Origin of the sequence: Streptomyces sp. NPDC050674, assembly GCF_040654575.1 — a bacterium.
In the GTDB taxonomy this organism is placed as follows: Bacteria; Actinomycetota; Actinomycetes; order Streptomycetales; family Streptomycetaceae; genus Streptomyces.
On the sequence record NZ_JBFAIG010000001.1, the window covers coordinates 399,279 to 455,866 of the forward strand.

General features: G+C 72.3%; 47 protein-coding genes and 2 tRNA genes (2 of these 49 cut by a window edge). 24 read left to right on the forward strand and 25 right to left on the reverse strand.

All coding sequences use genetic code 11. From position 1 onward, the window contains the following. The 4 genes from AB0I06_RS01595 to AB0I06_RS01610 all read right to left on the reverse strand — a co-directional run. A protein-coding gene (locus AB0I06_RS01595) for an extracellular solute-binding protein (RefSeq protein ID WP_363116696.1) crosses the window boundary here: on the reverse strand, positions 1–435 show its 5' portion. It extends 1,887 nt beyond the left edge of the window; only the first 435 of its 2,322 coding nucleotides appear in the window; its start codon is at positions 433–435; the stop codon falls past the left edge of the window. Continuing rightward, entirely contained in the window at positions 432–1,910 is a 1,479-nt protein-coding gene (locus AB0I06_RS01600) for a hypothetical protein (protein ID WP_363116697.1), read from the reverse strand. The genes AB0I06_RS01595 and AB0I06_RS01600 overlap by 4 nt, the downstream gene beginning before the upstream one ends. Before the next feature lie 52 nt (positions 1,911–1,962). Next, entirely contained in the window at positions 1,963–4,356 is a 2,394-nt protein-coding gene (locus AB0I06_RS01605; protein ID WP_363116698.1) for a tetratricopeptide repeat protein, read from the reverse strand. Positions 4,357–4,495: 139 nt separating this feature from the next. Beyond that, positions 4,496–5,821 carry a serine protease gene (locus AB0I06_RS01610; RefSeq protein ID WP_363116699.1) on the reverse strand — a complete coding sequence of 442 codons (1,326 nt, stop codon included), beginning with the start codon at positions 5,819–5,821 and terminating at the stop codon, positions 4,496–4,498. Between the two features lie 84 nt (positions 5,822–5,905). Between AB0I06_RS01610 and AB0I06_RS01615 the strand changes: the two genes are divergently transcribed. Beyond that, a complete protein-coding gene (locus tag AB0I06_RS01615; protein ID WP_363116700.1) occupies positions 5,906–6,205 on the forward strand; it encodes a trypco2 family protein in 300 nt (99 codons plus the stop codon). Positions 6,206–6,299: 94 nt separating this feature from the next. Here the strand turns inward: AB0I06_RS01615 and AB0I06_RS01620 are convergent. Next, a tRNA-Pro gene (locus AB0I06_RS01620) sits at positions 6,300–6,373 on the reverse strand. A gap of 559 nt (positions 6,374–6,932) precedes the next feature. Here AB0I06_RS01620 and AB0I06_RS01625 point away from each other — a divergent pair. After that, positions 6,933–7,277, forward strand: coding sequence for a cupin domain-containing protein (locus AB0I06_RS01625; RefSeq protein WP_363116701.1), 345 nt, complete (start codon positions 6,933–6,935; stop codon positions 7,275–7,277). A 62-nt stretch (positions 7,278–7,339) separates the two neighbouring features. On the opposite strand, the gene AB0I06_RS01630 is transcribed toward AB0I06_RS01625, so the two are convergent. Continuing rightward, the gene (locus AB0I06_RS01630) at positions 7,340–8,338 is read right to left on the reverse strand and encodes a LacI family DNA-binding transcriptional regulator (protein ID WP_363116702.1); all 999 of its coding nucleotides are present in this window, start codon (positions 8,336–8,338) and stop codon (positions 7,340–7,342) included. A 111-nt stretch (positions 8,339–8,449) separates the two neighbouring features. Here AB0I06_RS01630 and AB0I06_RS01635 point away from each other — a divergent pair, with 111 nt between their 5' ends. Next, on the forward strand, positions 8,450–9,601 hold the full coding sequence (locus tag AB0I06_RS01635; RefSeq protein WP_363116703.1) for a Gfo/Idh/MocA family oxidoreductase: 1,152 nt from the start codon (positions 8,450–8,452) through the stop codon (positions 9,599–9,601). A 107-nt stretch (positions 9,602–9,708) separates the two neighbouring features. Here the strand turns inward: AB0I06_RS01635 and AB0I06_RS01640 are convergent, their stop codons facing one another. After that, on the reverse strand, positions 9,709–10,740 hold the full coding sequence (locus AB0I06_RS01640) for a LacI family DNA-binding transcriptional regulator (RefSeq protein WP_363116704.1): 1,032 nt from the start codon (positions 10,738–10,740) through the stop codon (positions 9,709–9,711). Between the two features lie 110 nt (positions 10,741–10,850). On the opposite strand from AB0I06_RS01640, the gene AB0I06_RS01645 reads away from it, so the two are divergent. Genes AB0I06_RS01645 through AB0I06_RS01655 form a run of 3 tightly spaced genes read left to right on the forward strand, consistent with a single transcriptional unit; the run spans position 10,851 to position 13,845 of the window. Beyond that, the gene (locus tag AB0I06_RS01645; protein WP_363116705.1) at positions 10,851–12,008 is read left to right on the forward strand and encodes a phytanoyl-CoA dioxygenase family protein; all 1,158 of its coding nucleotides are present in this window, start codon (positions 10,851–10,853) and stop codon (positions 12,006–12,008) included. A gap of 8 nt (positions 12,009–12,016) precedes the next feature. Continuing rightward, on the forward strand, positions 12,017–12,793 hold the full coding sequence (locus AB0I06_RS01650; RefSeq protein WP_363116706.1) for an SDR family oxidoreductase: 777 nt from the start codon (positions 12,017–12,019) through the stop codon (positions 12,791–12,793). A gap of 47 nt (positions 12,794–12,840) precedes the next feature. Continuing rightward, positions 12,841–13,845, forward strand: a complete 1,005-nt coding sequence (locus AB0I06_RS01655) for a Gfo/Idh/MocA family oxidoreductase (RefSeq protein ID WP_363116707.1) — start codon at positions 12,841–12,843, stop codon at positions 13,843–13,845. A gap of 147 nt (positions 13,846–13,992) precedes the next feature. Here the strand turns inward: AB0I06_RS01655 and AB0I06_RS01660 are convergent, their stop codons facing one another. From AB0I06_RS01660 to AB0I06_RS01685, 6 genes are all read right to left on the reverse strand, one after another. Then, entirely contained in the window at positions 13,993–14,598 is a 606-nt protein-coding gene (locus tag AB0I06_RS01660) for a GPP34 family phosphoprotein (protein ID WP_363116708.1), read from the reverse strand. A 72-nt stretch (positions 14,599–14,670) separates the two neighbouring features. Continuing rightward, on the reverse strand, positions 14,671–15,690 hold the full coding sequence (locus AB0I06_RS01665) for a Gfo/Idh/MocA family oxidoreductase (protein ID WP_363116709.1): 1,020 nt from the start codon (positions 15,688–15,690) through the stop codon (positions 14,671–14,673). A gap of 19 nt (positions 15,691–15,709) precedes the next feature. After that, on the reverse strand, positions 15,710–16,612 hold the full coding sequence (locus AB0I06_RS01670; RefSeq protein ID WP_363116710.1) for a sugar phosphate isomerase/epimerase: 903 nt from the start codon (positions 16,610–16,612) through the stop codon (positions 15,710–15,712). A 1-nt stretch (position 16,613) separates the two neighbouring features. Next, complete coding sequence (locus tag AB0I06_RS01675) at positions 16,614–17,525, reverse strand: ATP-binding cassette domain-containing protein (protein WP_363116711.1); 912 nt, start codon at positions 17,523–17,525, stop codon at positions 16,614–16,616. Between the two features lie 5 nt (positions 17,526–17,530). Then, positions 17,531–18,607 carry an ABC transporter permease gene (locus AB0I06_RS01680; RefSeq protein WP_363116712.1) on the reverse strand — a complete coding sequence of 359 codons (1,077 nt, stop codon included), beginning with the start codon at positions 18,605–18,607 and terminating at the stop codon, positions 17,531–17,533. Continuing rightward, the gene (locus AB0I06_RS01685; RefSeq protein WP_363116713.1) at positions 18,607–19,626 is read right to left on the reverse strand and encodes a sugar ABC transporter substrate-binding protein; all 1,020 of its coding nucleotides are present in this window, start codon (positions 19,624–19,626) and stop codon (positions 18,607–18,609) included. The genes AB0I06_RS01680 and AB0I06_RS01685 overlap by 1 nt, the downstream gene beginning before the upstream one ends. A 322-nt stretch (positions 19,627–19,948) precedes the next feature. On the opposite strand from AB0I06_RS01685, the gene iolC reads away from it, so the two are divergent. From iolC to AB0I06_RS01725, 8 genes are all read left to right on the forward strand, one after another. Then, positions 19,949–20,926, forward strand: coding sequence for a 5-dehydro-2-deoxygluconokinase (gene iolC, locus AB0I06_RS01690; RefSeq protein WP_363116714.1), 978 nt, complete (start codon positions 19,949–19,951; stop codon positions 20,924–20,926). Positions 20,927–20,965: 39 nt separating this feature from the next. Beyond that, on the forward strand, positions 20,966–21,844 hold the full coding sequence (locus AB0I06_RS01695; RefSeq protein ID WP_363116715.1) for a deoxyribose-phosphate aldolase: 879 nt from the start codon (positions 20,966–20,968) through the stop codon (positions 21,842–21,844). Positions 21,845–21,857: 13 nt separating this feature from the next. Then, positions 21,858–22,751, forward strand: coding sequence for a 5-deoxy-glucuronate isomerase (iolB, locus tag AB0I06_RS01700; RefSeq protein ID WP_363116716.1), 894 nt, complete (start codon positions 21,858–21,860; stop codon positions 22,749–22,751). Then, the gene (gene iolD / locus AB0I06_RS01705; protein ID WP_363116717.1) at positions 22,748–24,622 is read left to right on the forward strand and encodes a 3D-(3,5/4)-trihydroxycyclohexane-1,2-dione acylhydrolase (decyclizing); all 1,875 of its coding nucleotides are present in this window, start codon (positions 22,748–22,750) and stop codon (positions 24,620–24,622) included. The genes iolB and iolD overlap by 4 nt, the downstream gene beginning before the upstream one ends. Before the next feature lie 44 nt (positions 24,623–24,666). After that, complete coding sequence (locus AB0I06_RS01710; protein ID WP_363117015.1) at positions 24,667–26,160, forward strand: CoA-acylating methylmalonate-semialdehyde dehydrogenase; 1,494 nt, start codon at positions 24,667–24,669, stop codon at positions 26,158–26,160. Between the two features lie 21 nt (positions 26,161–26,181). Beyond that, positions 26,182–26,970 carry a GntR family transcriptional regulator gene (locus AB0I06_RS01715; protein ID WP_363116718.1) on the forward strand — a complete coding sequence of 263 codons (789 nt, stop codon included), beginning with the start codon at positions 26,182–26,184 and terminating at the stop codon, positions 26,968–26,970. An 83-nt stretch (positions 26,971–27,053) separates the two neighbouring features. Further along, positions 27,054–28,154, forward strand: a complete 1,101-nt coding sequence (galE, locus tag AB0I06_RS01720; protein WP_363116719.1) for a UDP-glucose 4-epimerase GalE — start codon at positions 27,054–27,056, stop codon at positions 28,152–28,154. 6 nt (positions 28,155–28,160) lie between these two features. Continuing rightward, positions 28,161–31,295, forward strand: coding sequence for a bifunctional diguanylate cyclase/phosphodiesterase (locus AB0I06_RS01725; RefSeq protein WP_363116720.1), 3,135 nt, complete (start codon positions 28,161–28,163; stop codon positions 31,293–31,295). A gap of 15 nt (positions 31,296–31,310) precedes the next feature. Here the strand turns inward: AB0I06_RS01725 and AB0I06_RS01730 are convergent, their stop codons facing one another. Continuing rightward, the gene (locus tag AB0I06_RS01730; protein WP_363116721.1) at positions 31,311–33,125 is read right to left on the reverse strand and encodes a glycoside hydrolase family 15 protein; all 1,815 of its coding nucleotides are present in this window, start codon (positions 33,123–33,125) and stop codon (positions 31,311–31,313) included. Between the two features lie 186 nt (positions 33,126–33,311). Between AB0I06_RS01730 and AB0I06_RS01735 the strand changes: the two genes are divergently transcribed. From AB0I06_RS01735 to AB0I06_RS01755, 5 genes are read left to right on the forward strand one after another with little or no spacing between them, the layout of a single operon-like run. Then, positions 33,312–34,139 carry a glycosyltransferase family 2 protein gene (locus AB0I06_RS01735; protein ID WP_363116722.1) on the forward strand — a complete coding sequence of 276 codons (828 nt, stop codon included), beginning with the start codon at positions 33,312–33,314 and terminating at the stop codon, positions 34,137–34,139. Then, entirely contained in the window at positions 34,136–35,437 is a 1,302-nt protein-coding gene (locus AB0I06_RS01740) for a glycosyltransferase (RefSeq protein WP_363116723.1), read from the forward strand. The genes AB0I06_RS01735 and AB0I06_RS01740 overlap by 4 nt, the downstream gene beginning before the upstream one ends. Before the next feature lie 15 nt (positions 35,438–35,452). Beyond that, a complete protein-coding gene (locus AB0I06_RS01745) occupies positions 35,453–36,817 on the forward strand; it encodes a polysaccharide biosynthesis C-terminal domain-containing protein (protein WP_363116724.1) in 1,365 nt (454 codons plus the stop codon). After that, positions 36,814–37,785, forward strand: a complete 972-nt coding sequence (locus AB0I06_RS01750; protein ID WP_363116725.1) for a glycosyltransferase family 2 protein — start codon at positions 36,814–36,816, stop codon at positions 37,783–37,785. Before AB0I06_RS01745 ends, AB0I06_RS01750 begins: the two co-directional genes overlap by 4 nt. Then, positions 37,782–38,606 (forward strand): polysaccharide deacetylase family protein, encoded by an 825-nt coding sequence (locus AB0I06_RS01755; protein WP_363116726.1) that lies wholly within the window; start codon positions 37,782–37,784, stop codon positions 38,604–38,606. Before AB0I06_RS01750 ends, AB0I06_RS01755 begins: the two co-directional genes overlap by 4 nt. Positions 38,607–38,613: 7 nt before the next feature. Here the strand turns inward: AB0I06_RS01755 and AB0I06_RS01760 are convergent, their stop codons facing one another. The 3 genes from AB0I06_RS01760 to AB0I06_RS01770 are packed head-to-tail and all read right to left on the reverse strand — an operon-like array spanning position 38,614 to position 42,203. Then, complete coding sequence (locus tag AB0I06_RS01760; protein WP_363116727.1) at positions 38,614–39,429, reverse strand: glycoside hydrolase family 16 protein; 816 nt, start codon at positions 39,427–39,429, stop codon at positions 38,614–38,616. A gap of 6 nt (positions 39,430–39,435) precedes the next feature. Further along, entirely contained in the window at positions 39,436–40,500 is a 1,065-nt protein-coding gene (locus tag AB0I06_RS01765; protein WP_363116728.1) for a hypothetical protein, read from the reverse strand. Then, a complete protein-coding gene (locus AB0I06_RS01770) occupies positions 40,497–42,203 on the reverse strand; it encodes a glycosyltransferase (RefSeq protein WP_363116729.1) in 1,707 nt (568 codons plus the stop codon). Before AB0I06_RS01770 ends, AB0I06_RS01765 begins: the two co-directional genes overlap by 4 nt. Positions 42,204–42,519: 316 nt before the next feature. Here AB0I06_RS01770 and AB0I06_RS01775 point away from each other — a divergent pair, with 316 nt between their 5' ends. Beyond that, positions 42,520–43,392, forward strand: a complete 873-nt coding sequence (locus tag AB0I06_RS01775) for an alkaline phosphatase family protein (RefSeq protein ID WP_363116730.1) — start codon at positions 42,520–42,522, stop codon at positions 43,390–43,392. A gap of 10 nt (positions 43,393–43,402) precedes the next feature. On the opposite strand, the gene AB0I06_RS01780 is transcribed toward AB0I06_RS01775, so the two are convergent. Further along, positions 43,403–44,488 (reverse strand): GNAT family N-acetyltransferase, encoded by a 1,086-nt coding sequence (locus tag AB0I06_RS01780; protein WP_363116731.1) that lies wholly within the window; start codon positions 44,486–44,488, stop codon positions 43,403–43,405. Next, entirely contained in the window at positions 44,472–45,593 is a 1,122-nt protein-coding gene (locus AB0I06_RS01785) for an aminoglycoside phosphotransferase family protein (protein ID WP_363116732.1), read from the reverse strand. Before AB0I06_RS01785 ends, AB0I06_RS01780 begins: the two co-directional genes overlap by 17 nt. 161 nt (positions 45,594–45,754) lie before the next feature. On the opposite strand from AB0I06_RS01785, the gene AB0I06_RS01790 reads away from it, so the two are divergent. Continuing rightward, positions 45,755–46,483 carry a TetR/AcrR family transcriptional regulator C-terminal domain-containing protein gene (locus tag AB0I06_RS01790; RefSeq protein WP_363116733.1) on the forward strand — a complete coding sequence of 243 codons (729 nt, stop codon included), beginning with the start codon at positions 45,755–45,757 and terminating at the stop codon, positions 46,481–46,483. Here AB0I06_RS01790 and AB0I06_RS01795 read toward each other — a convergent pair. The 6 genes from AB0I06_RS01795 to AB0I06_RS01820 all read right to left on the reverse strand — a co-directional run bounded on the left by AB0I06_RS01795 (position 46,449) and on the right by AB0I06_RS01820 (position 52,978). Further along, on the reverse strand, positions 46,449–47,273 hold the full coding sequence (locus AB0I06_RS01795) for a DUF427 domain-containing protein (protein ID WP_363116734.1): 825 nt from the start codon (positions 47,271–47,273) through the stop codon (positions 46,449–46,451). The genes AB0I06_RS01790 and AB0I06_RS01795 overlap by 35 nt on opposite strands. A gap of 53 nt (positions 47,274–47,326) precedes the next feature. Continuing rightward, positions 47,327–48,310: an aldo/keto reductase gene (locus AB0I06_RS01800; RefSeq protein WP_363116735.1), complete on the reverse strand. Its 984-nt coding sequence runs from the start codon at positions 48,308–48,310 to the stop codon at positions 47,327–47,329. 110 nt (positions 48,311–48,420) lie between these two features. Then, on the reverse strand, positions 48,421–49,263 hold the full coding sequence (locus tag AB0I06_RS01805) for an RNA polymerase sigma factor SigF (RefSeq protein WP_363116736.1): 843 nt from the start codon (positions 49,261–49,263) through the stop codon (positions 48,421–48,423). Positions 49,264–49,377: 114 nt separating this feature from the next. Beyond that, on the reverse strand, positions 49,378–51,141 hold the full coding sequence (locus AB0I06_RS01810) for a thiamine pyrophosphate-dependent enzyme (RefSeq protein WP_363116737.1): 1,764 nt from the start codon (positions 51,139–51,141) through the stop codon (positions 49,378–49,380). Between the two features lie 14 nt (positions 51,142–51,155). Further along, complete coding sequence (locus AB0I06_RS01815) at positions 51,156–52,739, reverse strand: FMN-binding glutamate synthase family protein (RefSeq protein ID WP_363116738.1); 1,584 nt, start codon at positions 52,737–52,739, stop codon at positions 51,156–51,158. Positions 52,740–52,904: 165 nt separating this feature from the next. Continuing rightward, positions 52,905–52,978, reverse strand: a tRNA-Pro gene (locus tag AB0I06_RS01820). Positions 52,979–53,076: 98 nt separating this feature from the next. On the opposite strand from AB0I06_RS01820, the gene AB0I06_RS01825 reads away from it, so the two are divergent. From AB0I06_RS01825 to AB0I06_RS01835, 3 genes are all read left to right on the forward strand, one after another. Beyond that, positions 53,077–53,616, forward strand: coding sequence for a DUF309 domain-containing protein (locus AB0I06_RS01825; protein ID WP_363116739.1), 540 nt, complete (start codon positions 53,077–53,079; stop codon positions 53,614–53,616). A 112-nt stretch (positions 53,617–53,728) separates the two neighbouring features. Beyond that, entirely contained in the window at positions 53,729–54,499 is a 771-nt protein-coding gene (cobF, locus tag AB0I06_RS01830) for a precorrin-6A synthase (deacetylating) (protein WP_363116740.1), read from the forward strand. A gap of 81 nt (positions 54,500–54,580) precedes the next feature. Then, on the forward strand, positions 54,581–56,588 hold the 5' portion of the coding sequence (locus tag AB0I06_RS01835) for an MDR family MFS transporter (protein WP_363116741.1). Its footprint extends 68 nt past the window's final position; 2,008 of the gene's 2,076 nt are visible here — the first part of the coding sequence; the start codon lies at positions 54,581–54,583; its stop codon lies off the right edge, out of view.

Genomic DNA, 56,588 nt, shown 5'->3' on the forward strand with positions numbered 1-56,588 from the left:
GTATTTCACCGTGGCCAGCGTGATGGCGTTGCTGTAGGCCTCGAGCACGCCGTTGGCCGCGGAGATGTCCTGGTCCATGCCGCTGCCGACGTGGTCCGCGAGCTGGGTGAGGCCCTGGTCCGCCGCGGCGAGCTGGCTCTGGGCGGTCTCCCCCGCCCCGACCGTGCCGGCGACCCCCCCTGCGATCGAGTACCTGGCCGCCTCGTCGGCACGCAGCACGGCGAGCCTGACGGCCGCCGAGCCACGTACGGACGGTGCGACATTTTCCCGTAATTCCCGCACGCGGGCATCCAGTTGGGGTACGGCCACGGCGGTGAGCAGACTGACGCCGAGGGCGGCGCAGCCCAGGAAGGCCCACAGGTGACGCAACAGCAGCCGTCGTGTGCTCACACCGCGCCTGGCCGCGCCGGGCCGCTGCTCGCGTCCTTGCCTCATGACAGTTCCTCTCCGCAGCGCACGCAGTAGAAGGCCCCGGGGACGGCCGGCTCCCGGCAGTCCGGGCGGGGGCAGGCTGTGCGCTGCCGGCCTTGCGCGCGACCGGTGTTGCGGTCCGCCGACCGGGCGCCGAGGCGCAGCAGCGTGACGCTGACCCGGTGGGCGTCGGCGGGCAGGCTCACGCTCACGGCCCCGGCGGCCGCGTCGTGGATGTCGCCCCACGCCGCGATCTCGTCGAGGACCCAGTCCACCCGCAGCCGGTGGGCCACCGCGGCGGCCTGACCGAGGTGGCGTTCCGCGTCCGCTCTCCGGCCGGCTCCCAAGGAGGTGAGGCCTTTCTTGAGGTGGGCGATCATCCGGTTCCGCGAGTCGAGGAAGCGGCTGTTGTCACCGGTCGTCTCGTCGTGCGCGCTCGAGGCGGTTCGCGCGGGTGGGAGGCCGGGATCACGCCAGCGGGCGGTGACGGCCTCGTGCCGGGATCCCAGCGAGACCATGGCGAACTGGAGTACTTCACCGAGCGGATCACCGGCGCCGTCGACCCGCAGGTCGAGCAGGAACTCGCTGCCGCTGCCCGCCGGGTCCCACGGCAGGGCGTGGAAGACGTGACGGTGCGGTGTCGACGGCGGCTCGGCGACCAGTTCCAGGTGCTGGGGCTTGTACTGGACGAAGGACTCGACGCGCACGCCGGGGCGCACGGTGACCTCCAGTGGCAGCGCGGGCACGGCCCGGCGGCAGGCCCGGCGGACCGCCTCGGCGAGTTCGGCGGCGAAGTCCGGCCCCGCGGCGTCGGCCGTCCCCCGCAGACGGCTGACGATCCGCTCCAGCGGCTGGTAGTCCCACTCCGCGCCTACGGCCACGACCTCGCAGGTGAACCCGGTGCCGCACACCGCCAGTTCCTCGGTGAGCGAGGCCTCCTGGTATCCGGTGCTCCCGTCGGTGACGAGCAGCAGTCGGCACAGCGGCCGGTCGCACCCGGCGAACGTCCGCCGGGCCTCGGCCAGCCATCCTTCGTAGCCGCAGGAGATCGGTGCGCCGCCGGCGGCCAGCGGGGCCGCGCCCATCGCGAAGGCCGCGTTGACCCGGTGTTTCCGGTCGGCCGGCGCCCATGTGCCGGGTCCGGCCGGGTAGTAGCGCCCGGGCCCGTCTCCGCGTTCGCCGGCCGCGGTGAGCACGGCGAACGACACGCCCGAGGGCATGGCGGCGAACGCTGCCCGCATGGCCGTCACCATGCGCTCCCTGCGGTGTTCGGCGAGGTCGAGCGCGATGAGCAGGGCGAGCTGCCCGGGGTCGGCGTGGTCGCCCTGTGCACGGTCGAGGACGGTCACCTTCACCTGGGCGAGCAGCTTGACCGACTCGCCCGGCAGGCGCGGCACGAGTTCGGGCTCGTCGACGTCGACGACGAGGGTGGTGGTGTAGGGCCCAGCGGTTTCGCCGCCGGGTGACGGCATCGGGTCCGGCTCGGCCGAAGAGCTCATCAGATCCTCCTGTCGGGTGATGCGGTGCGGCGGCACGGACAGCGGCTGCGTCTCAGGTCAGCGTGGTCGGGCGGACGGCATGGGCGCGCTCCACCAGGGCCTCGCTCAGCTCCGGGTCGGTGGCGGCGAGCTCCAGGTAGTCGCGCTCCAGCGCGACGCGGACCTCCATCGCCCGGTATACGTCGGGGGTCGGTTCGTGCGCGGGGCGCCACCAGCTGCGCAGGCGGTGCAGGCGGCGGCGCAAGGTCGCCTCGTCCGCGTCGGTGATGCCGTGCTTCAGGTGCAGCGCGGCGAGCTGCCACTCGTTGACCTCGATGCGCAGCCGGAGTTCGTCGAGGGGCGCGAGGACCAGCTCCCGTTCCTGTGAGGGGCGGTTCCGGTCCGCGGCGTGTGCGGCGAGCACCGTCTCGGCGGCTTCCGGCGAGGGCAGGTCCTCGGGGCCATGCCCCAAACAGGCGGCCCGGATCCGGGTGGCGGCCCGCTGGGCGAGGGTGCGGCCACGGGTGCCGCGCGGCACGCGTTCGAGGGCGGCCAGCGCCTGGTCACGGTCGTGCTCGTCGAGTGCGAGGCGGGCCAGGCCCAGGGCGGCGCCGCAGTGTGCCGGGTTGCGCAGATGCACCGCGTGGAACAGGTCCCGGGCCCGGGCCCGTGCCGCGGCGGCGTCCGGTGCCCCTGCTTCCGCGTGGGCGGCGCACTCGTAGGCGTAGGCGAGGGCCAGTTTCGGCGCGTACTCCCCCGGCAGGTCGGCGCGGACCAGTTCGAAGCTCCGGCACGCCTCGGCCAGGTCCGCCGCCTGGCCGGCGGGCCGCCGCGACGCGCCCGTGCCGAAGCGGGCGAGCGCGATCAGCCCGCGATGCCACTCCAGGCGCCAGCGCCGCACTTCCTCGGGCCCCGGGATGCCCTCGGCCACGGCCAGCTCCGCCTCCGCCGCGTCGACGTCGGGCGGTGCGGGGTCGGCGGCGAGGGCGACGCGGATGTTGTGCAGGCAGATCTCGGCGGAGGGCTCGTCGTCGGGGGTCTGCCCGAGCCGCACGGTGCGCGCGTAGCCCCCGCTCACACCGAACTCCGGGGTCCGCGGGTCGTTGGAGAAGGGTCTGGGGACCGGGAGCCGTCGGGCGATCTCCACGGGGGTGGGCCGCCCGGGGTCCAGGACGCGCAGGACGGGCGGAGCCCCGCGACGCGGGGGGTCCTCGTCGGGACGCGCGAGGTCGGACGTCGCGGGTACGTCGCCGAGCCGCTCACCGAGCCACTCCGGCGACGGGTGGAAGTAGCCGGACGGCTCGGGTGAGCCGCCCTTGCCGCGCAGCGCCCTGATCTCCCGCAGGGCGCCCCTGAGTTGGTCGGCCATCTCTTCCGCGTCCTTGAAGCGCGGTCCTTCCCGCACGGTCCGCGTGGCCCGGTCGATGACGGCGTCGAGCGACGTCGTGCCGAGGCCGGGCACGTCGTCGCGGACGGCGGGGGCGGCGAGGCAGCGCAGGGTCACGCCGACGGCGTGCAGGTCGTTGGCGAGGGTGAGTTCACCGGCAAGCTCCGGTGCGTGGAAGCCGGGCGTCACATGGGGCGGCGGCTCGGTCTGGTGGAGTTTGCGCACGCTGCCCATGTCGATGACCTTGACGTGGTCGTCGACGTGGACGACGTTCGACGGCTTCATGTCTCCGTACAGGAGTCCCTGCTGGTGCAGGTGGGAGAGCGCGGTCAGGATCTGGATGCCGTATGTGGCGACGTGCTCGATGTCGAGCGTCTCGTGCCCGCGGCGGACCTCGTCGATGACGGACTGGAGGGTGTGGTCACCGACGTCCTCCATGACGATGTGACCGCCCCGCACGCGGAGTTCGGGGTTGGGGGCACCCTCGCCCGACGTGGGGGCTCCGTAGGGGAGGAAGTCGCGGATCCGCACGATGTACGGGTGCCGGCTGGCCACGAGGGTGCGTCGTTCGAGGTCGGCGAGGGCGGCGCCGTGCGCGCCGTAACGGTCCCGCAGCGTCTTCACGGCGACGAGGTCGTCCAGGTGGGTGTCCTCGGCGAGGTACACCCAGCCCTGTCCGCCGCGGGCGACGGGGCCCTTGATGTGGTACTGGTCGCTGAGGGTGGCGCCGCGTAAGAAGTCGGGCCGCATGGCGTGCGGCTTTCCGCAGCGCGGGCAGTACTGCCGGTCGGGGCTGCCGGGGAGGACGGGGATCGTGGCGCCGCAGTCCGGTGTGCGGCAGCGCTGCGCCTGGTCCGCTATGTGGGCGCCGCCGTCGAGCCGCTCCTGGGGCGAGCGTGGTGTGCGGATCGGCAGCGCCAGCAGCTGCCGGGGGCCCCGTGGCCGGTCGTCGAGCTTCGGCAGCGGTCGCGCGTCCCGTCGTCGGCCGCACTGGTCGCAGTATCCGGTCGGCAGGATCTCCCCGTCGCAGGGGTTTCCGCTGAGCCGTCTGTGACGGCACGGCTCCGTTCTCACGCGCATGTCCTCCCCCGTCTTCGCCCCGTGGCCGTCGGCACCCCGGTGTCACGACGGCGGGTCGCGCCGCTCATCGGTGCCCCGGCCCGGCACACACCGCCGGCGGTTCGCCCTTCCGGTGGCGGCCGCCGGCCCCGCACACCGCTCACCCGCCCCCCTGATACGCCGTCCGCAGCTCGTCCGCGAACTCCCGCAAGGCGCGCAGCCGTCGCGCCGGTTCGGCCATGGCCGCGATCGCCTCCCGGCGGCTCATCAGGTCCGCGACGGCGGCAGTGGCGTGGCGCAGCGACTCCGGGTCGACCATCCCGTCCTCGCGGGCGCGGCGGGCCTCCCAGTCCTTCCCACGGGCCAGCAGCCGATCGACGTGGGCGAAGAGGGCGGGCTCGAGCACCAGGTCGCGCACCTCCCGCCATCCCGGTCCGCCGCTGTCACGGAACACCAGCAGCAGCCGCACGCCGCTCGCGACGAGCCGGGCGAGCAGCCCGGCCAGGCGGGCGGGGCTGCGTGCCTCGTCCACACCGTCGACGAGGACGGTGAGGCCTGGCCCGGCGGCATGGGGGGAGTCGCAGGCCGGGCGTTCGCCCCGGCCGAGCAGCCACTCCCGGCACGCGGGGTAGTCGCCGGGCGCGAAGGCGAGCACCGAGCCCAGAAGCCGGTCGACCAGTTCGGCGCGGGAGGCGTCGGCAGGCCGGTGCACGCGGTCGGCGAGGTGTTCCAGGTGGCGCAGGGTCCGCTCCCGGCCACTCCCGCGCTCGACCACGCTGACCTTGACCGGGGTGCCGGACGGATCGGCCAGCCAGTGGCGCGTCCGTCGGTCGAAACCCCGGTCCCACGCGTCGGGACGTGCCACCTCGCGCACCGCCGGGCAGAGGTCCGCCATGCGCGCGACGGGGATGAGGTACGAGTACGCCAGCACGTTGTCCTGCGGCAGCGGTTCGTCCAGGTCGCCCCGCCAGCTGACCACGATGCCCACCACGACCGGCTCTCCGTCCGCGGACACGGCCCAGGCCCCGGCTCCGCTGAACCCGCGGCGCACCACTTCCCTGCGGTGCCGCGCGTCGAACTGCACCCGGTGCCCTCGCAGGCCACGCACGGTCCCGGTGAGCACCATGCCGTCGTCGAAGCGTTCCGCGTACCCCGTCACGGTGACCGCGAGTCCCGGGGAGAGCCCCGTCGACAGGACGGCCGGGCGGGCCTGGGGGCGGGGGCTGTCCAGGCGGAGCAGCGCGACGTCCTCGCCGTCGCCGTCCGGCAGGTCCGGCAGCCAGCCGCCGTCGGCGACGCGCGCCGGGACCGGCTCGACGCCCGGGTTCTCCACGAACTCGACCCACATCACCGCGTCCCGGCGCGGGAGCACATGCGCGCACGTGAGGACGGTCCGCGCATCGATGAGAACGCCGGCGCCCCGTACCTCGCCCGCCGCTCCCCCCGACCGCAGCCGCACCCGCCAGTCCGCAGCCAGTTCCCCCATCCTCATCACGCTACGCACCAGGACCCGCCGGGACTAGACTCGTGCCCTTGTCGAATCCATCAAGCGCCGCGCGGGGGAGCAGACATGACGGTCAATCAGTCCGAACCGATCGGTCTTGCACAGGCGATCGACTCGATCCGCACAGAATTGGCCCAGGCGGAGCGGGACGGTGCGGGCAGTGACTGGCGGTTCACCGTCGAACAGGTGAGTGTGGAGTTCTCGGTGCAGTTCCATCGGGCCGGTGAGGGCGGTGCGGGGTTGCGCCTGGGCGTCGTGGAGGCGCGCGTCGGCGGCGCGGTGAGCCACGACTCGGTGCACCGGGTGCAGGTGGACCTCAAACCGGCCCCGACACAAAGCGGCGTCGAGCGCATGGTGGGCCGGTAACCGGCCCGGCCGCCCGCCCGTCGTCCGGCCCCTCGAAGAGACCGAGGGCCGTTTCGGACTCACCCGAAACGGCCCTCGACCCGTACTGCATCCGTCGGGACGACAGGATTTGAACCTGCGACCCCTTGACCCCCAGTCAAGTGCGCTACCAAGCTGCGCCACGTCCCGCTGCGTCCCGCGCGGGTGAAACCGCGTGATCACGCAGGTCAACCCTACCGCATGGAACTCGTTCCCCGACCCGCTCCCCGCCCCGTACCGCGGAGCGCGCCGACGGCCGGTCCGGCCGCCGGGTCCATCCCGCGAGACCCACCGTCGAGACGGCGACGGCGGACACGGCCCACCAGGGGAGTCCGGCCTGGGTGGCGTGGCCGGCGAAGGCCGCGACCGCCAGGAGGGCGGTGGCCACGCCTCCGATGACCTCGGCCCGTCCGGCAGACCGTCCCCGCGTCTCGTCCACGTCCTTCTCCCCCTTCGCCCGCACGCTCGCACGCCCGGCCATCACGAAACGGCTGGGCATATGCCGCAAACAATACGCGAGTTGGCGGGAACTCCCGACCAGGGCATAGGGGTTGAGACGGACAGCCGGGACCTCCCCGGCGCGTTCCCGTCGGCACCGGGCGAGGGACCCTTTTGCAGCGAACCGGACGACGAAGTGTCCGCCGGGCCCGGCCACCGCCCCACACTCTGTCCAGACCGCTCCCCCGCCCACCGGGGCTAGGGTCACCGCATGACGCACAGCTTCGTCCTCCACATCCCCGGCGCCGAGCTCGAACCCGAGCCCCTCGCGCCCGAGCAGATCGTCTCCGGAACCCCCGAGGTGAGCGGGAAGGTGGTCTGGGAGTCGGAGGACGGCCGCCAGGTGCGCGGCGTCTGGCAGATCACGCCCGGGGTGGTCACCGACACCGAGGCCGACGAACTGTTCGTCGTGATCAGCGGCTCGGCGACGATCGAGGTCGAGGGCGGGCCGACGCTCACCGTCGGACCCGGAGACCTGGCCGTCCTGCGCGAGGGCGACCGCACCACGTGGACGGTCCACGAGACCCTGCGCAAGGCGTACGCGATCAACCTCTGAGGAAGGCGTACGCGATCAACCCTTGAGCCAGGCCCGCGATCCACCCTGAGCCAGACGCGCGATCAGGGCGCCGGGGCCGTCGACCCCCGGATCTCCAGGGTGGGCGTGGTGAGGTGGACCCGGCCCGCCCCGCCCGTGCCCTCGAAGCGCTCCAGGAGGAAGCGGGCCGCGCGGCGGCCGACCTCGTGGCCGGCGTTGTCGACCGTCGTGAGCCACACGTGCCGCAGCCGGGCGATGCTCGTGTTGTCGTAGCCGACGACGGACAGGTCGTGCGGGACGCGCAGCCCCAGTTCCTCGGCCGCCGAGAGCGCGCCGATGGCGGCGATGTCGTTGACGGCGAAGACGGCCGTGGGCCGGTCGGGGCGGCTGAGCAGGCGGACGGTCGTGCGGTAGCCGCCCTCCTCGGTCATGTCGCTCGGCTCGACCACCACCCCGTCCACGAGGCCGTGCCGGCGCATCGTCGCCTCGAAGCTGCGGCGCCGCAGTTCGCCCACCGCGCCGTAACCCGCGATGTGCGCGATACGGCGGTGCCCGAGGCCGATCAGGTGCTCGGCGACCAGCCGGGCGCCCCGCTCGTCATCGCCCGCCACGACGTCGACGCCGGGCGGTGCCGGTTCGCGCGAGCCGGCCAGCACGACCGGGATGCGCTCGGCCACCCCGCCGGCAGCCGCCGGGTCGGGCAGGGTGCCGACCACGACCAGGCCGTCGACGCGCAGGTCCAGCAGCGGGTCGACCGGGTCCTGGCCGGTGCGGCGGTTGAGGCGGGCGTCGGCGAGCAGCATGTGCAGGCCGTTGGCGTGCAACAGGGAGTTCAGACCGTCGAGGAGGTCGACGAACCAGGGGTTGCGCAGGTCGTTGAGGAGGACGCCGACCGTGCGGGTGCGCTGTTCGCTGAGGCTGCGGGCGGCGGCGTTGGGCCGGTACCCGAGCTCCCGGGCGGCCCGCAGGACGGCGTCGCGCTTCTCGGGGCGTACCTGGTCGGAGCCGCGCAGCGCGAGGGAGACCAGCGACTTGGAGACCCCGGCCCGGTCGGCCACGTCTCGGATCGTCGGCGGTCTCATGGGATGGACCGTTCCATGCGGCGCCACGGCTTGTCAAAGGGTTGACAGCGTCGGTGAAGCCCGCCCAGGGTGACCTGGACAGGTTCTGGAACGGTCCAAAGAGGGGCTCTCATGGTGGACACGCTCGGCGTCGCCGTCATCGGATTCGGCTGGATGGGGCGGGTGCACACCCAGGCGTACGCGCGTGTGCGGCACCACTATCCGCGGCTGCCCCTCGTTCCGGAGCTGGTGACGGTCGCGGAGGAGGTGCCGGGCCGGGCGGAGGAGGCCGCCGCCCAGTTCGGGTTCGCCTCGGCCACCCGCGACTGGCGCGAGGTGGCCGCCGACCCCCGGGTGCGGGCGGTCAGCATCACCGCGCCCAACTTCCTGCACCGCGAGATCGGCGTCGCCATGGCCGAGGCGGGCAAGCACATCTGGATCGAGAAGCCGGTGGGTCTGAGCGCCGAGGACGCCGGGGCGGTCGCGGACGCGGTGGCCCGGGCGGGTGTGCAGGGCACCGTCGGCTTCAACTACCGCAACGCGCCGGCCGTCGAGGCGGCCCGCGAGCTGATCGCCTCCGGGGAGATCGGCACGGTCACTCACGTGCGCATCCGGTTGTTCAGCGACTACGCGGCCCATCCCGAGGGCGCGCTGACGTGGCGCTACGAGCGGGAGCGGGGCGGCAGCGGCGTGCTGGGCGACCTGGCCTCGCACGGCGTGGACCTGGCCCGTCATCTGCTCGGCGACATCACGTCCCTGACGGCCGACACGGCGATCTTCCTCCCGGAGCGAGCCCGCCCCTCCGGCGCCACGGCCGGCCACAGCCGTGCCTCCGGAGGCGAACCGGGCCCCGTCGAGAACGAGGACTACGTCGGCTGCCTGCTGCGCTTCGCCTCCGGGGCGCGCGGCGTGCTGGAGGCCTGCCGGGTCTCGGTCGGCGAGCAGAACAACTACGGCCTGGAGGTGCACGGCACGAAGGGCGCGGTGTTCTGGGACTTCCGCCGCATGAACGAGCTGGGCGTCAGCCGCGGCACGACGTACCAGGACCAGTCCGTCAGCACCGTGTACGTCGGTCCGGGACACGGGGAGTTCGCCGCGTTCCAGCCGGGCGCGGCGAACGCCATGGGGTACGACGACCTGAAGGTCATCGAGGCGTACCGCTTCCTCCGCTCGATCGCCGAGGGCACCGCCTACGGGGCGACGCTCACGGACGCCGTGCACAGCGCGGCCGCGCTGGACGCGATGACACGGTCGGCGCGGAGCGGGAGCTGGGCGGAGGTCTGAGGGCGGGGCGTGACGCCTCAGCCCGGGCGGTGCGGGCGCCGTCCCGGGGAGACCACCACCGAGTGGCGCTGTCGAGGAGGTAGAGGGCGGTCGCGGCCGCGCAGGGATCACACGGGCGCCTGCGGGGGCATGTTGTACGGCGTCACCACCTGGATCGCCGACGGCAGGGTCGGCCCCGCCGGCGGCAGCGCGTCGTGGGCGCGCATGACGGTGTGGCAGGCCTCGCGCACGTCCTGGCGCAGGTCGTGGTGGAGCACGGCGGACAGGCGGTGCTCGCGCAGCAGACGGGTGTTGTCGTGGTCGAGGTCGTGCGCGATGAACACCGCGCACGCGCGGCCGAGGTCGTCGAAGGCCCGCAGCGTGGCGATGTTGCCGCCGCCGATGGAGTACACCGCGCGGATGTCCGGGTCGCGTTCCAGGGCGGCCCGGACGAGGTCGTACTGGGTGGCGTCGAGCCCTTGGCCCTCGGCGATCTCGACCAGCGTGCGCTCGGGGTGCCGGGCGCGCATGACGCTGCGGAAGCCCATCTCGCGCTCTTCCTCGTTGCGGAAGAAGCCGCTGCTGAGGCTGGTCAGGATGTTGCCCGGGCGCTCCCCGAGCCACTGGCCCATCAGGTACGCGGCCGTGGCGCCCGCCGCCCGGTCGTCTATGCCGACGTAGGCGAGCCGGGCGCTGGCGGGCAGGTCGGTCACCAGCGTCACGACGGGGACGCCGGCGGCTTCGAGGCGGCCGACCGCGGCGGTGACCTCGGGGACGTCCGGCGCCTTGAGGATCACGCCCTGCGAGCCGCGCCGGGCGATCCGGTCCAGGGTCCGTACCAGTTCCCCGGCCGGGCCGGTCTCGCGGAAGTGGAAGCGGGAGCGGAGCACCGCCGGGCGCAGGGACGGCAGCTCGGCCTCCAGCGCGGCCCTGATCGCGGTGGTGAACCGCTCGGGTGCCTGCATCACGATGTCGACCATGAACGTCCGGCCGACGAGCCGGACCTGGGTGCGCTGCCGGTCGAGATCGGCGATGGCCTGGCGGACCTCCCGCGCGGTGCTCTCGCGCACCCCTCCCCTGCCGTTCAGCACCCGGTCCACGGTCGCCTCGCTCAGACCCGCCTGACGTGCGATCTCCCGGATCGGGAACGGGTGGCCCATACGCCGTCTCCTTGAGGGGTTTTTGATGGCTCACTGCTGGTTGTTCGAGGGGTTTGTACTGACAAGAATGACAGGGCTGCGTCGCTCCAGTGACCCCCGAAGGGACGACGATGTCCATCACTTCCGTCCATCACCGTGCCTGGCTGTCCGAACAGGACTGCGACCTCGACGCGTTCCGCGCGCTGGTCGAGCGGGCGACCGACCCCGCCGACCATCCGCACGCCTCCTCCGTGGAGCGGAACGTGCCGATCTACGACTGCGGGCTGCTGGAAGGCGACCGGGTGGTCCAGGCCGAGCTGGTGCGGGCGCTCGCGGACGGCCCCGGCATCGTGGTCTTCCGCGGTGCCTTCCCCGACCCGCTGGTCGTGGACCGGGCCACCGAGGTGTTCGAGGCGCTGATCGCCGAGCAGCGCGCCTCGGGTGCGGCGGCCGGTGACCACTTCGCCGCGCCGGGCGCCAACGACCGGGTGTGGAACGCGCTGGAGAAGATGGCCCTGTACGACGCGGAGGCGTTCGCCGACTACTACGCCAACGAGATCCTCGCCCTGGTGTCCTCGGCCTGGCTGGGCCCCGGCTACCAGGTCACCTCCCAGCTCAACGTGGTCAACCCGGGCGGCGCCGCCCAGACGGTGCACCGCGACTACCACCTGGGCTTCCTGTCGAACGAGGTCGCCGCCGCCTATCCGGCGCAGGCGCACCGCCTCTCCCCCGCGCTGACCCTCCAGGGCGCGGTCGCGCACTGCGACATGCCGGTGGAGTCCGGGCCGACGATGTACCTGCCGCACTCGCAGAAGTACGAGCCGGGCTATCTCGCCTGGCGGCTTCCCGAGTTCCGGGCGTACTTCGAGGCGCACCACGTGCAGCTCCCGCTCGCCAAGGGCGACGCGGTCTTCTTCAACCCGGCCCTCTTCCACGCCGCCGGCACCAACCGCACCGCGGGCGTCCGGCGCATGGCCAACCTGCTCCAGGTGTCGTCCGCGTTCGGCCGCGCGATGGAGACGGTGGACCGGGTGGCCCTGGCGGGCGCGGTCTACCCGGCTCTCCTCAAGCGCAAGGCCGAGGGCGCCGACCAGGCGTGGCTGGACAACGTGGTCGCGGCGAGCGCCGAGGGCTACCCCTTCCCGACGAACCTCGACAGCGACCCGCCGGTCGACGGTCTCGCCCCGCCCTCGCAGGCGGATCTGATGCGGCGGGCGCTGCGCGAGGAATGGACCCCGGAGGCGTTCCGGGCGGAGCTGCGGACCAGTGCCGGACGGCGAGAGAGCTGAGGAACGAGATGGGACTTCTCGACGACAAGGTCGTCCTGGTCAACGGGGGAAGCCAAGGCGTCGGCGCCGCCATCGCGCGGGCCGCCGTCCGCGAGGGGGCGGTCGTGGCCGTCACCGGGCGGCGCCCCGAGCCCGGCGAGGCGCTGGTGGCCGAGCTGGCCGCCGCCGGGGGCAAGGCGATGTTCGTACGGGCCGACCTGGCGGACGCCGAGCAGGCGAAGGCCGCCGTGGCGGAGGTCGTCGCCGCGTACGGGCGGGTCGACTGCCTGGTCAACTCCGCGGGCCTGACCTCACGGGGCACACTGCTGGACACCACGCCCGAGCTGTTCGACCAGCACATCGCGATCAATCTGAAGGCGCCGTTCTTCGCGATGCAGGCGGCCGTCGCGGACATGGTGGCCCGCCGGGCACCCGGCACGGTCGTCAACATCATCACGTCCTCGGCGCACGGCGGGCAGCCCTTCCTCGCGCCGTACGTCGCCGCCAAGGCGGGACTGATCGGCCTGACCCGCAACGCCGCGCACGCGCACCGCTGGGACCGGGTGCGGATCAACGGGCTCAACATCGGCTGGACGGCGACCGAGGGCGAGGACGCCACGCAGAAGACCTTCCACGGCGCCGGGGACGACTGGCGCGAGGAGGCCGCCGCGAAGCTGCCCATGGGCAAGCTCGGCCAGCCGGACGAGATCGCCGACTTCGTGGTCTTCCTGCTGTCGGAGCGGTCCGGGGTGGTCACCGGATCGGTGATCGACTGGGACCAGAACGTCCTCGGCGGACTCGACTGACCACTCCCCGCTAAGAAATCCCGCACCCTCTCCAGGAGCACACCCCCATGCGTATCGGAATCCTCGGCCTCGGCCGCATCGGCGCCTTCCACGCCGAGACCCTCTTCGGACTCGACGCCGTCGACTCCCTCGTCCTGACCGACCCGTTCGCGGATGCCGCCAAGGCCGCGGCCGAACGGTTCGGGGCCGAAGTCGTGGACTCGCCGGAGGCGCTGCTGGCCGCCGGCGTGGACGGCATCGTCGTCGCGGCCGCCACGGACGCCCACCCGGCGCTGATCCTCGCCGGTGTCGAGGCCGGTGTCCCCGTCTTCTGCGAGAAGCCCGTCGCCAGGACCATGGCCGAGGGTGTCGAGGTGCTCAAGGCCGTCCGGGGCCGGGACGTGCCGATCCAGATCGGCTACAACCGCCGCTTCGACACCGGTTTCGTCAACGCCCGCGCCGCCGTGCACAGCGGTGAGCTCGGCACGCTGCACACGGTCCGCTCGACCACGCTGGACCCGGCTCCCCCGCCGGCCGCGTACATCGCCGCCTCCGGCGGCATCTTCCGCGACTGCTCGGTGCACGACTTCGACATCATCCGCTGGGTGACGGGCCGCGAGGTGACCGAGGTGTACGCCGTGGGCGGCAACCGGGGCGCCGAGTACATCGAGGAGGCGGGTGACGCCGACACCACCGGCGCGATCCTCACCCTCGACGACGGCACCATCGCGGTGGTCTCCAACTCCCGCCACAACGCCCGGGGTTACGACGTCCGCATGGAGATCCACGGCTTCAAGGACTCCATCGCCGTGGGCCTGGAGGACAAGCTGCCGCTGCGCTCGGTCGAACCGGGCGTGACCTTCCCGGCGGGCACCCCGCACGACTTCTTCATGGACCGCTTCACCGCCGCCTACCGCGCCGAACTGACCGCGTTCACCGAGGTCGTGGCCGGCACCCGCCCCTCCCCCTGCACGATCGAGGACGCGCTGGAAGCGGGCTGGATCGCGGACGCGTGCACGCTGTCGCTGCGCGAGCACCGTCCGGTGACGATCGAGGAGGTCCGGGCGGTCTGACGTGCCGTGGGGGGCGGGGCCCGGCTCCCGCCCCGCCCTCACCCCTGCGGGCCACGGACGAGGCCGGTCAGCCGGCGGGGAGCGGTCACCGCGCGAGGCGCGCAGGGCCGCACTCTCGGGATCAACGGGCCCACGGCAGCGCGACGGTCACGCACCGCGCCAGACGTTGGCGAACGCCGCGTCCTCGACGGCCCGCCGCCGGCGCACGGCGTCCAGCTCCGTCACGGCACCGACCACCGCGGCGAACACGGTCTGGGCGGCGCCGTGGGGCACGGCGAGGTCGTCGGGCACGTCGTCGCGCGCTCCGACGGCGGCCGCGAGTGTGGTGAGCACCGGCTCGTCGGCCGCCCGGCGGTCCCTGGCGCGCTGCCGGGCGGGAGAGTCGACCGGCGTCGGCACGGCGGTGCCGCGGAAGGGGATCCAGGAGGTGCGCGGCCGCGCGACCAGTCCCTCCTCCGTCAGGACGGTCAGGTACCACTCGGCCAGTCCGCGGCCCCTGCGCCACAGCCAGTCCTCGACCGTCTCGTACGGCTTGTCACGCACGAGCCCGGCCGCGGCCTGTTCCAGCAGAGGGTCGTCGAGGGGCGGCGTGCGGCGGGGCACGATGCGGTCGTCGTCCAGCGTCACCGCTTCGACGCCGAGGAGGTCGAACACCTCCGCCCCGGCCAGTCCGAGCGACAGGTCACCCTGCGTCACCGGTCGGCTCGTCGCCCCGTCCAGCGCCACGATCATCAGGTCGCGTGCCGTGCCCATCACCGCTCCCCTCTACGACACTGTTCACGCTACATGCGGCAAGGGGCCGGGGCAGCGACCCCGGACCCCTTGTCATGCGTACAGCCCCGGCCGCTCCACCAGTTCGACCTCCACCCGTCCGCCCTCCTCCAGCGCCCTGACCCCCGCCTCGCACACCGCCGCCGCCGCGTAGCCGTCCCAGGTGCTCGGGCCGGTGACCTCGCCGCGGCGGGTGGCGTCGACCCAGGTCTGGATCTCCTGGTCGTAGGCCGTCGCGAAGCGTTCGGTCCAGTCCTGGGCGATGGTGCCGCCCCAGCGGCCGGCCATGTTGGTGACCAGGGCGTGACCGTCGCCGATGCGGGCGGTGCCGCGTTCGCAGACGACCTCCGCCTGGACCTGGTAGCCGAAGCCGCAGTTGACGAAGATCTCGACGTCGCTCAGGGCGCCGCCGTCGGTCTCGAAGACGACGAACTGCGGGTCCCGCAGGCCGTCCGGGGCGCCGGCCGAGGGGGTGGGGCGCAGCACCGTGACGGCGGTGATCTCATGGCCCAGCAGCCAGCGGGTGGCGTCGGCCTCGTGGGCGACGGAGTCGCTGATGAGCATGGAGCTGGTGAAGAAGGGCGGGCTGGCGACGTTGCGGTGCCGGTTGTGCAGCATCAGCGGGCGGCCCAACTGCCCCGTCGCCAGCAGGGCTTTCAGCTTGGCGTACTCGGGGTCGTAGCGGCGCATGAAGCCGACCTGGACCCGGCGGTGGCCGAGGCGCAGTTCGGCTTCGAGGACGCGCAGGGCGGAGGCCGCGTCGGGGGTGAGCGGCTTCTCGCACAGGACGGGCAGGTCCCGCTCGAACGCGGCGAGCAGGGTGGCCTCGTGGGCCGGGCCCGGGGAGGCGATCAGGACGGCGTCGACGCCGTCCGCCGCCAGTGCGGCGGCCGGGTCGGTGTGGGCCGTGCAGCCGTCGACGCGGGCCGCGACGGCCCCGGCCCGCTCCGCGTCGACGTCCGCGACGGCGACCACCCGTGCTCCGCTGGTGACTTCGTGGAGGCGGCGCACATGGTCGGCGCCCATCCGTCCGGTACCGATGACCGCCACTCCCAGCGCGGCACGCTCCGTCATGGGCCGTCCTTCCGGGTCGTCAGGCGCCGCAGGACCGCAGGAACTTGCGGGTGCGCACCGCGATCGGCAGCGGCTTGTCCGGCTCGCAGGGGTACATGTCCTGCTCGACGATGGCGAACAGGTCCACGCCGAGCTTCTGGGCGGCCGTGAGGACCGGACCCAGCTCCGGGACACCGGCGGGCGGTTCGCACATCACACCGCGCGCGACGGCCGGGCCGAAGGGGACCTCGTTCTTGACGACGTCGGCGAGGATCTCCGGGTCGACCTGCTTGAGGTGCAGATAGCCGATGCGCTCGCCGTAGGTCTCGATGAGCTTGACGCTGTCACCGCCGCAGTAGGCGTAGTGCCCGGTGTCCAGGCAGAGGTTGACGGCGTCGGAGTCGGTCGAGTCGAGGAACCGCTCGACGTGCTCCTCGGTGTCGATGTGGGTGTCGGCGTGCGGGTGGACGACGATGTCCAGGCCGTAGCGGTCCTTCACCTCGCGGCCGAGGCGCTCCATGCCCGTGGTGAGGTTGCGCCACTGCTCGGTGGTGAGCTCCGGGGACTCCAGGATCTCGGCGGTCTTGTCGTCGCGCCAGAAGGACGGGATGACGACCAGGTGCCCCGCGTCCATGGCCTGGGTGAGGGCGGCGACCCGGCTGACCTGCTCCCAGGTGGAGTCCCACTCGGAGGGGCCGCGGTGCAGTCCGCAGAAGATGGTTCCGGCCGAGACCTTCAGGTTCCGCTTGGTCACCTCGTCGGTGAGCCGGGCCGGGTCGGTGGGCAGGTAGCCGTAGGGGCCGAGTTCGATCCAGGAGTAGCCGGCCTCGGCGACCTCGTCGAGGAAGCGTTCCCAGGGCACCTGCTGGGGGTCGTCGGGGAACCAGACGCCCCAGGAGTCGGGGGCGGAGCCGACCCGGATGCGGTCGAGCGCGTGGGCCATGTCAGGACTTTCCTTCCGAAGGCGTGGCTACGGGAGCGGTGAGGTCCCCCTCCTCGGGGAGCTCCTCGACGTCGACGCCGCGAACCTGCGCCAACTCGTGCTTGAGGGAGGCCAGTTCGGCACCGCCGGCCATGTGGTTGGTCAGCTCTTCGAGGCTGACGTCGCTGCGGGAGGCGGACAGTTCCATGGTGCCCAGGCGCAGCACGCTGAAGTGGTCGCCGACCATGTAGGCGTGGTGCGGGTTGTGGGTGATGAAGATGACGCCGAGGCCCTTCTCGCGGGCGGCGGCGATGTACTTCAGCACCACGCCGGACTGCTTGACGCCGAGGGCGGCGGTGGGCTCGTCCAGGATGAGGACGCGGGCACCGAAGTAGACGGCGCGGGCGATGGCCACGCACTGGCGCTGGCCGCCGGAGAGGGTGCCGATGGGCTGTTCCATGTCGTCCAGGACGATGCCCATGTTGCGCAGTTCCTCGTCCGCGGTCTTCTTCATCTTCTCGATGTCGAGACGGCGTACGGGCCAGGGGCCCTTGGTCATCTCGGAGCCGAGGAAGAAGTTGCGCCACACCGGCATCAGCGGGACGACGGCGAGGTCCTGGTAGACGGTGGCGATGCCCTTGTCGAGGGCCTCGCGCGGGGTGGAGAAGCGCACCGGTTCGCCGTCGACGAGGAACTCGCCCTCGGTGTGCTGGTGCAGCCCCGAGACGATCTTGATGAGGGTGGACTTGCCGGCGCCGTTGTCGCCGAGGACGCAGGTCACCTTGCCGGGGTGGACGGTGAGGTCGACGCCGTGCAGGGCGCGGATGTTGCCGTAGGACTTGCCCGCGCCGCGCAGTTCCACCAGGGGGCGGTCCCCCTCGGGCGGGTTGTCCTTCAGAGCGGCACCGTGGGTGGCCGTTTCTTTGCTGGTCATCGCGGTCACCTCCGGGTCGCCGTGCGCTGGACCCACAGATTGATGAGGACGGCGCCGAGGAGCATCACGCCGAGGAAGGCCTTGAACCAGTCGGGGTTCCAACCGGCGTAGACGATGCCCTGCTGCACCATGCCGAACATGAAGGCGCCGAAGACCGGGCCGATCGCGGAGCCGTAGCCACCGGTGAGCAGACAGCCGCCGATGACGGCCGCGGCGATGTAGATGAGCTCCTGGCCCACGCCCTCGCCGGACTGCACGGTGTTGAAGGAGAACAGCTGGTGCATGCCGACGAACCAGGCGCCGAAACCGACCAGCATGAACAGGGAGATCTTGGTGAACGTCACGGGCACACCGACGGCCCGCGCGGAGGCCTTGTTGCCGCCGACGGCGAAGATCCAGTTGCCGTACCTGGTGCGCAGCAGGACCCAGGTCGCCAGGGCCGCGAAGACCAGCCACCACACCACGGTGATCTTGACGTTGACCCCGCCGACGGTGAACGTCGACGCGAAGAGCTTCTGCGCCTGTGTGAAGCCGTCCATGTCGCTGATGTCGTCGGTGGCGACGTTGCCCGTGACCAGCTTGGTGATCGCGAGGTTGACGCCCTGGAGGATCAGGAAGGTGCCCAGGGTGACCAGGAAGCTCGGCAGGCCGGTCTTGACCAGCAGCCAGCCGTTGAAGGCGCCGATCGCGAGCGAGACGAGCAGGGCGACGATCACGCCGACCCAGACGTTCATGGTCAGCTGGTAGCTGAGCATCGACGCGGTGAGCGCCGAGGTGACCACGGCGACACCGGCGGACAGGTCGAACTCGCCGCCGATCATCAGCAGGGCCACCGGCAGCGCCATGATCCCGATGGTCGACGACTGGTACAGGATGTTCGCCATCGAGCTGCCGTCGCGTACCGGCGGCGCGGCGAACAGGAAGAACACGAGGACGGCGACGGCACCGAGGAAGACGCCGACCTCGGGCCGGGCGAGCAGCCGCAGCGCCAGCGGGCGCTGCCGCGTCCGGCCGTCGGACTGCTTCGGGCCGGGGGCCGGCGGTGTTCCCACCGCCGGCGTGGCCTGCTGGGTCATGCTCATCACCGGGTGCCCTTCGCGGCGAACTCCCCGATCTTGTCGACGTTGGCCTTGTCGACGAAGGCCGGGCCGGTCAGCACGGGCTGCTCCCCGCCGCCGCTGTAGTTGCCGTTGTTCTTGTAGAGCCACAGGCCGTCGACTGCGAGGTAGCCCTGAAGGTACGGCTGCTGGTCGACGGCGAACTGGATCGAGCCGACCTTGATGGCCTTGATCAGGTCCTTGTTGAGGTCGAAGGTGGCGATCTTGGCCTTGCTGCCGGCGTCCGCGACCGACTGCACCGCGGTCAGCGCGAAGGGGGCGCCGAGCGTGACGACGTAGTCGATGGACGGGTCCTGCTTGAGCTTGGCAGTGATCGTCGACTTCACGGACGGCATGTCGGTGCCGTTGACGTTCTGCGGGTCGACCTTGCCGTCGAAGGTCTTGGCGACGCCGTCGCAGCGCTGGGTGAGTCCGACGTTGCCCTGCTCCTGCATGACGCACAGGACGTGCTTGGCGCCGACCTCGTTGAGCTTCTTGCCGAAGGCCTCGCCCGCGACGGACTCGTCCTGGCCGAAGAACTCCAGCAGGTTGAGCTTCTTCCAGTCGCTCAGGCCGGAGTTGAGGCCGACCACGGGTATGCCGGACTTCTCGGCCTTGCCTATGACGCCCTTGAGCGCGTCCGGCTTGGCGAGGGTGACGGCGATGCCGTCGACCTTCTGGTCGATCGCGTTCTGGACCAGGTTGGCCTGGTTGCCCGCGTTCGGGTCGGCGGAGTAGATGAGCTTGATGTTGTCCTTGGCGGCGGCGGCCTCGGCACCCTTGCGGACGGTGTCCCAGAAGGTGTCGCCGGGTGCCTGGTGGGTGACAAGGGCGACGGTCATGCGGGGCGTGGTCGCCTTGCCGGCGGAGGCGTTCGCGGCGCCTTCCTCGGACTTCTTGCCTCCGGAACTGCTGGAGCAGCCGGCGAGGGTCAGGGCCGCTGCCGCGGCCACGGCGACGACGGGCGCGAACCTGCGAGAGCGGGGGTGAGAAGAGCGGTCCATCTTTCCTGGCACCTCACTGTGCTACTGCGGGGGAAAGGAAGGGATCACGAAGGGATCCGTGGTCCCGGAGCCTTACGGAGTCCGGATCATGATGCCGCAAACCGACTGTTGCGATGGCACGGGATACAAGTCCCTGCCGGGCCCGCTGTCAATACTTTGTTAAGACATCATTTCACGTGCAGGTCCGAATGTAAGTACAAACTATTGACAGCACCGGCCTCCGCGACCTACACCTGTGAGGCGGCAGGTCCCGTCCCTCCACGCCCCCACCGTGTCAGGGCGCCCGGGGACCCGCATCCCCAGCTTCCCGAGGAGGTCGCGCATGGCCGAGCCAGCCCAGTATTTCGATGTGATCACGATGGGCCGCATCGGGGTCGACCTCTATCCCCTCCAGACCGGTGTCCCCCTGGCCCAGGTGGAGACCTTCGGGAAGTTTCTGGGAGGTTCGGCGGCCAACGTGGCGGTCGCGGCGGCCCGCCTGGGACGCCGCACGGCGGTGATCACACGCACCGGCGACGACCCCTTCGGCACGTACCTGCACCAGGAGCTGAAGGGCTTCGGCGTCGACGACCGCTGGGTGACCCCGGTCGCGGCCCACCCGACGCCGATCACCTTCTGCGAGATCTTCCCGCCCGACGACTTCCCGCTGTACTTCTACCGCCGCCCCAAGGCCCCCGACCTGGAGATCCACACCGACGAGCTGGACTTCTTCGCGATCCGCGGGGCCCGCATCTTCTGGATCACCGGCACCGGCCTGAGCGAGGAACCCAGCCGCTCCGCCACGCTCGCCGCCCTCAAGGCCCGCGAGAAGTCGGGCATCACCGTCTTCGACCTCGACTGGCGCCCGATGTTCTGGCGCGACCCCGAGGAGGCCCGCCCGTACTACCGCGAGGCCCTGCGCCACGCCACGGTCGCGGTCGGCAACCTCGACGAGTGCGAGATCGCCACCGGCGTGCGCGAGCCGCAGGCCTGCGCGGACGCGCTGCTGGAGGCGGGCGTGGAGCTGGCCGTCGTCAAGCAGGGCCCCAAGGGCGTCCTCGCCGTGCACCGCGACGGCAGCCGGGCCGAGGTGCCGCCCGTGCCGGTCGAGGTGGTCAACGGCCTGGGCGCGGGCGACGCCTTCGGCGGCTCGCTCTGCCACGGTCTGCTCGCCGGCTGGGACCTGGAACGGACCATGCGCCACGCCAACGCCGCCGGCGCCCTCGTCGCCTCGCGCCTGGCCTGCTCCTCCGCGATGCCCACCGAGTCCGAGGTCGCCGGCCTCCTCGCCGGGGCCGCGTCGCCGAGCACGAGCCACTGATGCCGTCGCCGAGCACGAGCCACTGAAACGGAGCCTTCCTTGAACATCGGCATCCCCGACCTCACCACGGTCAGAGCCCGCACCCCGGAAGCCATCGCCGAGGCGGCGGCCCGGCGGGTGCGTCGCCCGCTGATCGGCGACAGCGGCCGGCTGATGATCGTGGCCGCCGACCACCCGGCGCGCGGCGCCCTCGGGGTCGGCGACCGGCGCCTGGCCATGGCCGACCGCGCGGACCTGCTGGAGCGGCTGTGCACCGCGCTGTCGCGGCCCGGGGTCGACGGGGTGCTCGCCACCGCCGACATCCTGGAGGACCTGCTCCTGCTCGGGGTGCTGGAGAACAAGGTCGTCATGGGCTCGATGAACCGCGGGGGCCTCGCCGGCGCCTCCTTCGAGATGGACGACCGCTTCACCGGCCACCGGGCCGAGGACATCGCCCGGCTCCGCTTCGACGCCGGCAAGCTCCTGGTCCGCATCGACTACGACGACCCGGGCTCGCTGACGACCCTGGAGTCCACCGCGCGGGCGATCGACGCCATGGCCGCCCACCGGCTGCCCCTGTTCGTCGAGCCGTTCCTGTCCCGGCGCGTGGAGGGCAGGGTCCGCAACGACCTGTCCGCCGAGGCCGTCACCAAGTCGATCGCGATCGCCTCGGGTCTGGGCGGCACCTCCGCCTACACCTGGCTGAAGCTCCCCGTCACCGACGACCCTGACGACATGGCCGGGGTCCTGGAGACCTCCACGCTGCCGGTCGTGCTGCTCGGCGGCGAGGTCGGAGACGATCAGGAGGGCGCCTACGAACGCTGGCGCAAAGCCCTGCGACTGCCCACCGTGCAGGGCATGGTCGTCGGGAGGTCGCTGCTCTACCCGGCCGGGGGCAGCGTGGAAGAGGCCGTGGACACGGCCGTCGGTCTGCTGTGATCCGGAGGACGCAATGACGTACCACCTTCCCGCCGGCAAGGCCCTCGGCGGCCCCTACACCGTCGACATCACGCCCGAGAAGGCCGGCTGGGGCCACTCCGCCCTGCGGGTCCTGGAGCTGCCGCCGGGCGGCGCGCACTCCTTCGACAGCGGCGACAGCGAGTGGATCGTCGTGCCGCTGAGCGGCGGCTGCGCGGTCGCCGTGACGGACGACTTCGGCCAGGACACCTTCGAACTGCGGGGACGCCCCGACGTGTTCAGCGGGGTCAGCGACTTCGCGTACGTCCCGCGCGACGCACGCGCGAGCGTGACGTCCGCGGGCGGCGGCCGGTTCGCGCTGACCGGCGCGCGCTGCACCCGCCGGCTGCCCGCGCGCTACGGGCCGGCCTCGGAGGTGCCGGTGGAGCTGCGGGGCACCGGCTCCTGCTCCCGGCAGGTGAACAACTTCGGCGCGGCCGGGGTCTTCGAGTGCGACAAGCTCATCGCGGTCGAGGTGATCACCCCGGGCGGCAACTGGTCGTCCTTCCCGCCGCACAAGCACGACGAGCACCGGCCGGGCGAGGAGTCCGTGCTGGAGGAGATCTACTACTTCGAGTTCGCCGGGCACGACGGCGTCCCCGGCCTCGGCTACCAGCGCGTCTCCCCGTCCGGCCCCGGCCGCGACACCGACGTGCTCGCCGAGGTCCGCGACGGTGACGTCGTCCTCATCCCGGACGGCTGGCACGGGCCGTCGATGGCCACGCCCGGCCACCACATGTACTACCTCAACGTCATGGCGGGCCCGGAGGCCGAGCGCGCCTGGCTGATCTGCGACCACCCCGACCACGCCTGGATCCGCGACACCTGGCCGGACCAGCCGGTCGACCCCCGCCTCCCCCTCTACACCGCCCCGGAGACGTCCCGATGAGCGCCCCGACCCGCCGCCTGACGACCGCCCAGGCCCTGGTGCGGTTCCTGTCCGCCCAGTACACCGAGCGGGACGGCGTGCGCCGCCGGCTCATCGCCGGAACCTGGGGCATCTTCGGCCACGGCAACGTCGCCGGGATCGGCCAGGCCCTCCTGGAGGCGGGCGAGGAGGCCATGCCGTTCCACCAGGGCCGCAACGAGCAGTCCATGGTGCACGCCGCGGTCGGGTACGCCCGGCAGCTCAACCGCCTGTCCGCGCAGGCGGTGACGACCTCCATCGGCCCGGGCGCCACCAACCTGGTCACCGGCGCGGCCCTGGCGACGATCAACCGGCTGCCGGTGCTGCTCCTGCCCGGCGACTACTTCGCCTCGCACGCCCCCGACCCGCTCCTCCAGCAGCTGGAGCACCCGGTCGAGGCCGACGTCTCGGTCAACGACACGCTCCGTCCGGTGTCGAGGTACTTCGACCGGATCACCCGCCCCGAGGCGCTGATCCCGTCGGCGCTGAACGCGATGCGCGTGCTGGCCGACCCGGCCGAGACCGGCGCCGTCACCCTGGCCCTGCCGCAGGACGTGCAGGCGGAGGCGTACGACTGGCCGGAGGAGTTCTTCGCCGAGCGCGTCTGGTACGTACGGCGTCCCGCGCCGGACCCGGTGGAGCTGACCGCCGCGATCGAGGCGATCCGGTCGGCCGGGCGGCCGCTGATCGTGGCGGGCGGCGGCGTCCACCACAGCGAGGCCGAGGCGGCGCTGAAGGCGTTCGTGGAGGCCACGGGCATCCCGGTCGCCTCCACCCAGGCGGGCAAGGGCTCGCTGCGGCACGACCACCCCGCCGACCTCGGCGGCATCGGCCACACCGGCACGGCCGTCAGCGACGACCTCGCCCGCACCGCCGACCTGGTGATCGGCGTCGGCACCCGCTACACGGACTTCACCACCGCCTCCGGCACGCTCTTCCAGAACCCGGACGTGCGGTTCCTCAACCTCAACATCACCGGCTTCGACGCGCACAAGCTGGCCGCCCGGACGCTGGTGTGCGACGCGCGGTCCGGTCTGGAGAAGCTGGCCGAGGGTCTGGCCGGGCACCGCGTCGCGGAGGCCTACGAGGCCGAGTACCGCGCCGGCAAGCAGCGCTGGGACGAGGTCGTCGCGGCCGCCTACCGGGCCGACGACGACAGCGCTGTCCCGACCCAGACCCAGGTGCTCGGCGCGCTCGACGCGGCCGTCGGCGACGACGACGTGGTCATCAACGCGGCCGGATCGCTCCCCGGCGACCTGCACAAGCTGTGGCGCTCGCGCAGCCCGCGCCAGTACCACCTGGAGTACGGCTACTCCTGCATGGGCTACGAGATCCCGGCCGCCATCGGCGTCCAGCAGGCCGCCCCGGGCACCCCGGTGTGGGCGCTCGTCGGCGACGGCACCTACCTGATGATGCCGACGGAGATCGTCACGGCCGTCCAGGAGGGACTGCCGGTCAACCTCGTCCTGATCCAGAACCACGGCTACGCCTCCATCGGCGGACTGTCGGAGGAGACCGGCGGCGAGCGCTTCGGCACCGCGTACCGCCACCGCGCCGCCGACGGCACCTTCACCGGCGCCCCGCTGCCGGTCGACCTCGCCGCCAACGCGGCCAGCCTCGGCATGGAGGTGCTGCGCGCCAAGACCGTGCGCGAGCTGCGCGACGCCCTCGCCGCGGCCCGCGCCGGCGACCGGCCGACGTGCGTCTACGTCGAGACCGATCCGGCCCCGACCGCTCCCCCGGCCGAGGCCTGGTGGGACGTGCCGGTGGCCGAGACCGCCTCCCGGGAGGCGGCCGTCGCGGCCCGCGAGCGCTACGACCGCCAGGTGGCCGGACGCCGCCGCCACCTCTGACCCCCGCCGCTGTCCCCAGGCTCCACGAAAGGCCCTTGCGCACCATGAAGACCATCACCCACTGGATCGACGGCAAGCCCGTCGAGGGCACCTCCGGCCGGTTCGGCCCCGTCTACAACCCGGCGACCGGCGCCCAGGAGAAGCAGGTCGCGTTCGCCACCGTCGACGAGGTCGACGCCGCGGTCGCCTCCGCCAGGGCCGCCTTCGACAGCTGGGGCGAGTCCTCCCTGGCCAAGCGTACGGCGATCCTGTTCAAGTACCGCGAGCTGCTGGACGCCCACCGCGACGAGATCGCCGAGCTGATCACCGCCGAGCACGGCAAGGTGCACTCCGACGCGCTCGGCGAGGTCGCGCGCGGCATGGAGATCGTGGAGCTCGCCTGCGGGATCTCCGTCCAGCTCAAGGGCGAGCTGTCCACCCAGGTCTCCACGCGGGTCGACGTCGCCTCGATCCGCCAGCCGCTGGGCGTCGTCGCGGGCATCACGCCGTTCAACTTCCCGGCCATGGTGCCGATGTGGATGTTCCCGCTGGCCATCGCGTGCGGCAACACCTTCGTGCTGAAGCCGTCCGAGAAGGACCCGTCGGCGTCCCTCCGGCTCGCCGAACTGGCCACCGAGGCCGGTCTGCCCGAGGGCGTCCTGAACATCGTGCAGGGCGACAAGACGGCCGTGGACCGTCTCCTGGAGCACCCGGACGTCGAGGCGGTGTCCTTCGTCGGCTCGACGCCGATCGCCAAGTACATCCAGCGAGCGGCCGTCGAGCACGGCAAGCGGGTGCAGGCCCTGGGCGGGGCCAAGAACCACATGCTGGTGCTGCCCGACGCCGACCTGGAACTCGCCGCCGACCAGGCCATCAACGCCGCGTACGGCTCGGCCGGCGAGCGCTGCATGGCCGTGTCGGTGGTCGTGGCCGTCGGTGACATCGGCGACGAGCTGGTCGGCAAGATCGCCGAGCGGGCGAAGAACCTGAAGATCGGCCCCGGAAACGACCCGGCCTCGGAGATGGGCCCGCTGATCACCCGCGAGCACCGGGACAAGGTGGCGTCGTACGTGGCGTCGGCCGCCGAGCAGGGCGCGGAGGTCGTGGTCGACGGCACGGGCTTCTCGGTCGACGGGCACGAGAACGGCTTCTTCCTCGGAGTCTCCCTGCTGGACCGGGTGCCGGTGACGGCGGACGCGTACCGGGACGAGATCTTCGGCCCGGTGCTGGCGGTCGTCCGTACGGAGACCTACGAGGAGGCCATCCAGCTGATCAACTCCTCCCGCTGGGGCAACGGCACCGCGATCTTCACCCGGGACGGCGGCGCGGCCCGCCGCTTCCAGCTGGAGGTCAAGGCGGGCATGGTCGGCGTCAACGTGCCGATCCCGGTCCCGGTCGGCTACCACTCCTTCGGCGGCTGGAAGGACTCGCTCTTCGGCGACCTGCACGTCTACGGCAACGACGGCATCGCCTTCTACACCCAGGGCAAGGTCATCACCACCCGCTGGCCGGACCCCTCCGACGGCGGCATCAACCTCGGTTTCCCGAGCAACTCCTGACACCCGGAAGGGGGTTCATCCATGGCGAGGACCGGTGACCGGGCCCGCACCACGGCGGCCGCCTCCGCGCTCGGTTCGCTGGACTTCGCCCTGGACCGGGGCAGTCCCGTGCCGCTGTACCACCAGCTCGCGCGGCAGCTGGAGGCGGCGATCGAGCACGGGGCCCTCGCCCCGGGCGACCTCCTGGGCAACGAGGTCGACCTGTCCGCGCGCCTGGGCCTGTCCCGCCCCACCGTCCGTCAGGCCCTCCAGTCGCTGGTCGACAAGGGCCTGCTGGTGCGGCGGCGCGGGGTGGGCACGCAGGTGGTGCACAGCCAGGTCAGGCGCCCCCTGGAACTGAGCAGTCTCTACGACGACCTGGAGACGGCCGGGCAGGCGCCGACCACCCAGGTCGTGCGCCACGAGGTCGTCCCGGCCTCCTGCGAGGTCGCCGCCGCCCTCGGCGTGCCGGAGGGCAGCGAGGTGACGGTCCTGGAACGGGTGCGCCACACCCACGGCGCGCCCGTGGCGCTGCTGTGCAACCACCTGCCCGCGGCCCTGCTGGACCTCGACAGCGCCCGCCTGGAGTCGACGGGCCTCTACCGTGTGATGCGCGCGGCGGGCATCACCCTGCACAGCGCCCGCCAGACGGTCGGCGCCCGCGCGGCCACCGCGGCGGAGGCCTCCCGCCTGGACGAGCGGGAGGGCGCCGCGCTGCTCACGATGCGGCGCACGGCCTACGACGACACGGGACGTGCGGTCGAGTACGGAACGCACCTGTACCGGGCCTCGCGCTACGCGTTCGACTTCCAGTTGCTCGTGCGGCCTTGACCGAACCGGACCAGCGGGTGCAAAGTCGTACATATACACCGTAAACATACGGTGCCCACCGCACCCGACGCGGGAGTCCCGGCATGGCCCGCAGGAACCAGTCGCCGACTGCTCGAGGAGCCGGATCCTCGTGGGCCCCCTCGACCGTCCTCGTCACCGGCGGGGCCGGGTTCATCGGGAGCCACACCTGCGTGGAGCTGCTGGACCACGGCTACGAGGTGATCGTGGTCGACGACTACTCCAACAGCACACCGCAGGTGTTCACCCGGGTGGAACGGATCGCCGGCCGCTTCGTCGGCGCCGTCTACGAGCTGGACATCCGTGATCGGCGCGCCCTCTCGGCCGTCTTCGACCGACACTCCGTGGACGCCGTCGTGCACTTTGCCGCGCACAAGGCGGGGGGCCTGTCGACACGGATGCCCGTCACGTACTACGACACCAACGTCGGCGGGACCACCGCCCTGTTGCGGACCATGCACCAACACGGGGTGCACCGGCTGGTCTACCCGTCCTCCTGCTGGATCTACGGGGACGGGGGCCGGGGAACGCTCGGCGAAGCCACCCCCGTCAGGCCCGCGACCCCGTACGCGGCCTCGAAGTGGATCTGCGAACAGATCCTCGCGGACGTCTGCCTGCGCCACCCCGAGTACACCGTGCTGTGCCTGCGCTGCCCCGTCCCCGCCGGTGCCCACCCCAGCGGCCTCCTCGGCGAGGACCCCCCTCACCCACCCGAGGGCTTGCTGCCCCGTCTCGCGCAGGTGGCCGTCGGCCGGAGGGAGAAGTTCTCGCTCTACGGCGACGACTATCCGACCCCCGACGGCACCGGGATCCGTGACTACCTGCACGTCATGGACGCCGTCGAGGCGTACCGCGTCGCACTGGACCACCTGGGTGACACGCCGGGCATGCGGGTGTACAACCTGAGCGCGGGCACGGGCAGTTCGGTCCTGGACGTCGTGGCCGCCTTCTCCCGGGCCTGCGGCCGGCCCATCCCGTACGACATCGCACCCCGGCGCCCCGGGGACGTCGCCGAACTGGTCGCCGACGCCACGGCCGTGCAGCGGGCATGGGGCTGGCGTCCCACCCGCGACCTCGCCGATGTGTGCCGGGACGCCTGGCGCTTCCAGCGGCTCAACCCACACGGTTACGCGGACGCCGCGCGGCAGCCGGAGTCGAAGGAGTAGGCCCGCATGCGGCCCCCGCCGACCGGCCGAGGCGGCCCGGCCCGCCACCCGCCGGCCGGGTACCTCTCGCTGATCGGGGTCCTCACCGTCCTGTACGTGTGTGTCCCGGTGCTGCGGACGCCGCTGTGGGCGCTCATCGGGCTCACCGGGGTCGCGGCCGTCGTGGCCGGGGTACGGGTCCACCGCCCCGTGCCCCCCTGGCCGTGGCTGGTGCTCGCCGCCGGGCTGCTGATCTTCACCGGGGGCAGCACCTTCGGCCACGCACAGGAGGCGTACTCCGCCGCTTCGGCCCCGTTCCCGTCCCCGGTCGACGTCTGCCGTCTCCTCGTTCTCCCGCTGTTCGCCGTGGGGCTGTCGGGTCTGCTGGGCTGCCGGTGGAAGGGGCGTGACCTGCCCACCGTGCTCGACACCCTGGTCATCACGGCCGGGCTCGCGCTGCCGGTGTGGGTCTACCTGGTGCAGCCCCTGACCCGGCAGGAGGGGCTGACCTGGCAGCAGCGTGCGATCAGCGTCGCCTCGGCGGTCGGGGACGTACTCGTGCTGGGTCTCCTGGGCCGGCTCCTCACCCGCGGCCCCTGCCGGGCCGTCCGGCTGCTCGTCCTGGGCGCCCTCCCCCTGCTCGGCCTCGACCTCGCCCACGCCATCCTCAGGCTGAACGGCGCCCGGGAGGCGGTCACCCTCCCGGCAGCCTGCTGGATCGTGTTCTGCGCCGCCTGGGGTTCGGCCGCGCTGCACCCCTCCATGGCACGGCTGACCGCCCCGGTCTCTGTGCCGCAGACCCTGCTGCCACCCCGGCGCCGACTGCTCCTGCTCGCCGTGGCGACTCTGATCCCGCCCGCGATCCTCGCCCACGAGGAGAGCAACGGCCTGGAGTACGACTCCACGCTGCTCGCCGCGTTCTCCGGAACGCTGTTCCTGCTGGTGATCCTCCGGCTCACCCTGATGGTCGTCGCGCACCGCAGGGCCATGACACGGGAGCTGGCCCTGCGCACCGCCGCGGACTCTCTGATGGGGGCGTTCTGGCCGGTGGAGATCGCACGGGCCTGCGACGCGGCAGTCACGTCCCTGTTCGGGCCGCAGAGCCGGCATGTGACGCTTCTGCTGTCGGCCGGGGAGGCGGAGGAGCTGTACGACCGGCTGGAGCGCCGCCCCGCCGGGGCCGACGGCCCGGTGCCCTCGCGGGGCGAGCCCGACGGGGCCGCCCGCAACCGCACGGTGCTCGTGCCGTCCGCCGCGCTCGGACCGGCGGTCAGCGCCCGGCTCGGCAAGCTGCCCGCGGCCCTGCTCTGCCCCATGGTCCATCCCGAGCAACCGGCCGACGGCGAACTCCCGGGGGCGTTGCTGGCGGCCGGATCCGAGCGCCAGCTCTCCGAGATGCGCGGGTCCTTGGAGCTGCTCGCCTCGCACGCCGGGCTCACGACGCAACGCATCGCGCTACGGCGGGAGGTCATCCGCAAGGAGAGCGAGGCCTACTTCCGCACCCTCGTGCACAACGCCTCGGACGTCATCCTCATCGTCAACGACGACACCACCGTCCGCTACGCCAGCCCCTCGGCGCCCACCGTGTTCGGCAGTACGGAACTCACCGGGACACACCTTCCCGACCTGGTGGATCCCCAGGAGCGGGACCGGGTCGTGCGCACCCTGGCGGCCCTGCGCGCCGACGGGCAGCCCGAAGCGCACGACCACTGGCGGGTGCCCCGGGACACGGCCCGCATCGAGGTGGAGGTGCGCTGCCGGGACCTGCGGCACGACCCGACTGTGGGCGGCCTGGTCGTCACCCTGCGGGACGTCACCGAGCAACGGCAGCTGGAACACGAACTCACGCAGCGGGCCTTCCACGACTCGCTGACCGGTCTGCCCAACCGCACGCTTCTGCTGGAGCGGACCGAACGCGCGCTGCGCCGGGGCCACCGGGAGTCGACGACCACCTGCCTGCTCTTCATCGACCTGGACGACTTCAAGATCGTCAACGACACACTCGGGCACGCGGTCGGTGATCGTCTGCTGTGTGCCGTGGCCGAGCGCCTGTCGGGGATGCTGCGGCGCACCGACACCGCCGCCCGGCTCGGCGGTGACGAGTTCGCCGTGCTCATCGAGGACGCGGAGCAGCCCATCGACGCCGAGGTGCTGGCCGCGCACGTGGTCCGGACGCTCAGCCGGCCCTTCCACCTGGCGGTGGAGTCGGTGAGCGTCTCGGCCAGCGTGGGTGTGGCCACGGCCAGGGACAGCACGGACGCCGGGGACCTGCTCGCGCTCGCCGACCTGGCCCTGTACGCCGCCAAGGCGTCCGGCAAGCGCACCTGGCGCCGGTTCCAGCCCCAGCAGCGGATTCGTGTGGTGGAGCGCCACGACTTGCAGGTGCGGCTCGACCAGGCCGTCAGCAGGGAGGAGTTCGGCCTGCGCTACCAGCCGGTGGTGGACATCGACGAAGGCAGGGTCGTGGGCTTCGAGGCCCTGGCCCGCTGGCCCGAGCTCGGGCCCGATCCGGTGCCGCCGGACCAGTTCATCCCGCTCGCCGAGGAGACCGGGCACATCTCGACGCTCGGCGCGTGGGTGCTGCACACGTCCACGGCCGACATCGCCCGGCTCCAGCACCGCACACCGCAGCTCGACCCGCCGTACATCAGCGTCAACGTATCGACCCGGCAGTGGCGCGACAGGGGGTTCCTGGAGGAGGTGTGCACCGCTCTGGACACCACCGGTCTCGCCGAGGGCACACTCCAGCTGGAACTCACCGAGTCGGTGCTCATGCAGCGGACGGACCACATCGACGCGCAGATCCAGGCGCTGAAGGACCGCGGCGTGCGCATAGCCGTCGACGACTTCGGCACCGGGTTCTCCTCGCTGCGCTACCTCCGGGACTTCCCCATCGACGTGCTCAAGATCGACAAGTCGTTCATCGACGGCATCCCGCACGACCCGCAGCAAGTCGCCCTGGTCGAGGGCATCGTGCATCTCGCCGACACACTCGGCCTCCAGGTCATCGCCGAAGGCATCGAGGAGCCGCAGCAGCGGCAACTGCTGGCGGACATCGGCTGCCGGTACGGGCAGGGCTTCCTGTTCGCCCGGCCCATGACGGTGGAGCAGGGCGAGGCCGTGCTGCGAGAACGCAACGACGGCGGACGGGCGGCCGATTGAGGCCGGTGCGGTGTCTCAGCGCCGGCCCACTGCCGTCACCCCGCGGCCCCCTCCCGGCGCCGGTGACAGGCCGAACGCCGTCTCCACCAGTGCGATGTGACTCAACGCCTTGGGCGCGTTGCCCAGTTGGCGCCGCGCGTCGGGGTCCCACTGCTCGGCCAGCAGGCCGACGTCGTTGCGAACGGAGAGGACCCGCTCGAAGACCTCCCGGGCCTCGTGCCGGCGCCCCGTCGCGGCGAGGGCGTCCGCGTACCACAGGGAGCAGGAGAGGGACGCGCCCTCGGCGCTCTCCTGCCGCTCCGGCACCGCGGCACCCTCGTCGTACCGGCGGACGAACCCGCCGCGCCCGAGGCGGCTCATGGCGCGCACCGTGCTCCGTACCCGCTCGTCGCGGCCGGGCAGGAACCCGACCCGGGGGATCAGCAGCGCCGAGGCGTCCAGGCCGGGCGCGCCGTAGGACTGGACGAAGGACCGCTGGGCGGTGTCCCAGCCCTCCCGGCAGACCTGCCGGTGCACCTCCTGCCGCATGGCCCGCCACTGTCCGGAGGAGCCGTTGCGCCCGAGCAGTTCCCCCATCCGCACGGCGCGGTCGGCGGCCACCCATGTCATGACCTTGGAGTGCACGAACTGCCGCCGCGGGCCGCCCTCCGGCCACAGCCCTTGATCCGGCTCGCGCCAGTGCCGCCGCAGGAATCCCATGAGCGACTCGACCAGCTCCCACACATGGGCCGGCATGGGGATACCGGCGCGCAGCGACAGCCACAGCGTGTCCATGACCTCGCCGTACACGTCCAGCTGGAAGGTGCTGACCGCGGAGGTGCCGAACCGCACCGGCCGGGAGCCCTCGTAGCCGGGCAGCCAGGGCGCCTCGGTCTCGGGCAGCAGCCGCTGCCCCTTGACGCCGTAGACGGTCTGCAGATCGGCGGGATCACCGCCGATGGTCCGCACCAGCCAGTCCAGCCAGGCCGTGGCTTCGTCCCGGTAGCCGCTGCGCAGGAGACAGGACAACGCGCGGGTGGAATCGCGCAGCCAGCAGAACCGGTGGTCCCAGTTGCGCTCACCGCCGATGCGGCCGGGCAGCGAGGTGGTGGGAGCGGCGACGATGGCGCCTGTGGGGGCGTAAGTGAGGGCCTTGAGGGTGATGAGGGAGCGCACGACAGGTTCCCGCCACGGCCCTTGGTAGTGGCACCGGGCGGCCCAGCGCCGCCAGAAGTCGACCGTCTCCTTCAGCGCGGTCTCCGCCGGGACCCACAGGGGTGAGGGTGCCGCGGAGCGGTACGAGGGCGTCCACCCCAGCGTGAGCGCCAGTCTGCGTCCGGCCGTGACGGTGAACTCCCAGACGGTGGCGTCCTCGTCCCCCCGGTCGCGCACCGGGCCGTCGCCGCCGAGCCAGACCGCGTCCGGACCGGCGACGGCGACGGTGCAGTGCCCGACGTCCCGGACCCAGGGCACGACACGGCCCTGGTGGAAGCGCAGGCGCAGCTCGCTGCGCAGATCCACCGTGCCGGTCAGTCCTTCGACCATGCGCAGGATGCAGGGCACGTCAGCGCGCGGCGGCATGAGGTCGGTGACGCGCACGCTCCCGGTGGGGGTCTCCCACACGGAGTCCAGGACCAGGGTGTCGGCCCGGTAGGAGCGGCGTGTGCAGGGGCCGCCCGACACGGGGGCCAGTCGCCAGCGTCCGTTGTCCTCGGTGCCCAGCAGGGCCGCCAGACAGGCCGGGGAGTCGAACCGGGGCAGACAGAGCCAGTCCACCGACCCGTCCCGGCCGACCATGGCGGCCGTCTCCAGATCGCTGATGAGGGCGTAATCCTCGATGGGTGCGTTCATGATCGGGACTACGCCGTCGTGCACTTTGCCGCTCTCCACCCTACGCCCGCACAGCGCCCCGGCCCAGGCCGGCGGTCACGGTGCCGTGTGCTGCTCTTGACCTCACGGACAAACCGGGCAAAATGTACGTATACGTCGTAAACATATGGCGTCTCCTCGGAGGCACCTGACCGGGAGACCGGCACCATGAACAACACGCATCAGCTGCCCGAGCACCCCTCCTTCATGACCGAGGCCGACGGCCACGGCTCCGCGCGGGCGGACCGCGCCCCGCACCCGCTGCGCCGGGCCGGGGACCGCCCCCCGCCCCGTGCCAGCGTCAGCCTGGTCGTCCCCGCCCGCAACGAGGCCCGCAACATCCCCTGGGTCTTCGAGCAGATCCCGGACTGCGTCGACGAGGTCATCCTGGTCGACGGGGACTCCGTCGACGCCACGGTGCACATGGCGACCCGGTGCCTGCCCACCGTCCGCCACGTCGAGCAGAGCGGTCCCGGCAAGGGCAACGCCCTGCGCACCGGCTTCCTCTCCGCGACCGGCGACTACATCGTGATGATGGACGCCGACGGCAGCATGCTGCCCGGGGAGATCCCGCACTACCTCCACTTCCTCGACCATGGGTTCGACTTCGTCAAGGGCTCGAGGTTCATCGCGGGCGGCGGCTCCCTCGACATCACCCGCATCCGGCGGCTCGGGAACCAGGTGCTGCTGGCCGCGGTGAACCACCTCTACGACGCCAGACTGACGGACCTCTGCTACGGGTTCTGCGCCTTCCGCCGCGACTTCCTGGACGACCTCGACCTGCACTCCTCCGGGTTCGAGATCGAGACCGAGATGATCGCCCACGCGCTGCGCTCGGGCCTGCGCATCGCCGAGGTCCCGAGCCTCGAACTGCCGCGGCGCAGCGGGCGGTCCCACCTGCACGCCGTCTCCGACGGCCGTCGAGTGCTGCGTACGCTCCTGTCCGAGCGGCCCGGCGCCCGCTCCGCCGCGCGGGCCGCGGGGAGCACGGCATGAGCGTCACCCGGCGCCCGGCGGTCTCTCCCCGGGCTGCCGCGACCGCGCCGGCCGGGTCCGGGTACCCGCCGGCCGGGTCCGGGTACGCGCCGGTCGCGGTCGTCGACGTCGACCTGGCGCGGCCGTTCGAGTTCCGCGGGCCCGCCGGCCCGGGACCGGCCCTTCCGGCGGCTCCGGTGCTGGCCCTGGTGCGCTTGCGCGGCCGTCCCCTGGGCCTGGTCACGGTGACCGGCGGGCACGAGGGCACGCCCGAGGATCTGTGGCGGTCCGTGGCCGGCACGGCCCGGCGCCGGTTCCCGCTTCCGCACGCGGGAACCCCCGCCCGGGGCTCCTCGCCCTTCGCGCCGTCCATCAGCGTGATCGTCGCGACGCACAACCGCCCGGAGATGCTCAGGGAATGCCTGACGTCCCTGCTGCGGGTGGACTACCCGGACTTCGAGGTGATCGTGGTGGACAACGCCCCGGCCGACGACGCGGCCGAGCGGCTCGTCCGCGGCGCGTACGGGGGCCGGGCCCGCTACGTCCGGGAACCGCTCCCGGGTCTGGCCCACGCGCACAACCGGGGTCTTCGCCGCGCCCGGGGCGAGATCGCCGCGTTCACCGACGACGACACCCTGGTCGACCCGCGCTGGCTCGCCGCGCTCGCCGAGGGCTTCGCCCGGGACCCGGACATCGGCTGTGTGACCGGGCTCATCATCCCGGCCGAGCTGGAGACCGAGGCCCAGGCCGCCCTGGAGCGCCACGGCGGCTTCGCCAAGGGGTTCGTGCCACGCACCTGGTCCCCGCACCACCCGCCGAAGGACCCCCTGTTCCCCTTCGCCGCGGGACGCTTCGGATCCGGCACCAACATGGCCTTCCGTACGGACACACTGCGCGCCCTCGGCGGTTTCGACCCGGCCACGGGCACCGGAACTCCGGCCCGCGGCGGCGACGACCTGCTCGCCTTCTTCCGGGTCCTGACGTCCGGTCACACCCTGGCCTACCAGCCGGAGGCGATCGTCTGGCATCGCCACCGCCGCACCCAGGACGCCCTGGACGCCCAGGCGTTCGGCTACGGTGCCGGGCTCGGTGCCTACCTCACCGGCGCCCTGGTGCACGACCCCCTCATGGTCCCGGCCCTCGTGCGCCGGCTCCCCCGGGGCGTGCGGTACGCCCTGGCCCAGGCGCACCGCAAGGCGGAGGCGGACATCCGGCGGTCGCGACGGCTCGCACGCCTGGAGCTGTGCGGGCTGCTGTACGGGCCCATCGGATATCTGCGCAGCCGCCGCCGGAACCGCACCGGCCACCGCCCGGTCTGAGGAAAGGCCGTGCCCGTGCCCCAGCGAACAGCCGACAGGCCCGAGATGGCGGGAGGCCAGCACGGGGGGCGGTCGCTGCCCACGGTGGTGCGCACCGGCATCGCCCGTGTCCTGCCCAACGAACCCCTGGTCCGCAACGGCCATCTCCTGGCGATCAGTTCGCTGGTCAACGCCGGAGTCGGCGCGATCTTCTGGCTGTTCGCCACCCACTGGTACGACGACGAGGTCGTGGGCGTGAGCTACTCGGCACTGTCCGCGTCGCTGCTCCTGGCCAACATCGGTCAGCTCAACCTCAACGACTTCCTCATCCGGTTCCTGCCCTGCTCCGGACGTCAGACCCGCAGACTGCTGCTCACCTGCTACGCGGTCACCGCCGCGTGGAGCGCTCTGGTGTGCCTCGTCTTCGTCCTCCTGGTGCCCGCCCTGGCACCCGACCTGGCCTTCCTGCGCGATCCCCTGGTCGCGGTCTGGTTCGTGGCGGCCACCGCCGCGTACACCGTCTTCGTCCTCCAGGACGGTGCGCTCACGGCCATGCGCCGCCCGGGCTGGGTGGTGGCCGAGAACATGGTCTTCGCCTTCGTCAAGATCGCACTGCTGGCCGGCGGCGCCGTCCTGGCCCTGAAGACCGGCATCCTGCTGTCCTGGGCGGGAGGCCTGCTGATCTCCCTCCTGGTCGCCAACTACCTGCTGCTGCGGCGGGCGGTGCCGCGTCACGAGCGGGAGAACCCCGAGGCGGTACGCCCACCGCGGCTGCTCAGTTACGCGGCCGCCGACTACACGGGCTCCTTGTTCCGGATGGCCGCGTACACCCTCGTGCCGCTGATGGTGCTGAACGTCCTCGGAGCGGAGCAGAGCGCCTACTTCTCCCTCGCCTGGATCATCGGCTACGTGCTGTTCCTGGTGGTGCGCAACATGGGCAGCTCACTGGTCGTCGAGGTGGTGCGACGACCCGAACGGCTGGCGGAGCACGGGCTGCGGGTGCTGCGCCATTCGGGGATGCTGCTGGTCACGGGCGTCGCTGTGATCGTCGCCGGGGCCCCGTGGATCCTCGGGCTGTTCGGGCCCGGTTACGCCGAGCACGGCACCGCCCTGCTGCGCCTGCTGGCCCTGTCCGCCCTGCCCAACCTGGTGTTCAGCGTGGCGGTCGACGTGCTGCGGGCCCGACGGCGCATGCGCCTGGTGGTCGGGTTGCAGATCGCCCTGTGCGTGCTCGTGCTGGGGCTGGCGCGGCTGCTGCTGCCGGAGTTCGGGGTGACGGGCGCCGGCGCCGCCTGGCTGGTGGCGGAGTGCCTCATCGCCACGCCCTTGCTGATCCGGCGCTCCCGCTGGCTGACCTCGTCTCCCCGGCAGGACGTCGCGGACCCCGGGAGCACCTCATGAACACCGCGCCGAGTCTCTCCGTCATCGTGTGCGCCTACACGCTCGACCGCTGGGAGGACCTCCGGGCCGCCGTCGACTCGGTCCACTCCCAGCGCCGTCCGCCGGACGAGGTCGTGCTGGTCGTCGACCACTGCCCGGAACTACAACGCCTCGCCACCCGCATGCTGCACGGGGTCCGGGTGCTGTCCAACCAGCGGCGCAAGGGCCTGTCCGGCGCCCGGAACACCGGCGTCGAGGCGGCCGTCGGAGAGGTGGTGGCCTTCCTCGACGACGACGCCACCGCACACCCGTCATGGACGGCCCGTCTGCTGGCCGGCCACCGCGATCCGCGCGTGGCGGGGGTGGGCGGGCTCGTCGTGCCCTGGTGGGAGACGGACCGGCCGCCCTGGTTCCCCCCGGAGTTCGACTGGGTGGTCGGCTGCTCGTACCGGGGATTGCCCGAAGAGCCCGCGCCCGTCCGCAACTTCATCGGGGCCAACATGTCCTTCCGCAGGGACGTGCTCCGCGCGGCCGGCGGCTTCCGCACGGACCTGGGCCGGGTGGGGACCCGGCCCCTGGGCTGTGAGGAGACCGAACTGTGCCTGCGCATCAGGTCCCGCCGCCCGGACGCCGTGCTGCTCTACGACCCGTCGGCCACCGTCCGCCACCGCGTCCCCGCCGCACGCGCCACATGGTCGTACTTCCGGTCGCGCTGCTACGCCGAGGGGCTGTCCAAGGCGCTGGTGGCCCGGTACAGCGAGGGCGCCGCCGCCCTGTCCAGCGAGCGCGCCTACCTCAGGTCCACCGTCCCCCGCGCCTACGGCGAGGCCCTGCGGCACCGCCGGTCCGCCCCGGCGCGGACGGTCCTCGCACTGACCCTCGGCCTCGGCGCCACCGCGGCGGGATACGCCGTGGGCTCGGTGCGCCTGCGGCGCTCCACACCCGCCGAACCGGCCCACCACGTCCCGGTGAGGGAGCGACCGGCATGACCTCACAACCCGTCCCGGTCTTCCTCTACCACTCGGTGTCCGACGACCCTCCTTCGTGGATCGCCCCGTTCACGGTGAGCCCGCGGGTCTTCACCGAGCAGCTCGACCTCCTCGCGGACAACGGTCGCGAGGTCGTCCCGCTGCGACGTCTGATCACCGCGCTGCGGGGCGGACCGCCGCTGCCGCCCCGGCCGGCCGTGCTGACCTTCGACGACGGTTTCGCGGACTTCCACTCCACCGTGGCACCGTTGCTCGCCGCGCGGGGTCTGCCGTCGACGCTCTACGTCACCACGGGTGCGCTGGGGGGACCCTCCCGGCCACCGGAGCACGGCAGCCTCCTTCCGCCCGCCCCCATGCTGACCTGGCCGCAGCTGCGCGAGCTGGACCCGATCACCGAGATCGGCGGACACACCCGCACCCACCCTCAACTGGACGCCCTCCCCAGGCGGTCGGCGCGGGAGGAGATCGAGGGCTGCAAGGCCCGGCTGGAGGACGCCCTCGGGCATCGTGTCGACGCCTTCGCCTATCCGCACGGGTACTCCAGCCGCACGGTCCGCCGCCTGGTGCGCGAGGCGGGCTGGACCTCGGCCACCGCCGTACGCCACGGCTTCAGTTCGGACGCGGACGAACCGCTGCGCGTCGCCCGGCTGATGGTGCGGGCCGACACCGCGTGGGACCGGTTCCTGGCCTGGGCACAGGGTGCGGGCGCGCCCGTCGCGCCGTTCCCCGAGCTGGTGCGGACCCGGGCCTGGCGCGGCTACCGGCGGCTGCGCGCGGGCATCGACCGCCCCTATCCGTCCCTGCCCGCGCCCGCACGGTGACGGTCCCTCACTCCTGCCACACACGGACCCAGTCCACCGTCATCCGCGCCGAGTCCACCGAAGGGGGCGGCGACTGCGGCACTCCTACCGCGAGGTTGATCAGGACTTCCATCGGCACGTGCGGGATCCGCTCGGGCTCGGTCACCCGGAAGCGCCGGACACCGTCGACGTACCAGCTCACCTCGTCAGTGGTCCACAGCATGCCGAAGACGTGGTGCTCGTCCGCGAAGGGAACGGGCCCGTACGTGCCCCGTGCGCGCTGGTCGCCGTCCGGGCTGCGCCAGTGCGCGTACATGAAGACGTGCTCGGTGCCACCGAGGAACTCCATGATGTCGAGTTCGGGAGGGGTGAACCTGGAGGCCGGCATCATCCAGAACGCCGGGAACATGCCCGCCTCCCCGGGGACGCGGATGGACGCCTCGAAGTATCCGTACGTGAAGACGTGCCGGGGTTCGCCGTACCAGTCGTCCCTGCCGGTCGAAATCATGCCGGACCGCCAGGGGTAGGTCTTGTCGTCGCTGCCGCGTGTACCGCGCCGCTCGGCGTCCAGCCGCAGCGCACCGTCCCCGACGGAGACCTGGCCGGGCAGGTACCACTGCTCCTCGTCGTTGCCGCTGTTGGTGCACCCGTCCTTGTTCCAGTCGTAACAGGTCGCCCAGCGGTCGGTGTCGAGGTCCGAGCCGTCGAACTCGTCATGGAACGTCAGGTTCCAGTCCCGCGGCACGGGTCGCGGCGCGGGTGTCTCGCGTTCGGTGGCGCCGCAGGCCACTGCCAGCGCGAGCGTCAACGCGGCCAGGAGGGGGCGCAGTCGTCCCGCGCGCATCGGGGGTTACCGCCGTTTCCCCGCCGTCACCGCGGCGCTGCGGCGCCGGGCGACGCCGATGCGGGTGACGACCCGCGGCAACGCCCTTCGCAGCGGTGCGGGCAGGCGGCGCCGAACCGCCCTGTTCCGGCGGCCGGCGTCCGGCCGCGGGTGCCCGTGGCCGAGCGGTGCGTCGGGCTTCGGCAGCCGGGAGCGGCCTCCCGTGCCGTCGAGTGGCGGGGAGTCGAAGGGCACGGCCGGGGTACGGGCGACGACGGTGGGCCGGGCCGCGCCCTGGTGCGGGAGGGGCGCGTCAGCCGGAGGTGACCACAGCGTCCGCGGGACGTGGACACGGGGCACCGCGCCGGCGGCGAGCACCACCAAGGCGGCGAACGGTCCCTCGCCACGTTCGAGGAGCAGCCGCGGCACCGGACGGGCCCGCCGCGACGCCCTTACCTGCCCTGAGACGCGCGACCGAACCCGGGCGGCCCGCTGAGGGCAGGCGATGGCCGAGCCGTACGGTCCGGCACCGGTCACGGCGAGCGGGCCGCGGTCGCCCGGCCGTCCGGAGGGCCGCCGTCTGTGGGGCCGGTCACCGGGCACCGCCCATGTCGCCGCGCCGGGCCGGGGCGGGGCGTCCGCCGCCGGATCCGGCGGCGAGCCGGGCGCCGACGGCGCGTCGTCGGGGGCGGTGGGCCGCGCCCCGGGCCTGCGGGTGCCGGGTGTGGGCAGCAGGGCCAGAAGGGACGTCATGACGGCCAGGGCGACGATCACGCGTGTGGTGGTGAAGGATTCGGTGAGGTAGAACGGCTCCACCGCGAGGACCCCCAGGCACAGGCTGAGCGCCACGGCCAGCAACGCCGTCTCCACGAAGAACGGCCACCCCCGGTCGTGCCAGGGCGTGGGCCTGGCCCAGCGTGTCGCCGCGAACCCGGGACACAGCAGCAGGAACGAGCAGATGATCAGAAGGCGGGGGACGCCCGCGTCCGGCAGGGCCAGGGTCGCGGCGAGGGCGAGCCAGCCCGACAGCGCGAGCGCGATGCGCAGCGGCCATCGCCAGCGGGGCGCGAGGCTCGGGGGGAGGGTGGTCATGACGCCTCTTCCGCGTCGGGGTTCTGGTAGCGGAAGACGACGGCGTCCTGGTTGCGGAACACGCGCACGAATCCCCAGGTGTCCGACATCGCCCGGTCCATGCGCTGCATGGTGTCGGCGGGCAGGCTGCCGTTGAGGTAGCACTCAGCGGCCTGGGCTCGGCTCAGCACGATGTACGCCGGTTCGCGCACCGTCGCACCGTCGATGAACGGCTCCAGTCCCTCGATCGGGTCCTCGGTCAGCCGCTGGCGGACCTTGAGGTCCTGTTCGTTGAGCTGGACGCGCGGGTGCTTGTCGTAGTTCATCTCCAGGCCGGGCACGTCCGACGTGAGGGAGACGATGAGGGACCCGGGAGGCGTGGTGGCCGTGACGAAGTGGGTGGCCGCCACCTCCTCCTCGGTGAAGTAGTTGGCCGACTCCTTGCCGTAGTAGCCGAAGAGCAGCCCTCCGAGCATCGCCAGCAGCACAGGGGCGACCAGGAACACGCGCAGCCGCGGATGTCGTCGTGACTCCAACAGCAGGGCCGAGATCAGCAGGGCGGCGGCGGGCAGCGCGAACAGATAGGCCCGGAAGATCATCTCGCCGCCGTAGGAGTTGGCGATCAGGACGGGCAGCGGGGCCAGGACCAGCAGCGGCAAGCCGGTACGGCGGGTCCAGCGGCGCCTGACGAAAGCGAGGGCCGCCAGCAGGAAGACCGCGGCGGACAGGCTCCGGTCGATCCAGGAGACCTGCACCTGCCCGGGAGCGGCGCTGCCCAGGGTCGCCAGACCGGAGACCACGTTGGAGTCCGGCTCCAGCAGCGCGCCGGCGAACTCGCTCAGATTGGACGAGACGAAAGGCCGGGCGACGGTGGCGTCCCAGACCACGGTCAGCAGTACCCCGGCGCCCAGCACCGGCAGCAGCACCCGCCTGTTGCGGCGCGGCAGCGACAGGGCGACCAGGGCGCAGACCATCATCAGCGGGGTCAGCGGGTGCGAGCAGACGATCACCGCCATGATCAGCACGACGATCAGAAACCTGCCGGCGGGCCATGCCCTGGCCCTGTCCCCCGGTGGCCGCTCCGCACCGGCCCGCAGCTGCCCCATCACCAGAGCGATGAGCGTGACGAAGAGCAGGAACGCGAACGCCTGGGGCGCGAAGTAGTCCTGCCCGACCCACGAGCACGAGTAGAAGATCCAGACGCCTCCCCAGACGAGCCTCCGGTCCGTGGTCACGGCCCGGTAGATCAGGAGCAGCGGGGCGAGCAGCAGGACGTTGTTGACGGGCGGGGCCCACACCGCGTAGCCCAGCGACGACTCCAGGCCGGTGGCCTGCACCACCAGGGCGTTGAGGTGGAAGAAGCCCGGCCACTGGTCGTAGACGTCGAGTTTCTCCGCGCCGGGAACACTGCCGCCGTTGCGGATCATGGCGTCCACGACCGCCACGTGCTTCCACGCCCAGCCGTAGCGCAGGGTGGGGTACAGCAACGCGGGAGTGGCGTGCAGGATCGCGATCAGGCCGAGGACGTAGGCGGCGAACCAGCCGCCCCGGGTCCGCCGGTCGGCAAGGGCGACGCAGAAACCGGCGGCGATCAGGCCGAGAGCGACCCAGAAGAGCACCGGAAGCACCTGGAGCAGGCCCAGGTCGGTCATGGCGTTGAGGTTGACGTGGCGCAGGGAGAGCAGCCACAGGGCGAGCGCGACGGGCAGGGCGGCCCGAGCCACCCACCGCAGTGCGGTGCCGCGTCGCCGTCCGGACGCGGGCACCGGCGTCCCATCGGGTCGCCGCGTCTCCACAGGAGCACGCGGCGCCCACTGACCCATCGTCAGCGGCGAACGCTTGCCCATGGATATGCCTCCCGCACAGCGGGTGCCACGACCGGGCCGGGGAGCACCCTCCGCGGCGCCTCCCTCGGCACGCACCAGCGATCCATGCCGACCAATATGCGGCATTAGTGCTAAAAATTACGTTACTGCCGTTTGCTGCGACCGGCAGCGTGGATGGACCGACCGTCAGGGGAAAGCAGTGACACCACGACTGATGACGCCGTCCCGTCCGATGGGCCGCATGCGGAAGTCGGTCGTCGCCGCGTCCGCCGCTTTCGCCGTCCTCCTGCCCGTCGCGGCCTGCGGCTCCTCGGACGAGGGCAGCGACGTCCCCCGGCCGGACCACATCGTGGTGGTCGTCGAGGAGAACCGGGGCTACGAGGACATCATCGGCTCACCCGAGGCGCCGTTCATCAACGAACTGGCCCGCAAGGGCGCCAATCTCACCCAGTTCTTCGCCATCACCTATCCGAGCCAGCCGAACTACCTGGCCCTGTTCTCCGGCTCCACGCAGGGCGTCGACAACGACTGCCCGAACGACTTCTCGTCCCGCAACCTCGCCTCCCAGCTGATGCAGGACGACCTGACGTTCACCGGCTACGCGGAGAGCCTGCCGAGCGTCGGCTTCAAGGGCTGCACCAGCGGCCCCTACGTGCGCCGCCACACGCCGTGGGTGAACTTCACCAATCTGCCGGACTCCGTCAGCCGCCCGTGGACGGACTTCCCCGAGGACTACGCGGATCTGCCGGAGGTCTCCTTCGTCATCCCGAACCTCGACAACGACATGCACGACGGCGGCATCAAGCAGGGCGACACGTGGCTCCGGGAGAACCTCGGGGACTACGCGCGGTGGGCGATGACCAACAACAGTCTCCTCGTCGTCACATGGGACGAGGACGAGGGTGGCGAGGACGAGGACAACCACATCCCGACGGTCGTCGTCGGAGAGCGGGTGAAGCCGGGCGACCACGACCAGCCCAACAACCTGTACGGGCTGTTGCGCACCATCCTGGACGCCTACGGTCTGGATCCGCTCGGCCACAGCGCCGAGGCCGAGCCCCTGGACATCTGGAAGGGCGACGGCTGACCGGTGCCCGTCAGGCGTCCTGGAACCGGATCACGCGTTTGACGGCCGTACGCAGTGCGCGCTCGGCCGAGGAGACGGGCAGCCGTTCCCGCCAGTAGCGGGGGGAGGGGCGTCCGACCGCTCCGAAGCCGGCCTTGAAGTGCTCCAGCGAGGAGCCCGGGGCCGACTCCCCCAGGTCGAAGATCCGACAGCCCTGCTCGCACGCCTCCTCCATGGCCAGCCGGTACAGCAGCGGAGTGGCCCGGACGGGATGGGCGACGTCCCGGTTCATGGCGGCGCGCCAGAACTTGGCGTGCGGGCCGTGCCGCAGGACGACGATGGACGCGGCCGGCTCTCCGGCGTTCCAGGCCACCCAGATCGCGCAGCCCGTGCCGAACCGGGCGGCCACCGCGGCAAGCCGCCCGGTGGGGAACTCCCGCCTCCTGCGCCACCGGGCCAGCGCCAGCGGTTCGTGCTGTTGCGCGGCCCAGCGCTCGATGGACTGGTCGTACAGCTCCTGGAAGACGGGCACGAGGCGGCCGGAGCGGTCCACCTCCACGTCAAGCTGCGCCTTCTCGGCGCGTTTGACGTCCCGCCTGACCCGCGCGTGGAAGCGGTCGCGCCACAGAACGCCGAAGCCGCCGTCGAGATCCACCGCCTGCGTCATGTGGGGTTCCATCCGGAAGGCTCCCGGGGCGGCCCGCTGCCACAGCTCGGCACCTTGCGGCCGCAAGCGCACACCGACGCGCAGGGCCGGCCGGCACGCCATGTCGTCGAAGATCGCCCGAGCCTGTTCGAGCCCTGCCCTCCCGGCTGTCACCGGCCCGCCGATCCCCCAGCCGGCCGGCCAGGACTCCTCCGCGTCGAGCCGGTGGGGGCGCCTCACCCTGCCGACGAGCGGCAGCACGATCCGGCTGCCGTCCGGAAACCGGTACAGCCGGCTGGCGTCTCGGTACGGTCCGGTCGCACACAGGCAGTCGAGCCAGGTGGGCGTCTGGGTGACACACAGGTCCGGGTCCCGCGCGGCCAGCTCCCACCAGCCGGCGCGCGGGGCCGGGGTGGTGACGAGCGCGGGACCGGCCGCGGTGTCGATCAGGAGCTCAGCGGGCGCGTGCACGGCGTTCCCCCGTGGAGGCGGTGTCCGGCGCGGGCGCGCCCGCCGCTCCTCGGCTGACACGGGCATGCGCCTCCCCCTCGTGCGCGAGCACCTCTCCGAGCACGGACACGACGTTGTCGGCGACCCATCGGTTGCTGCGCGCATAGCGGGCCGACTTCTCCAGGTTCCCCGCGACATGCCACAACCAGGTCAGCAGCGTCACCGCTGTCTCCGCCCCGGGGCCGGGGAGCAGCGCCCGCGCCCCGGCGAGCAGGCGCCGGTCCTCGGGCATGAGGGAGGCGCCTCGCACCGCGTCGGCGACGACACTCCCGAACTCCCGTCCGGTGAGCTGGTGCCGCACGGTCAGCACGAAGGTGTGGCAGTCGAGCAAGGAGGGGCCGTCCGGCACCGCGCCCGCCCAGTCGATCACGCCGGAAAGCCTCCCCCCGTCCTCCGACAGCAGCACGTTGCCGGGGTGGAAGTCCCCGTGGGTCCACGCCACCAGCAGCCGACGCCCGGCCAGCTCGCGCTCCACGCGTTCCCGCACGACCACCAGGGCCCGCGCGCCCTCCCCGTGGCGGCACCAGCGGACCTCCTCGGCGAGGACGGCCAGCCGGGGTTCCACCCAACCGGCCACCCGGGCCGTCACCTCCTCCGTCCGCCCGGTGGCGCGGTGCAGTTCACGGATCGTCGCGAGAGCCGACTCGGTGACCTCGCGGGCCAGTCGCGGGGAGCGCCGCAGCACCGCATCGGCCTCGGCGCCGGGCAGGCGGTTCTCCACCACCAGCGGCGACGGCCCCTCCAGGCGGCGCTCCTCCACCACCGGAAGCAGTCGCCGCCAGGCGCCGAGCCGCTCGTCGTGGGCCAGTCGCCGCACGGCCTCGCACTCGTGCGCCAGCGAGACGGTCGCGCGTGCGCTGCGGGGATGCTTGACGACGGCGTGCCGGTCGCCGTCGTCGAGCTGGAAGACCAGGAGATCGGAGAAGGTCCGCCGGGGCCGGTGCGGGGAGCCGTCGGCGCCGAGCGAGTCCGTGAGCCTGCGTGCCGCCCGCGCGTCGGCGGGACGCGTCAGGAAACCGGCCGGCCGCAGCGGCAGGAGACCTCTCAGCTCCTCTGTGAACGTCATCCGGCACTCCCTTCCGCCAGATGCCCACAAATGCCCCATATCGCTTCTTTTCATCTTCGACGCAGCTCGGCTGAGGTGCGACTCGGCATCGATCGTGTATGTGTACGTCGTAGAAGAGCCGGTTCCACCGGCTCCGACCTTCCGCACCACGAGGAGGCGGCATGGCGAACGGCCGTGGGCCGAGCGAGGCCCGGCGCGCCAGCGACCGCGGCCGGTACGGCCGGCTGAACCGGGAACGCGTGCTCGCCAGCGCCCTGGAGCTGGTGGATCGCGAGGGGCTCTCGGCGCTCAGCATGCGCCGCCTCGGCACGGAGCTCGGTGTGGAGGCCATGGCGCTCTACCGGTACGCGTCGAGCAAGGACTCCCTGCTCGACGGGCTGGTCGAGGCCCTGTACCTGGAGCTGGAGGAGCGGCTGGCCGCCGACGCGGACGAGGATCCCGACTGGCGGGCCGGGCTGCACCGGATCGCCCGTGAGACCTACACCGTGTGTCTCACGCACCCGCAGGCGGTGCCGCTGATCGCCACACGCCTGCTGGCGGTCCCGCTGGTCCGGCGGCCCCCCGCGGTGCTGCGCGATCACGAGCGGGTGCTCATCCTGCTGCGGAAGGCCGGTTTCGACGAGGCGGTCGCGGCCGATGTGTTCCGCGCCTTCACCTCCTGGCTGCTGGGCTATGTCTCCGTGGAGCTGCGCCCGGTGGTGGACAACCCGGACGAGACGGATCCGGCCTTCCGCCTGGGGCTGCACCGGCTGTCCGCGAAGGAGCTGCCGACGCTGCGGGAGACGGCGTCCGCGCTCGCCGAGCGGGGCGGCCCGCAGGGCCTGGCGGCCGGTCTGGACGCCCTGCTCGACAGCTTCACGAACCGCTCCCCCTCCGCAGCATCCGGCTGAAGGGCGTCTCCGGGCGCTCCAGGCGCTCGCCGTCCACAGTGATGTCGGCGACCTCGTTGAAGAAGGCGACGCGCCCCCGGATCGGCGCGACCGCGGGCAGCGGCTCGGGATAGGTCCAGACGACGTTGGGCGGCACATCGGCCTCGCCGCGCCACGACCAGTAGGCGGCCGTGCCCTTGTAGGGGCAGCCGGTGTGGTGATCGGTCGGTTCGAACAGGTCGAGGCGGACGTCTTCGCGAGGGAGGTAGTACCGCGTCGGCAGGGAGGTCTCGAAGAGCAGGACCGGGGCGTGGCTGTCGGCGACGATCTGTCCGGCGATCTCGACCTGGACATGGCGGCTGCTGGGCAGTGCGTCGACCCGTTTGTGCGGGTCACGGGGGTGGATGAAGATCTCCTCGTCCTCCTCGTACCAGTGGTCGAGGCCCGTGTCGGTGCGTGGGAACCACGCGAAGGCGATGTGGCCGGCCAAGTCGTCGGCGGGGAACGTCCAGGCCGCGTTCTCGCGCACCTCGCCGTCGGCTTCGAGGTCGTAGAAGACCCGGGAGCCGGCGTGGGCGCCCGTGGGCGGGCTCGTGGCGGGGCGGAGCAGGTCGGTGCGGACGTCCGCGCGCGGGAAGGCGTACTGCGGCACGGGCAGACGGGGCTCCCAGACGAGCACCGGACGGCGGCTGTCGACGACGGTGATGTCGCCCACTCGGCCGCGCACCCAGCGCTCGCTGGGTTCCCACAGGAGGCCTTCCGGGGTGGTTCTGATCGAGCCGGCGGCGGGGTGGGCGGGGCGGGTGGTCATGGCCGGTGCTCCTTCGGGAGGTCCGGATGCCGTCCCCTCAACGGTCCCCGGTGTCAGTGCGCCGCGTCCAGCCGGGCCCGCTGCTCCGCGGTCAGTTCCAGGTCCACCGCCGCCAGGTTCTCCTCCAACTGGGCCACCGAGGAGACCCCGACCAGCGGTACGACGGGCAGTTCGCCGCCGATCTGCCAGGCGAGCACGACCTGGTTGACGCTCGCGCCGGTTTCGCGGGCCACGTCACGCAGTGCCGCCAGCCGGCCCTGGGTGCCGGGGTGGTCGAAGTCGGCCGGCAGCCGCTCCGGCCGGACGTAGGCGCCCTTCAGCAGGGGCGAGTAGGCGACGAGGGTCAGGCCGGGCTCGGTCCTCAGGTAGTCGAGCAGGTCGGGACCGGCGTGGCCGAGGCTGCCGTACGGGAACAGGGCGTCGGGGACGTCGGTGCGGGCGCGCAGGTGGGTGTGCGCGTACTGGAGGACCTCGTAACCGGGGAGTCCGGCCGCGGCGGCGAGGGCCCGGGCCCGCTCGACGCGCCAGACGGCGTGGTTGCTCACGCCGAGCAGTCCGACGGTGCCCTCGGCGACCAGTTCCGCGAAGGCCTCGACCGTCTCCCGGAGCGGGACGGTGCGGTCCTCTATGTGCGCGTACAGCAGGTCCAGCTTCTCCAGGCCGAGCCGCTCGCGGCTGCGCTCCGCGGACTCGCGGATCACCTTCGCGGACAGGCCCTCGGCGTTGTCCACGTAGCTGGTGCCGGGGGCGAGGGGGCGGGCGCCCAGCTTGGTCGCGATGACGATCTCGTCCCCGATGCCGCGGCTGCGCCGCCAGCGGCCGAGGAGTTCCTCGCTCTGGCCGCCCTGCCCGCCGTCGGCCCAGAAGGCGTAGTTGTCGGAGGTGTCGATGAAGGTGCCGCCGGCTTCGACGTAGCGGTCGAGCACCGCGAAGGATGTCGCCTCGTCCGTCACCGAGCCGAACAGCATCGCGCCGAGGGCGAGGACGCTCACCTCGCGGCGGGTGGTGGGGTTCGTGCCGATCGTGCGGTACTTCATGGGTGTCGCTCCCTCCTGCGGGCCCCGGGATTCGGGGTACGGAGGGAGTCTTCAGCCTGGAGTGCTCTCGAAGGCAAGGGCGCACCCTCCCGGCCGGAGGCTGTGGGGCTTCACTGGGTGGTGAGCATTCCTTCGCGCAGGCGGGTCAGGAGGCGGGTGATCAGGCGGGAGACGTGCATCTGGGAGACGCCGAGGTGTTCGGCGATCTGGGCCTGGGTCAGCTCCTCCACGAAGCGCCAGTGAATGATCTTGCGGTCGCGTTCGTCGAGTTCGGCGATCATCGGTGCGAGGGCGTGGAAGTCCTCGACCAGGTCGAGCGCCGCGTCCTCGCTCCCGATGAAGTCCGCGAGGGCGGCCTCACCGTCCTCGCTGCCGCTGATCGTGGCGTCGAGGGAGGCGGACGTGTAGCCGTTGGAGGCGAGCTGGGCCTCGACGATCTCCTTCTCGGGCAGGCTCATGAGCTCGGACAGTTCCTTGGTGGTCGGTGTCCGGCCCAGACGGCTGCGCAGTTCCTCGTTGGCCCGGGCCAGCTGGACGCGGGCCTCCTGAAGCCGCCGGGGGACGTGCACGGCCCAGGACGTGTCGCGGAAGAACCGCTTGATCTCCCCCACGATGTAGGGGACGGCGAAGGAGGTGAACTCCACCTCGCGCGAGAGCTCGAACCGGTCGATGGCCTTGATCAGGCCGATCATGCCGACCTGGACGATGTCCTCCATCTCCTCCGGCCCCCGGCTGCGGAACCGGCCGGCCGCGTAGCGGACCAGGGACATGTTCATCTCGATCAGCGTGTTGCGCGCGTACTGGTACTCGGGCGTCCCCTCCTCCAGCATCGTGAGCTGCTGGAAGAACAGCTTCGACAGCTCCCGCGCGTCCCTGGGCGCCACCTGGGAGGGGTCGGCGATCTCCGGCACGTCCACTGCCTGCGCGGCGTTCCGCACGGTCGTCGTCCCCATGATGCGCCCCTCCCCTTGACCGCCCTCCTGCCGGGCGGTTCACTCACTGTCGTCCGCCCGCTTACCCCGGTCCACGGCATACATGCCCGGGCTGGGAAAATCTGTGCGACTGCGTCACGGCGTGCTGTCGTCCCCGTGGCTGCGCACGATCTCCTTGACCTTGGCCACGGCGAACCCCCACCCCTGCTCGACGGTCGGCTTGGCCGGCACCGCGATCTCGTCCGGGTTCGTGAGCACGTCGAGCAGGACCGGCCCGGGGGTGTCGAAGGCGCGCCGTACGGCCTGCTCCACGTCGGCGGGATCGGTCACGCGGATCCCGGTGATGCCCATGGCCGTGGCGACCGCCGCGAAGTCGGGGTTGTCCAGGACGGTGCCGAACTCCGGGAGCCCGGCCTGTTCCTGTTCCAGCTTGACCATGCCCAGCCGGCGGTTGTCGAAGACGACGAGTTTCACGGGGAGGCGATGCGTCTTCAGGGTCATGAGGTCGCCGAGGAGCATGCTCAGCCCGCCGTCCCCGCAGAAGGCCACGACCTGCCGCTCGCGGTCCAGACACTGGGCCCCCAGCGCCTGCGGCATCGCGTTGGCCATGGAGCCGAGGTTGTAGGAGCCGATGAGCCGCCGCTCGCCGCGCATCTCGACGAAGCGCGAGAGCCACACCGTCGCCATGCCCGTGTCGGAGGTGAAGACGGCGTCGTCGTCGGCCAGCCGGTCCACCGCAGCGGCCAGGGCCTCCGGCCGGATGTCGTGGGTGCGGTTGTCCAGCGAGGAGCGCACGCGGCCGATCAGGCCCTTGTCGTGGGCCGGGTCGGCCAGCCGCGCCTGGCCCTCGCGCCACTGCCCGAAGCGCTCGCGTGCCTTCTCCAGGTGCGAGCGGTCACGGCCGCCCTCCGTTTCGCCGGGCGCGGCGGCGAGGTGGGTGAGGAGGTCGCGGACAGTGACTCCCGTGTCGCCGACGAGGCCGACGTCGACGGGTACCCGTCGCCCGATGTGGGCGGCCTCGGTGTCGACCTGGATGACGGTCTTCCCCTGCGGATACCAGTCCCGGTAGGGGAAGTCGGTCCCCAGGAGCAGCAGGGTGTCCGCGTCGTGCAGCGCGGACGCGGCGGCCGGGTTGCCGATCAGGCCGGTCTGGCCGACCTGGAACGGGTTGCCGTCGCCTTCGAAGCCTTCCTTGGCCTTGAGCGTGAGCACCATGGGCGCGGCCAGCCGGTCGGCCAGGGCCAGCACGTCCTCGCGCGCCCCGCGTGCGCCTCGTCCGACGAGCAGCGTGACCCGCTCGGACCGGTCCAGGAGGTGGGCGGCCCGCCGCACGGCGGATTCCTCCGGCCGGCTGAGCGGCGCGTTCAGGGAGAACCGGGCCGGGCGGTCCGGCTCCAGTTCGCGCTCACCCAGGTCGCCGGGCACGGTCAGGACGGCGACGCCCTTGCGGCCCAGGGCGTGGCGCACGGCCGTCTCGAGCATCTGCGGCAGCTGGCCGGGAGAGGTGACGGTCGCGCGGAACACGGCCACGTCGTGGAAGAGGGCGTCGTTGTCGACTTCCTGGAAGTAGTCGGTGCCGAGTTCGGCGAGCGGTACCTGACCGGCGATGGCCAGGACGGGGGTGTGGCTCTTGGCGGCGTCGTACAGCCCGTTGAGCAGATGGACGGAACCGGGTCCGACCGTGCCCATGCAGACGCCGAGGGTGTCGGAGAGCTGCGACTGGGCGCTCGCGGCGAACGCCGCCGCCTCCTCGTGCCGGCAGCCCACCCACTCCAGGCCCTCGGTGGTGCGGATGGCGTCCGTCAGGGGGTTCAGCGCGTCTCCCACCACGCCGAACACCTGGCGCACGCCGAGTTCGCTGAGTGCGTCCACGATGACGCGGGCGACGGTGCGGGCCACTTGAGTCCTCCAGGTCAGACGGTGAATCGGTCGGGGTCGGCGGCCTGCCAGTCGGCCGCCCAGGCAGCGGGGGGTTCAGCGAGCAATTGTCCCGGTTCGAGCCATTCGTACAACTCCTCGTAGGAACGCTCGGTGTGCGGATCGATGCGTCGGCGGAGCATGTGCGGGCGCAGCTCTGCGGGGTTGGTGACCCCCATGGACGCCATGATCTGCAGGGCGCTGGCCACGGTCGCCTTCTGGAAGCGCTGGACGCGCGGCGTCTTGTCGCGGACGTCGAGGGCGCGGGCACGCCGGGGGTCCTGGGTGGTCACGCCGGTGGGGCAGGTGTTCGTGTGGCACCGCTGAGCCTGGATGCAGCCGACGGCGAACATCATCGCCCGCGCCGCGTTGCCGTAGTCGGCTCCTTGCGCCAGGCGTTTCACCAGATCGGTCCCGGTGGCGATCTTGCCGCTCGCCCCGATCCTGACAAGGTCGCGCAGACCGGTCCCGACGAGGGCGTTGTGCACGGTGAGCAGACCCTCGGTCAGCGGGGCCCCCACGTGGTCGGCGAATTCCAGCGGGGCGGCTCCGGTGCCGCCCTCTCCTCCGTCCACCACGATGAAGTCGGGGGCCGTGCCCTCCGCCAGCATGGCCTTGCACACGGCGAGGAACTGCCGGCGCGAGCCCACGCACAGTTTGAATCCGGCCGGCTTGCCGCCGGACAGCTCCCGCATCCGGGCGATGAAGCGGACCAGTTCGCGCGGGGTGGAGAAGACCTTGTGATACGGCGGTGAGATCACCGTCCGCCCCTCGGGCACCTCTCGCACCTTCGCTATCTCGGCGTTGACCTTCGCACCGGGCAGGACACCGCCGATGCCCGGTTTGGCCCCCTGGGAGAGCTTCAGGGACACGCACTTGACGTGGTCGTGCGCCGCCTTGTCGGCGAACTCGGCAGGGTCGAAGTCGCCGTCCCGGGTGCGGCAGCCGAAGTATCCGGTGCCGATCTCCCAGATCAGGTCCCCTCCGGGCCTCAGGTGGTACTCCGAAAGGCCGCCCTCACCGGTGTCGTGGGCGAAGCCCCCGGCCGCCGCTCCGCCGTTGAGCGCCAGAATCGCGTTGGCCGACAGGGAGCCGAAGCTCATCGCCGATACGTTGAGCAGCGCCATGTCGTAGGGGCGACGGCAGTCGGGGCCGCCGACGGGCACCCGCGGAGGTGTCTTCGGTACCGGGCACGGCGCCATCGACGGCACCAGGAACTCGTAGCCGGGCTCGTACACGTCCCGTTCGGTGCCGTAGGGCTGCTCGGCGTCCGTGCCCTTCGCCCGTTCGTAGACGATGGTGCGGACGTCCCGGTCGAAGGGGCGCCCGTCGTAGTTCCGCTCGATGAAGTACTGCTGGAGCTCAGGGCGGATCCGCTCCAGAAGAAAGCGCGCGTGCCCCAGAACGGGATAGTTGCGCAGCACCGAATGCCGGCGCTGTACCAGGTCCGCCGCACCCAGCAGACCCAGCAGGAGGAGCGGTATGGCGGCCAGGCACCACCAGGGCGACGCAGCGGCCGCGGCACAGGCCGCCAGGATGCCGGCCGCCAGAGTCAGGGCGACGATCACCATACGAGTCACCTCTGGCGCATTGCCGCGAGGTGGCCTTCCACTCCTGCGCTTTCGTCAAGAAAGCGGCAAGGTGCGGCACGGTGTCGGGAGGCCGGTCCCCCCTCGTCCCGAGAAACGCCGAAGGCCGGTCCCGGACGTGTCCGAAACCGGCCTCGATCTGCCGACTGTCTCCAGTCGGGACGACAGGATTTGAACCTGCGACCCCTTGACCCCCAGTCAAGTGCGCTACCAAGCTGCGCCACGTCCCGGTGCGCGCCACCGGCGGTGAGCCGTGTGATCGCGCGAACAGCACTTTACCCCACACCCCTGGCCAAGCCGAAAGCGGGCCGGGCGGGACAATCGGCGTATGGGCAGCACAGGAGAGACGCACTCGGACCGGGCGGGCGGCGCACGTGACCGCGACAGCGAGGGGCGGGCCCGCAACGCCCGGCCCCGCGACGGCCTCGGGCGGCCCCTGCCGTACGGCAGTGACGGGGTGCCCCGGCAGCCCGAGGGCGTGGTCCGCCGCCCCGAGGAGACCGTCACCGAGGCGCAGCGGCTGCTGGACGAGGGCAAGCCGTTCCACGCGCACGAGGTCTTCGAGGACGCGTGGAAGTCGGGTCCGGACCAGGAGCGCGAGCTGTGGCGCGGGCTCGCCCAGCTCGCCGTGGGGCTCACGCACGCCGCCCGGGGGAACCTGACCGGCGGGGCCCGGCTGCTGAGGCGCGGGGCGGGCGCGGCCGAGGAGTGGGTGACCGGCTCCGGGCAGGCGCTGCCGCACGGGATCGACGTGGCGGGCGTGGCGGCGTGGGCGCGGGAGCTGGCGGGGGACGTGGAGCGCACCGGCCGCCCGGTGGACGCGGCGGCCCGGGCCCCCCGGCTGCGGGGCACGGCAGCCGGCCGCTGAGGGCCACGCCGCCCGGCAGGTCCGGGCCCCTGACGGCCCCTCGAACGCCGCAGGGCGCCCCGACCCCCACCGCGGTGAACCCGCCCCCGGTGCCGTGCGGCACACTCGGGGCGTGCGAAAGATTCATGTCATCGGTATCGGCGCGGGCGACCCCGACCAGCTCACCCTCCAGGCCGTCAAGGCGCTGCGCGGCACGGACGTGTTCTTCATCCTGGAGAAGGGCGAGGTGAAGGCGGACCTCACGGGGCTGCGCCGGGACATGCTCGACGCGCACGTACCCGAGGGGACGTACCGCGTGGTCGAGGCGCGTGACCCGGAGCGGGACCGCGGCGCCGGGGGCGCGGCCTACTCCCCCGCCGTCGGGGACTGGCGCAGCGCCCGGGCCGACATCTACGAGCGGCTGATCGCCGAGGAGCTCGGCGAGGAGCAGACCGGGGCGTTCCTGGTGTGGGGGGACCCGTCGCTGTACGACAGCACGCTGGGGATCCTGGAAGAGGTGCTGGAGCGGGGCACCGTGACGTTCGCGTACGACGTCGTGCCCGGCATCAGCAGCGTCTCGGCGCTCGTCGCGCGGCACCGCACGGGCCTCAACCGGGTCGCCCGGCCGGTGCAGATCACCACCGGCCGGCGGCTGGCGGAGGGTTTCCCGGAGGGCGTGGACGACGTCGTGGTGATGCTCGACGCCCACCAGACCTTCCAGCGGTACGCGCGGGAGGACATGGACATCTACTGGGGCGCCTACATCGGCACCCCGGACGAGATCCTCGTCTCCGGCCCGATCGCCGAGGCCGCCCCCCGCATCGAGCGGTTGCGGGCCGAGGCCCGTGAGCGCAAGGGCTGGATCATGGACACGTATCTGCTGCGCCGCAACCCCCGCGACTGACGTGACTGGCGGGCGCGGCACCGGGCACCCGTGCGGACGTTCTGGCATGCGCACGTAGCCCACAGCTGTGAAGGTGACGACGTGACCGTCGTGGAGGAAACCGCCCCGTCCGCCTCCCAGCCGCCGGTGCTGGACACCCGTCGCCGCAATGTCGTCTTCGTGACGATCATGCTGGGGATGCTGCTCGCGGCCCTCGACCAGACCATCGTCGGCACGGCCCTGCCGACGATCGTGTCTGACCTGGGCGGGGCCGAGCACATGTCGTGGGTGGTCACGTCGTACCTTCTCGCGGAGACCGTCGCGACCGTGCTGGTCGGCAAGTTCGGCGACCTGTTCGGCCGCAAGACGGTCTTCCAGGTCTCGGCGGTCGTGTTCATCACGGGTTCGTTCCTGTGCGGTCTGGCCACTGACATGTCCCTGCTGATCGCCTGGCGGGCGATGCAGGGCATCGGCGCGGGCGGGCTGATGGTCACCTCGATGGCGCTGATCGCCGATGTGATCCCGCTGCGCGAGCGCGGCAAGTACCAGGGCGCGATCGGCGCGGTGTTCGGGGTGGCCACGGTCGTCGGGCCGCTGCTGGGCGGGCTGTTCACCGACCATCTGACGTGGCGGTGGGCGTTCTACGTCAACGTGCCCATCGCGATCGTCGTGGTCGTGGCGGCGGCCAGGACCATTCCGGTGGTGAAGTCGGCCGCCCGGCCCGTCGTCGACTACCTGGGCATCGCGCTCGTCGCTGTCGGTGCCGGCGCCCTGATCCTGGCGACGAGTTGGGGAGGCAACGAGTACGCGTGGGGCTCGGGGGTGATCATCGGGCTGTTCGTGGGCGGCGTCCTCGCCCTCGCCCTGTTCTGCCGGGTGGAGATGCGGGCGCGCGAACCGATGCTGCCCATGCGGCTGTTCGCGAACCCGGTGTTCACCGTCTGCTCGGTGCTGAGCTTCATCGTCGGCTTCGCGATGCTCGGCGCGCTGACGTACCTGCCGACCTACCTCCAGTACGTCGACGGTGACTCGGCCACGATCTCGGGCGTGCGGACGCTGCCGATGGTGGCGGGACTGCTCATCGCGTCGGTCTTCAGCGGCAACGTGGTCAGCAAGACGGGGCGGTACCGGATCTTCCCGATCGTCGGCGCGCTGGTCATGGGCGTCGGCCTGTTCCTGATGTCGCTCATGGGGCCGGGCACGGGCTCGTGGCTGGAGTCCCTGTACATGTTCGTGCTGGGCAGCGGCATCGGTCTGTGCATGCAGGTGCTGACGATCGCGGTGCAGAACACCGTCGACTACGCCGACCTGGGCACCGCGACCTCCGGCGTGACCTTCTTCCGCACGCTGGGCAGCTCGTTCGGCACGGCCGTGTTCGGCACGATCTACACCAACGCGCTGGCGCCCAACCTCCGCGACGGCGTGGCGCAGGCGGCCCGGGCCGGTGACCTGGATCCGGCCGTCCTGAGCCGGGCGGCGACCAGCCCGGAAGGCGTGCACGAGCTGCCGTCGGCCGCGGCCGCCCCGATCGTCGGTGCCTACGCCGACACGCTCCAGACCGTGTTCCTGTGGACGGTGCCGGTCGCCGCGCTGGGCTTCCTGGTCGCCCTGTTCCTCAAGCAGGTCCGGCTGCGGGACACCGCACGCAGCGGGTCGACCGACCTGGGCGAGGGGTTCGGATCGCCCAGCGGCGCGGACTCCCGGCGGGTACTGGAGACCGCCGTCGGCAAGATCATCGGCAGTACCGACCTGGACACCGCGCGGCGGATCGTCCAGGAGTCCGACACCCGGCTCGATGTGGCCGGGGCGTGGGCGGTGATGCAGGTCGAGCTGTTCACCCGCATGGTGGGCCACGCCAGCCTGGGGCTGATCGCCGCGCGGCGCCGGCTGCCGCCGGAGGTGCTGCTGCCGGTGTTCGAGCGGATGGTCGAGGAGGGCTTCCTGACCCGCGCGGGTTCCCTGCTGTCCCACACCGAGGCGGGCGCGCGCGAGGCCGCCGTCCTCACCCGGGCCTGGGCCGACTGGCTGGAGGACCGGCTGGGGCGGGACATCGGCCGCCCCTCGGACAGCGACCTGCGCGTCGCCGTCGACGCGATCGCGAAACGGCTGC

Excerpts from the sequence above, each read along its gene's own strand:
- AB0I06_RS01600 (WP_363116697.1), bottom strand. The coding sequence starts at position 1,910 with ATGAGCTCTTCGGCCGAGCCGGACCCGATGCCGTCACCCGGCGGCGAA.
- AB0I06_RS01605 (WP_363116698.1), bottom strand. The coding sequence starts at position 4,356 with ATGCGCGTGAGAACGGAGCCGTGCCGTCACAGACGGCTCAGCGGAAAC.
- AB0I06_RS01610 (WP_363116699.1), bottom strand. The coding sequence starts at position 5,821 with ATGGGGGAACTGGCTGCGGACTGGCGGGTGCGGCTGCGGTCGGGGGGA.
- AB0I06_RS01615 (WP_363116700.1), top strand. The coding sequence starts at position 5,906 with ATGACGGTCAATCAGTCCGAACCGATCGGTCTTGCACAGGCGATCGAC.
- AB0I06_RS01625 (WP_363116701.1), top strand. The coding sequence starts at position 6,933 with ATGACGCACAGCTTCGTCCTCCACATCCCCGGCGCCGAGCTCGAACCC.
- AB0I06_RS01630 (WP_363116702.1), bottom strand. The coding sequence starts at position 8,338 with ATGAGACCGCCGACGATCCGAGACGTGGCCGACCGGGCCGGGGTCTCC.
- AB0I06_RS01635 (WP_363116703.1), top strand. The coding sequence starts at position 8,450 with ATGGTGGACACGCTCGGCGTCGCCGTCATCGGATTCGGCTGGATGGGG.
- AB0I06_RS01640 (WP_363116704.1), bottom strand. The coding sequence starts at position 10,740 with ATGGGCCACCCGTTCCCGATCCGGGAGATCGCACGTCAGGCGGGTCTG.
- AB0I06_RS01645 (WP_363116705.1), top strand. The coding sequence starts at position 10,851 with ATGTCCATCACTTCCGTCCATCACCGTGCCTGGCTGTCCGAACAGGAC.
- AB0I06_RS01650 (WP_363116706.1), top strand. The coding sequence starts at position 12,017 with ATGGGACTTCTCGACGACAAGGTCGTCCTGGTCAACGGGGGAAGCCAA.
- AB0I06_RS01655 (WP_363116707.1), top strand. The coding sequence starts at position 12,841 with ATGCGTATCGGAATCCTCGGCCTCGGCCGCATCGGCGCCTTCCACGCC.
- AB0I06_RS01660 (WP_363116708.1), bottom strand. The coding sequence starts at position 14,598 with ATGGGCACGGCACGCGACCTGATGATCGTGGCGCTGGACGGGGCGACG.
- AB0I06_RS01665 (WP_363116709.1), bottom strand. The coding sequence starts at position 15,690 with ATGACGGAGCGTGCCGCGCTGGGAGTGGCGGTCATCGGTACCGGACGG.
- AB0I06_RS01670 (WP_363116710.1), bottom strand. The coding sequence starts at position 16,612 with ATGGCCCACGCGCTCGACCGCATCCGGGTCGGCTCCGCCCCCGACTCC.
- AB0I06_RS01675 (WP_363116711.1), bottom strand. The coding sequence starts at position 17,525 with ATGACCAGCAAAGAAACGGCCACCCACGGTGCCGCTCTGAAGGACAAC.
- AB0I06_RS01680 (WP_363116712.1), bottom strand. The coding sequence starts at position 18,607 with ATGAGCATGACCCAGCAGGCCACGCCGGCGGTGGGAACACCGCCGGCC.
- AB0I06_RS01685 (WP_363116713.1), bottom strand. The coding sequence starts at position 19,626 with ATGGACCGCTCTTCTCACCCCCGCTCTCGCAGGTTCGCGCCCGTCGTC.
- iolC (WP_363116714.1), top strand. The coding sequence starts at position 19,949 with ATGGCCGAGCCAGCCCAGTATTTCGATGTGATCACGATGGGCCGCATC.
- iolB (WP_363116716.1), top strand. The coding sequence starts at position 21,858 with ATGACGTACCACCTTCCCGCCGGCAAGGCCCTCGGCGGCCCCTACACC.
- iolD (WP_363116717.1), top strand. The coding sequence starts at position 22,748 with ATGAGCGCCCCGACCCGCCGCCTGACGACCGCCCAGGCCCTGGTGCGG.
- AB0I06_RS01710 (WP_363117015.1), top strand. The coding sequence starts at position 24,667 with ATGAAGACCATCACCCACTGGATCGACGGCAAGCCCGTCGAGGGCACC.
- AB0I06_RS01715 (WP_363116718.1), top strand. The coding sequence starts at position 26,182 with ATGGCGAGGACCGGTGACCGGGCCCGCACCACGGCGGCCGCCTCCGCG.
- galE (WP_363116719.1), top strand. The coding sequence starts at position 27,054 with ATGGCCCGCAGGAACCAGTCGCCGACTGCTCGAGGAGCCGGATCCTCG.
- AB0I06_RS01725 (WP_363116720.1), top strand. The coding sequence starts at position 28,161 with ATGCGGCCCCCGCCGACCGGCCGAGGCGGCCCGGCCCGCCACCCGCCG.
- AB0I06_RS01730 (WP_363116721.1), bottom strand. The coding sequence starts at position 33,125 with ATGAACGCACCCATCGAGGATTACGCCCTCATCAGCGATCTGGAGACG.
- AB0I06_RS01735 (WP_363116722.1), top strand. The coding sequence starts at position 33,312 with ATGAACAACACGCATCAGCTGCCCGAGCACCCCTCCTTCATGACCGAG.
- AB0I06_RS01740 (WP_363116723.1), top strand. The coding sequence starts at position 34,136 with ATGAGCGTCACCCGGCGCCCGGCGGTCTCTCCCCGGGCTGCCGCGACC.
- AB0I06_RS01750 (WP_363116725.1), top strand. The coding sequence starts at position 36,814 with ATGAACACCGCGCCGAGTCTCTCCGTCATCGTGTGCGCCTACACGCTC.
- AB0I06_RS01755 (WP_363116726.1), top strand. The coding sequence starts at position 37,782 with ATGACCTCACAACCCGTCCCGGTCTTCCTCTACCACTCGGTGTCCGAC.
- AB0I06_RS01760 (WP_363116727.1), bottom strand. The coding sequence starts at position 39,429 with ATGCGCGCGGGACGACTGCGCCCCCTCCTGGCCGCGTTGACGCTCGCG.
- AB0I06_RS01765 (WP_363116728.1), bottom strand. The coding sequence starts at position 40,500 with ATGACCACCCTCCCCCCGAGCCTCGCGCCCCGCTGGCGATGGCCGCTG.
- AB0I06_RS01775 (WP_363116730.1), top strand. The coding sequence starts at position 42,520 with ATGACGCCGTCCCGTCCGATGGGCCGCATGCGGAAGTCGGTCGTCGCC.
- AB0I06_RS01785 (WP_363116732.1), bottom strand. The coding sequence starts at position 45,593 with ATGACGTTCACAGAGGAGCTGAGAGGTCTCCTGCCGCTGCGGCCGGCC.
- AB0I06_RS01790 (WP_363116733.1), top strand. The coding sequence starts at position 45,755 with ATGGCGAACGGCCGTGGGCCGAGCGAGGCCCGGCGCGCCAGCGACCGC.
- AB0I06_RS01795 (WP_363116734.1), bottom strand. The coding sequence starts at position 47,273 with ATGACCACCCGCCCCGCCCACCCCGCCGCCGGCTCGATCAGAACCACC.
- AB0I06_RS01800 (WP_363116735.1), bottom strand. The coding sequence starts at position 48,310 with ATGAAGTACCGCACGATCGGCACGAACCCCACCACCCGCCGCGAGGTG.
- AB0I06_RS01805 (WP_363116736.1), bottom strand. The coding sequence starts at position 49,263 with ATGGGGACGACGACCGTGCGGAACGCCGCGCAGGCAGTGGACGTGCCG.
- AB0I06_RS01825 (WP_363116739.1), top strand. The coding sequence starts at position 53,077 with ATGGGCAGCACAGGAGAGACGCACTCGGACCGGGCGGGCGGCGCACGT.